The organism is Liquorilactobacillus cacaonum DSM 21116 (genome assembly GCF_001436735.1).
Lineage (GTDB): Bacteria > Bacillota > Bacilli > Lactobacillales > Lactobacillaceae > Liquorilactobacillus > Liquorilactobacillus cacaonum.
Map to the genome: position 1 here is coordinate 321,400 of NZ_AYZE01000008.1, position 47,840 is coordinate 369,239.

Genomic DNA, 47,840 nt, shown 5'->3' on the forward strand with positions numbered 1-47,840 from the left:
CTATCTTCAAAATACCCAACTCCTTTCCCCAAAAAATATCATATATTTAGTATCGGCACAAACAAAAAAAGTTAAACCACTTTCGTTTAACTTTTCCTTCTTTACTTAAGGCGCTTTATTCGTTGTGTAGGTGATAAAATATTTGTAATTCTAATACCAAAGTTTTCATTAATTACCACAACTTCACCAGTTGCAATTGGTTTACCATTAAGTAAAATTTCAAGTGGTTCATCCGTTAACCTATCTAGTTCAATAACAGAACCCGTTCCAAAAGACAATATATCGCGTACTTTTTTCTCACTTCTACCTAAGACAACACTTAGATTTAGCGGAACATCTAATAACAATTCAAGGTTATCGCCTTCCGCCTTTTGTTCATCATTTAACACCTGAAACTCTGGCTTACTTACTTTAACAGTTTTTTCAGATGCACTGTTTCCTTGTTGTTGGGTAATAGTAGCTGTAGACTCTGTTTCTGCGATTTCTGTGGCATTTACTTCACCGAGAGAAATATTCTCTGTTTCTTCTTCATTTCTAACAATTGTCGCCTTATCAGAAAGCATTGCTTTTGAAATATCTTCCACCATATCTGCTGTAAAAATCTGCATGATTTCACTTTCAATTAGCCCCTCAACAGATAATGAAAATGAAATACGATAGACATCAGCTTTACTATCAAGACTATCATAATGGACAACTTCTGGATTTTCCCATAATTTAACGTTTGGGGGCAATATATCAACCTTACGATTTATCATGGTTGCCATAGATGTTGATGCTGAACCAATCATTTGATTCATTGCTTCAGCTACTGCACTCAACTCTAAATCAGTAAACTGCTCATTTTCTGGTTTGCCATCTCCTCCCATCATTAAATCTACAATTATAATTGCATCTTTAACTTCAAGTAGCAGAAGGTTAGAACCTACTAATCCCTCTTTGAAACCCACAACTGTTGAAACTTTAGGTGTATCAATAACACCTAAAATATCACCAAATTTTGTGGACTCAACCCGAGGAGTCGTAATACTTACACGTTTATTCAAAATAGATGATAATGTCGTTGCCGCTTGGGACATCGATATATTCCCTACTTCTCCAATAATATCTTGCTTCGTTTTCTCATCAATATCGTCTTTTGTTTCGGTAGTAGCATCAGTTGTAGTTGCCCCTGCCATCATTGCATCAATTTCTTCTTGTGATAGACTGTCACTCATTGAGTCTCCCCCTCTAACTTGTCGATTAATTCTATAGCAATCTGATTATTTTTTTTACCTAATTTGACACTATAATACGGACTGCCTCCGACATATGAATCAAGCGGCTCGTTAATCTTGCTGTCTAGTTTCAAAATGTCACCCGGCTCTAAGTGCAAAAAGTTCGATAATTCTATTTCTGATTCTCCAAGAACTACTTGCAAATCAAGGGGAATATTATTCATACTTTGTTTTAAGTTACGTTCATCATTTGCACTATATTCTTGGTTTGAATCAAACCAATTATGAAAACTCAGCTTATCAGTAAGTCCTTCAAAGAATACGTAAGGTACACAGATATTAATAAAGCTATCAATCCCGCCTATTCTAACAGTAAATGTTATCATAACCACAGGTTCATTTGGTGACATATTCTGAAGTAATTGTGGATTACTATCTAACTCATCAAACTCAGTCTGTAATTCAATAATATCCTTCCATACATTCTCATAAATCTTTGTCATCTCAACAACAATCTCTTTTAAGAGTATCAGTTCAATATCTGTAAATGAATCTTTTGCTTTAACAAATAAATTATCTTGCTTACCAATATCCACTCCGCCGCAAAGTAATTCTACAATCAACATACAAAGCTGTGGATTTATTTCTAAAATTTGAATACCTTTTAACGGTTCAGAATGGAAAAGACCCAGTAAAGTAAATCGTGGCACAGAATGAATAAATTCATCATAACTGACTTGTTCAATAGATGCTAAATTAAGATTAATAGTCGAACGCAAGAGTGTCGAAAGAACATTACTACTGACCTTAGAAAAGTCCTCGAAAATCATGTGTAATGTATTGACATACTCTTTGGGCAGCTTTGTCGGTCTTCTGAAATCATAGCTCTTTACTTTAAGTTCTTCTTCTTTTTCAGCTTTTTCTTCTACGATTTCACCGTTGTTCATTGCGTTCAACAGAGAATCAATTTCTTGTTGTGTCAATACTTGGTCCACTTTGATCCCTCACTTATCAAAAAATCAGTTGATTTATCTCTATAATACTTGCTACATTTTCTGCTACAGTTGTTGCACCAATATAATACTTTTTGTCTGACGTACTCCCAAGTTGAATTTGGTCTTGTTCTATATCAACAACTTTCAATACTTCATCTATCAATAATCCCTTACGATTATCCTCATCCTTCATTATCAATATATTCATTTTTTTCTCAATTGGCGCCAAGTCAATTAACTCCGCCAAGCCTACTACTGTTAAAACACTGCCTCTTAAATTTATTAAACCCTGTACCCACTTGGGTGCTAGCGGGATTTCTGTTATTTCAACAGTATCAATCACTTCTTCAACTGTTTCTGCTGAAACCATAAAATTTTGCTGGTTCATTTTAAAGAGAATCATTTGCACAGCCAAACATCTCCTAACGTCTAAGATAGTGCCTTGTCTAAAGCCTTGATAACTCGATCTGTATCAAAAGGCTTAACAATAAAGTCAACCGCACCTGCTCGAATTGCCTCCATGACCATGCCTTGTTGTCCCATCGCGCTACACATGACAACTTTTGCATTACCATCAAAACTTTTAATTAATTTTAAAGCCTCAATTCCATCAACTTCAGGCATCGTAATATCCATCGTAACTAAATCTGGTTTTGTGGCTTGATACTTGTCAAAAGCATCTTGTCCATTTTCAGCTTCTTCTGCAACTTCATACCCATTTTTTTCTAAGATATCCCTTAGTTTCATCCTCATAAAAACCGCATCATCAACAATTAAGACTCTTTTTGTCATTTTATTGCTCCTTTCAAATTCGTAAAGATTCTATCATTTTATTCAAAACGCCTTGCTCCGGTATTAAAAATAATGATGAATCAATTTTTTCATCTGCATATATAAACTCATTTCTCATAATCATTAGTTGATCATCATAATGTTCTAATGCTAGGTAAGAGCTGCTAATAATAGCGCCAAAGTAATCTTCTTGTGTCCGTGGCACTGATGTTTGTATTTCTGCATTCAACAATCCTTCAATTGCACTCAAGAATGAATTAGTTACTATATTAGTCAATTCACTAATTGCCGATATTTCCAACTCACCTGCTGCTTCATCTTCACCTAACAGCAACTTGACCAATTTCCCAACTGATTTATCCGGTATTACTAGCAGAAAAACCCCACTATAATCGCCACTAAAATTACTGATAGTAGCTTGAACCTCATCGTCTTCCAGATATATTTCTTTAAATAGTTCATGATAACTAAAAAAACTGATTTCAGGAACACGCATATTAATTTTTTGATTAACAAGTTGCGAAATGCTTGTTGCTGCATTTCCACCACCAATATTTATAATTTCTTTTATTGCGTCTAATTCAGTGTCAGAATATTCCATTAGTTTTTAGCCAGTTTACCTTGACAAATAGCATTAACGTCTAAGATGAGTGCAATGGAACCATTCCCAAAAATTGTCGCACCCTGAAATTTATTAATTTTCTGGATAATAGCATCAATTTTCTTAATTACAATTTCTTGTTGTCCAATTAACTCGTTCACCAATACTGCAAAATACTGCTTATCACTCTTAACAACAATTGCAAATTGTTTAGCATTTTCCTCATTCTTTAAGCCTAGGACTTTGTCTACTCTAACAACTGGTATTAATCCTTCTTGGTACTCTACTACTTCTTTATCCATACTAGTGATTATTTCTTTTTCTTGAATCATAACAACACGTTCAACAACATCTAACGGAATCGCAAAACTCTCTTTTGCGACTCTTACCATCAAAGCTTGAATTATTGATAATGTTAACGGTAACTTAATTACAAACTTAGTCCCAACATGAAGTTCCGTCTTCATTTCCAAGGAGCCACCTAGATCATTGATTTTAGCCATCACCGCATCTAATCCGACACCTCGGCCAGAAATATTAGTAATTGTTTTAGCAGTTGAAAATCCTGGATGGAAAATTAGATTAATTAATTCATCATCTGTCATTCCTGTTGTATCAATTCCCTTGCTTTCAGCACTTTCTTTCATGACTTGTGGATCTAGTCCTTTACCATCATCTTCAAGAGTGATATTAACCTGGTTTCCTTCTTGGTATGCAGATAATTTAATTATTCCCTTTTCAGGTTTCCCAAATTTACGGCGGGTTTCCGTATTTTCAATTCCATGATCTGCAGAATTACGTAATAAATGTATCAAAGGTTCACTCAATTCAGAAACTACTGTCTTATCCAACTCAGTTTCTTCCCCTTCAACAATTAATTCCATATTCTTATCGAGTTCTCTAGCTAAATCTCTTACCATACGTGGGAATCTACTGAATACTACACTCACCTGCTGCATTCTAATCTTCAAAACTAAATCCTGTAGCTCTGACGTTAAACGTGAAACTTGTTCCAAAGAATCCTTAACTTCGGTTGCAGCGTTTCTTCTATTTGCGTCATCAAGTTGATTGCGATAAACTACTAGCTCAGAAACTAAATTCAAAAATAAATCTAGACGTGATAAATCGACCCTAATAGACTGATTTCTTGCTGCATTCTGATGTTTACTTGCTTTATTATCTTCCTTTTTCTTTGTAGCCTCAGTATTTGCCTTCTTAGGTATCTTTTTAGCTGTCCCAGAAGGTTTCGCCGTTTCTGCCTGTTCATTGTCAGATATAGACTTAGAGCTATCAAATTCCTCTACAATAAAAGTATCAATTTCACTATTACTATTAATATTTGCTTCAACTTGTTCTTGGGTTCCCTTGGTTAAATAGATTAACTTAAAGTCTGTGTCAAATTCACCATTTTCAAGTAAGTCTGCAGTCGGTTCTGTATAGATTACATCGCCTTCTTGTTCTAAATGCTCGATTATTAGAAATGCTCTTGGTCCTTTGAGCATGGACTCTTTATCTATTCGAATTGCAACTGTAAATGCATTATATCCTTGTGCTCTTGCCTTTTTCACAGTATCTGTATCTGCGTCATCACTGTTACTTAAAACTATGGTAAGCTCTTTATCCTTAGAATCTGTACTTTTAGCTTCCACAGTTGCTGTTCCATCAACACTTTTTTCAACATTAATTAACTTCTCTAATAACTCACCAATTTGGTCTTCTGATAGTTCTTTATCATTACGTAAGTCCTCTACCAGTTGTGACAGCTTGTCCAAGCACTCAAATATCAATGATATGTACTCGCTTGTGACCATCAATTTACCAGATTTGAAAAAATCAAAAAGGTTCTCCATTTTATGAGTTAGCTTTGTCATCACGTCATAACCCATTGTTGCGGACATGCCTTTTAAGGTATGTGCTGCTCTAAAAATTTCATTGATTAAATCTATATTTTCGGGTTCACTTTCCAATTCTAGGACATCATCGTTTAACTTTTGGAGATTGTCGTCACTTTCTTCAAAAAATAGGTTACGGTATACGCTATTGTCGTCCATTAATCAAATCTCCTTCCATATTAGATTTTCCTATATATAAAAGTCTCAACTTTTTCAAGATTAAATTTACTAGGCTCATTAATTGTTTCCGTTGCTCCAGTAAATAACAAACCACCTTTACTAAGAGACTCACTAAACTTTCGATAAACTTCGTCACGCGCCTCTAATTTAAAATAAATAGTAACATTCCGGCACACTATTACTTGAACATCTTTCGGATATCGACTCCCTAATAAATCTTGTTTTTCAAAAGACACAAATTTTTTTATTTCATCTTTTACAACATATTTATCAGTATCTATCTCACTAAAATATTTTATTAAATCAGCCTGTGCTATATTCGTTAACTCAGTTTTTGTATATTTGCCTTGCTTAGCTCTTGCAAGAATATTATCATCGATATCTGTTGCAATAATGTTGGTATTTCTTACTTTATTTCTATCTAAAATCATTGCTAAAGAATACGGCTCCGCACCCGTTGAACAAGCAGCACTCCACATTTTTATATGATCAAAATTAGGAACAACATTTTGCAAAAAGCAATTTTCGAATAATTCAAATATTTCTTTGTTTCTGAAAAAGTCTGTGACATTAATTGTTATGTGCTTTACAAATGCATTATACGCATCTCGATCTTTTTCAAGAATAAGCGCATAATCCTCGATTGTTTTAGCTCCTGAAGAATTCATAATATTTGTTATTCTACGTTGCATTTGTTGATCTTTGTAGTTATTCAAATCAATTCCTACATGCTCTAATACCCATTTATTGAAGAAAATAAAATTCTGTTCCATCATCTCACCCAATCATTTGTTGCAATCTTTGGCTTATTTCATCCAAACTTAGAACTTCATCAACGACACCCGCCTCGATTACGCTACGTGGCATCCCAAAAATAACACTGCTCTGCTCATCTTGTGAGACTGTATAGCCTCCAAAATTTTTAATTCTACTCATACCAATTGTTCCGTCTTTCCCCATACCAGTCAGAATGATACCAGCAAGTTGGCTTTTATAAGTATCTGCAGCTGAGATAAACAAATTATCAACTGCCGGCCTTGTTCCATTTTGCTTAGGTCCTTGATTTAAAGATATTTTGCCGTTTCTCACCACCATATGAAAGTCACCTGGAGCAATATATATCTTGGATTCAATTTTCATCCCATCTTTTGCCTCAACCACTTCACTTTTGCTTCCCATATTTAATCGTTCAGCAAACGAAGTTGTAAATCCCTTAGGCATATGTTGAACAATTAATATCGGTATCCTCGTAGTAGTATTTAGTGATTGAATTATTTTCAGTAATGTCTTAGGGCCTCCTGTTGATGCACCAATCACTACAGCTCTCAGAGTACTAAAATCATTTTCTACTTTTCTTTTACTCACAAAAGGATTAACTCCACTGGCCGGATCACTTCTTATCCCACTATTAATTCCTCTGATTTTTGTCAAGAACTCTTCCAACCAACTATTCTCCAAATTCAGTAGGTTATTTGGTTTTTCGATAAAATCAGTAGCACCTTTAGCTAAAGCCTCAATTGTATTTTCTTTTTTACTTAATGCACTCAAAATAATTACTGGGACATCATTTGTTCGTCGAATTATTTTCAGTGCTTCCAACCCATTCATTGTTGGCATCTCAATGTCCATCAGCACCAAATCATAATTATTTTGATTAATCATTTCGACTGCTTGTTTACCATTTCGGGCAGTATCTGCCACATGCAAGTCAGTCTGTTCTTCAACGATATCTGTAACTACTTTTCGCATAAATGCTGAATCATCAACAACTAAAATATTCATAAAATTCGTCTTTCTATATATATACTATTTCGTGGTTTACAATTCGAACCGTCGTTTTGAAGCTATTCAAATCGACTATCATTGTTCTCCCACTGTTTCCTCCGACGTGTTCTGAGATTATTGGTATATTCAAACTAGCTAAAGAATTTTTGACAGCTATAACATTACGTTCCCCGATGCTTAATCCTGATCCATTGATAAAATTAAACATATTAGCTCCACCGACAATTTTCGCAGCTAAAACTGCATTAGGTGATTTTTTTTTAATTTGAGTCACCATTTCTGGAATTGCCAAATTTGCAAATTTAGCATTATTTAATGTCCCTTTATTTTCAAATGGTCCGCTATCAGGAAGCATTATATGACTTAGTCCCCCGATTTTTTTCTTCTTATCATAAATGACTGTACCTACACAAGATCCAAGACCAATAGTTATTAATTTTTCAGTATTTGTTCCTAGCTTATACTCTGCAATTCCAACTTTTATTTCATTCTCTAGCGCTATCATCAAAACTACCTTCTACTGCAGTTTTTTCAAGCGCATCCCTTATTTGATTATCTTGCTTATTATCAAAGAGGTAGCTTAAATTAATTGAAATTACAATATCTTCCTTAATTTTCAAGAACTTATCTACATAACTTCTTTTGAGGTTTGCTCTTTCTATTTCTGCCTCATACTCTGTCTCTGTCAACTCTGTAATTGCCACAATTTCCTCAATCAGCAATCCTAATGAACTGTCTTGCCAGTTACATAGGATTACCTTAGAATTTGTCCTATCTTCGATTTTTTCACCAAATAGTTTATTTTTCAAATCAATAATAGGTGCCATTGTATTGTTATACTCAACTGCACCTAGGACATATTCAGGCACCTCAGGAAGAACTATCAACTTTGGAATTTCAATTACCCTTCTAACTATGCTGACTGGCAGTGCAAACATTTGTTCATGACTTTTAAATACAATATACTGATCCAACATCTAAAGTCCTCTCCTTCAAATTAACCTTTTCAAAGTTTAAAACTATCAACTTGAAATTTTAGAACATTTGCAATATTTTCAATTTCTTCAACTTTTTCCTCAAATTCCTTAACATTTAACTGAAGCTCTTCGATATTTGAAGTTACTTTTTGTGTTCCTACTGATGTATCCGAAATAGCTGAAGAAATATTTTCTACCGAATTTCCAACCATATTTTTTTCTTCGATTAATGCTGCTACATTTTTCTCAATCTTCTGAATACTATCAATAAATTTTTTAATCAAAACTGAATTTTTCCTAGTCGAATCACTTATTTTACCGATGTAGTCAGTTTGTTGTTCACTACTTTCATATGAGGTATTCAATGCAAGTGCCATATGCTCAGATTTATTTCTAATTAGGGTAATTATTTCTCTTATGTTTTTTGTTGATTCACTACTTTGTTCAGCAAGACTTCGAACTTCTTCAGCAACAATTGCAAATCCTCTGCCTGCTTCTCCTGCTCTTGCTGCTTCAATTGAAGCATTAAGGGCTAATAAATTTGTCTGTTCAGAAATATCTGTGATTAATGCGACAATGTTACCGATACTCTGAATATCCTTATTCATCTCATCCATTTCCGTAACTAGTTGTGCTTGCGTCTTCCGTTCTTTTTCCCAGTTACTTGATACTTGGACCATCATTGTCGAATTACTTGTATTCTTCTTCTTTGAATCTTCGATATATTCATTCATTAATTCAATTTCACTATATATTTTTTCAATCTTATTAGAAAGCTCTTGCATATCATTAGCAGTCTGCTCTGCCTCTGCTGCTTGTGAGCCAGACGCTTCGGAAATATTTTCCATTGTTGCTTTAACCCCAGCAACAGAGTTATTGGCATTTGCTAAAATTGTACCTAGATTCAGAGCCATGCCACTCATTTTAGTACTCTCACTTTTCATACCAACAATTACGGCCATAAAGGCATTTGCAAAGCTGTGTACATCCTCTTTTATTTTAAAAATTAGTGGATCATCTTTTTTGGCTGGGGTCAAGTCATCTAAACTAGACAAATCTCCTGAAACTAGCAGATTAATTTTTTGATGTATATACTCCAAATCTTTCTTATAAGGGTTCGCTGAAAGATAATTCAAAACAGTACATAAAACTAGATGCACCACTAATACAACTACTGCAAAAATAAAAAACTTAGTTCTCATTGCATTATCGCTACTTCCACTGATCAACATTAAATAGGCGATAACAAGCACAAAAAATGTGAAAATAACTGGTGTCAAGAACCTTATTCTGAACTTTACAGTTCTTTTCGGAACTTTCTTTAAATTTTTCCTGGACATTATTTAATACCCCTTCCGACATGAACAACATATATTTAGGTTTGAGTAAGATTAGTCGAAAACTCACACAACTCTATGACTCTCATATCGGAAATTTATCAAAACTATTAAGACTTCATCACCAGATATAAACGTCTTTATTATCGGGGTACCTTGTATACCCCCCCTCTTGTTCATCTCTAATTAATTCTCCATGATTTAATTCAAGTACCCGTTCACGAACTGTATTTACCATAGTACTATCATGTGTTGCCATAATAATTGTCGTTCCCATGCTATTAATCTTAAAAAAAAGCTTCATTATCTCTAATGCAGCTTTTGCATCCAAGTTTGCAGTCGGTTCATCAGCTATGACAATTGTCGGATAGTTAACAATTGCCCTAGCAATCGCTACCCTCTTTTGCTGTCCAATTGATAGTTCATTAATCTTTCTGTCATTCATACCAACCATTCCCACAACTTCTAATACATCATTTGTTCTAAGAGCTATTTCATTACTTTTAGCAGCACTTACTGCTTCAATACTCACTGCGATATTTTCAAAAACAGTACGGTCTGACAAGAATAAATCTTTTTGCATTACAACCCCCAGTTTTCTTCTTAAGAGGTAGAGTTGCTTATGATTAATACGACTCACTAAAGTGTTTCCTATCTTAATACTGCCAAAAGTCTGCTCCTCTTCACGATACAAGAACTTTAATAAGGTTGATTTACCTGCCCCACTAGCACCAATTACATAAACAAATTCGCCTTGTTTAACTGAAAAGTTAATGTTTTTTAAAGCATATACATTACCTTTATATTTCTTTGAAACCTTTCTTACATCTATCAATTGATGTTTCACCTCTTGAAATGTTAGTCAGCTAACCGGTTAATCACTTCAAACATATCATCAGTCGATTGAAGTGCTTTAGCATTCAACTGATATGCCCTTTGTGTTGCAATCATATCTGTCATAGAGCTTGCTAAATCAACAGTTGACGTTTCTAAGTATCCTTGTTTGATATTTGCATTTGTCATCACCTGCAAACGGTCATTATTTGTAACAGTATAATTATTATTCCCGGCGCTTACTAAGTCCTCGTTATTTTGAGGCAAATATATTCTTAGTTTACCCACTGACGTGCTATTTCCATTATTTACTATGTTTATAGTACCGTCACTAGTAACACTCAATGTCCCACTCGGCCAGTTTTCCTCTGGAATGGTTGTATCAACTGCTACCTTATCCCCATTTGCATTTACCAATTGTCCTGCGTTGTCTCGCTTAAAACTACCATCTCTTGTTAATAAGAGTTCCCCATCTTGGTTATATGTACCAAAGAACCCCTGTCCTTGAATTGCAAAATCATTTGTAATTCCAGTTTGTTGTAGGCTACCTTGTACGAAATTAATTGATTCCCCATTAACTGCTACGCCAGTATTTAACCCTAGCTTTGTACCAGAAGTTAAATTAACTTCTGCTGTTGTTGTTTGATTATTAACTAGCTCTTGAAATGTTGTATCGTTGCTTTTATACCCAACCGTATCTGAATTTGCAATATTATTTGCAATATTATCCATATTATTTTGTAAGCCATTCATTCCAGACTTATTAATTGCAAAAATGACTGAGATATTCATCTACTTAACCCTTAGACCTTTCCTAAGCTATTGACTGCCTTATCTAGCGTTTCGTTTGTTGAACTCAAAACCTTTTGATTAGCTTCAAATTCTCTCCCTGTCTGCATTAACGTTACCATTTCATCTGACATCGAAACATTCGATTGTTCCAAGTAACCCTGCATCACATTAGGGTTCGTATTGAGTTGAATATTTTGAGTAGTTGTATAGTAACCATTTCCTGTATCTGTCATCTGTTGTTCGTTAGGAATACTTGCTATTCTAAACGATGGGCTATCGCTAGCTGTGACCACCTGCCCATTTGCTCCAACAACTTGATAACCTTCTTGTGTAATATACTGATTTTGATCATTAAGTTTAAAATTTCCATTTCTAGTATAGGCAAGTGAGCCATCGTTCAATCTAATCGTAAAATATCCATCGCTATTGATTGCAAAATCTGTAGCTCTTCCAGTTTCTTTCATTGTTCCTTTGCTACTATCTATATATGATCCATCGATTGCATTACCAAATGTAAAGCTACCAATGTTTTGGCGTTCGGAAACTGCTGAGCCTCCTTGATGATTCTCAAACTGAACTTCTTTCAATGTTGATTGGAATAACTGTTTTGCCTGGTAACCTGTCGTATTAACATTAGCAATGTTCCCACTAGTACTTTCTTGCCTTTTGAGTAAAACATCTAGACTTTGTTCTATTGTATCCAATCCTCTTATCATGACAATTCTTCCTCCATTGACAGCTTTAGCTTTGCAATTATCTTCCCATGAATTTGAGAAACTCTCGCTATTGAAATATCCAAAATAGCTGCAATTTCCTTTAAAGTTACTTCTTCTTTATAGTACAAACTTAGAATTAACTGTTCACGTTCATTTAATTTCTTTATGCATTTTGCAAGGACTTCTCCTCGTTCTTCTCCAATCAATTTCTGTTCCGCATTAGTTCCAGCTTGGTCAGGAATTATATCTCCTAAAGAAACTCTACTTTCTCCGTCTGTTGTAAAAATGGTTCCCTCAAGAGAGATACCGGCTAAATAATGAATATTCTCATAGATTTCATTCAATTGTGTACTGGAAATCCCCATTTTTCCACTGATTTCACCATCAGTGACCTCTCTTTTCAGATCTTGTTCAAGCGTTTGTTTTGCTTTATAAAAATCATTGATAGCAACCATCTTATATCTTGAGATTTTTGAATGTTTCCTAACTTCATCAATAATTGCGCCTCTAATTCTAATTGCTGCGTAGCTCTCAAATGGGACCTTCTTAGTAACATCAAACCTATGCAAAGCATCGATCAAACCTATCACACCAATATTATAGTAATCGCTATACTCATACTCTGTACTATTAATTGGAACTCTTTTAGCAACTTTTCCAACCAAAGGAAGATACTTCAAAATTTCATCTTCAGGACCAGCTCCATACATATTAGCTCCATACTCCCTTCATCAAAATTTTTAAATGTTAATTGTTCCTACAGTCTCAATCGAAATTTCATTAGGCACTTCATTCAAAGATAAAATTGACAGATTAGGAAAGTTAAAAGAAACTAACTTCCGAAAAGCAAGCCTAATTTTAGGAGAGGTCAATATTACAAATTCGATATTTTTAAGTACAAAATCTTGTTGTACTCGATTAATAGCCTCTAGAATTTGATTAACGGAATCTGGTTTCAATACCGGATAGGATCCAGTTGCTGTTTTTTGAATACTTTGTGTAATCAATTCTTCAACTTTGGGATGGACTGTTACTACCTTAATATTTTTTTGATCATCCGCATACTTAGTGGCAATTGTTCTTCTCAATGCCTGTCTTACATATTCAGTCAGCACCTCTGTATCTTTTGTAACTGAGCCAAAGTCAGCTAAAGTTTCTAGAATCGTTGCTAAGTCATTAATTGGTATCTTTTCTCCCAATAGATTCTGTAAGACTTTCTCAACTTCTCCCAATCGTAAAACATCTGGAATTAGTTCATCTATTACAACATTATTTTCATCTTTTATTCCTTCTAATAACTTCTGAACTTCTTGTCTGCCAAGTAATTCTGGTGCATTCCCAAAGATTATTTCTTTTAAGTGTGTTGCAATTACTGTTAAAGGCTCAATAATTGTAAATCCTTGTATTTCAGCAGCTTCTTTGTCCTTTTGATCAATCCACATTGCATCAATACTGAATGCTGGTTCTTTTGTTGGAATTCCCTTAAATGGAAAAGGTTCATCATCAGGGCTGATAATCATTAATTTATCTGCATAAATTTGCCCCGCCCCAACTTCATTTCCTTTTATCTTAATTGAATAATCATTCGATTCGAGGTATAGATTATCTCTTATCCTAACTGGATGTACCAAAATTCCAAGCTCCCTAGCTGTCTGTTTACGTATAGCAACAATTCTACTCATCAAACTGTTGTCTACTGTACTATCCACTAGTGAAATCAAGCCATAACCAATTTCAATTGCAATTGGTTCAACTTGAAAGGAAGAAACCGACTCATCTTCTTCTTGTTCCTTCTTTTTACGCTTCATTGCTAACTTTTGTTCTTCTTCTTTTTTTCTAATTGCTGTTTTTTGTTCCGTTTGCCTAATAACCACACTTGCAATAAACATCCCAATTCCTATAACTAAAAATGGTAGGAACGGAAAACCTGGAACTATCGACAGTACTAGTAAAATTACACCAACAATCCTAAACAAAATAGGATATCTTACAACATCGGCGGAGATATCTAATCCAAAAGAACTGTTGTTATCTGAACGTGTAACTATAATACCTGAAGCAATTGAAATCAATAATGATGGAATTGCACTGACCAACCCATCTCCAATTGATAACTTACCGAATTGTGCTAACGCATCGGTGATTGATAAATCACCTTTCATAGTAAAAATAATGGTTCCAGCTATTAGATTTATCAAAGTTATCATAATACTAGCTATTGCATCGCCTTTGACAAATTTACTAGCACCATCCATTGAACCGTAAAAATCAGCTTCTCTTTGTAAGTCTTTTCTGCGACTTCTGGCCTGTTCTTCATTTACTAATCCTGAATTCAAATCCGAATCAATTGCCATCTGTTTTCCCGGCATAGCATCAAGTGTAAATCTTGCTGAAACCTCTGAGACACGTCCAGCACCATTAGTCACAACTACTAACTGAACAACCATAATAATTATAAATAAAATAATCCCAACAATATAATTACTACCCGCCACAACATTTGCAAAGGCTGCAATTACACTCCCACCATTACCTTCAGTTAATATCAGCCGTGTAGAAGACATATTTAAACCAAGCTTAAACATCGTTGTTATTAACAACAACGTTGGGAAGGTGGTAAATTCTAGAACACTTCTAGTGAATAACGTAATAAGTAAAATATTGATTGCAACGGCTAAATTAATAACAATCAGTATGTCTAATGCTACGGCGGGTAAAGGTATTATTATTAACCCAATAATACTGACCACTAAAAAAGAAACAATTACATCAGCATAATTTAAATTCCTTTTTTTCTTAATCTTCTTTTTACTCATTTATCTACTTATCCCCCAAAACTCAATCTAAATCTTATTTTTTTCTTTTTCTTCCAACTGATAAACTAGTGCAATAATTGCAGCAACTGATTCGTACATCTCTGTTGGTATAAACTCACCAGGTTCAACCTCAGCATAGATTGCCCTGGCGACCGGTCTATTTTCAATCATTGGCACATGCATCTTCTTACCCTCTGCCTTCATTCGTTGTGCTAATTCATCAGCTCCTTTGGCTAAAAGTAACGGTATTCCCTCTTTTTGAGGATCATACTTGATTGCAATTGCATAATGTGTCGGATTGGTAATCATGACTGTCGCTTCTTTAACCTTTGAAATTGCATTACGTGACATTTCTTGATACTTAGCCCTTCTTTGTGCTTTTACCTTTGGATCTCCTTCTTGTTGTTTAAATTCATCTTTGATTTCTTGTTTTGTCATTCTCAAATTTTTATGGTGGGTATACCTTTGATAGCCGTAGTCAAAAATTGCAACAACTATCAAAAAAAAAGAAATCTTTTCAATTACTGATCTGGTAAGGTCTAAAATAAAATAAAGTATTTTTTGCAGACCTACATCATTTAAGTTGATTATTGTCGGAATTTCAGACATAAATTGCTGATAGCATAGGTAAATAATTATACCTAACTTTGCAAGTGTTTTTGCAATGTTAACTAGTGATCTCAAACCTAACATTTGTTTGAATCCATTAATCGGATTTAGCTTCTTAAAATCAGGCTTTAATGGCCTCCAGGTAAATATCAATCCCACCTGTAAAATATTGATAAGTGAACCAAGAAAAACGCTAATCAACATGAAAGGACTTGTAAGTATCAGTATCATTACAACGGCCTGTACTGCTACCCTAGGCAAATCACTCATCTCTACATTAAAATTAGCAATTTGTTCGATCATCTGTGTTAAATATGGTAGAAGTTCTTTAAGAAGAAATTCCCATAACGGTAAAATAACAAGTGAAAAAGCCAATAAAGAAATTGCGGTATTTAATTCCGGCGTTTTAGGAACCTCTCCTTTTTTCTTTGCATCTTTCAATCGTTTAAGAGTCGGTTTTTCTGTTTTCCCGTCTTTATCGGCCATCTTGTTCTCCTATTTTACAGATTTTATAAATTCAAGCATATTTCCTATACCTTCAGAAAGATTATTTCCCAAAAAGCTTGATAAACTTGATAAGGCAAGTAAAAATATTAGAATGCTAACAACCGTTTTTATAGAAAGGCTCATCATTAGAATATTAATTTGTGGAATTGATCTTGATATAACTCCCAACAAAATGTCAATTATCAGTACAGCCACTACCATAGGTGCTGCTAGACTAAGTGACATCTCTACTGTCTTTTCAAAAAGTTGCACTACCCCGTCTACCGATGCGCCACTTATATTTTCAGTTCCGAGCGGAACAATTTTAAAGGAATTAATAATTCCATAAATCATAAGATTTTGTAAATTAAGCATAAAAAATATGGAAATCGTCAACCAATAATATAGTTTACTAAACTGCGCAGATTGAACATCTGTCATTGTGTCATACGCTTGGGCCATAGAAAAACCCACTTGAAAATCAATCATCTGTCCTGCCATCATAATCCCACTAAAAACGAGTTGACTTAGATATCCCATTGCTAATCCAAAAATAACCTCTTTAATAGCAACCTCACCTAGCAGTACTGTATTAGCGATTTCTTTATATTCTGTAATTGCAGGATAAGCTGAGATTACTAAACTTCCTCCTACAACTAGCTTGGCGAAATTAGGGAAACCCTTTTGTGAAAAAATCGGACAAATTGCTAGAAATGACATTATCCTGCACATTAAGAGCGCACCTATTTGAATCACAATCATTTGTTCACCTCACAATTTTGAAATCATCTTGAACACATTTCTTGTGAATTCAAGAAGAATTGTAATCATAAAGTTACCTGCCAGAATTAAGGTAATTAAAATAGCAACCAATTTTGGTACAAAGCTCAAAGTCTGCTCTTGAATTTGAGTAGTAGCTTGAAAGATACTAATTATTAATCCTACCAACATACCGATTCCTACTGCTGGACCTGAAATTAAAATAATCCTAATAAAAGCATCTCTAATAACCTGTAAAACCACTTCGATTGTCATAAAATCTACCTAACTCCCTAATAAAAACTCTTGATTAATGACTCCACCAGTAAATACCAACCGTCAACAAGTACAAATAACAGTATTTTGAATGGCAATGAAATCATGACTGGTGATAGCATTACCATCCCCATTGACATCAGAATACTAGAAACCACCATATCAATGATTAAGAACGGGATAAATAGCAAAAATCCTATGCTGAAAGCTGTTCGCAACTCACTAATAATAAATGCTGGTGTAATTATAGTTAGTGGTATTTTCTTATATTTCTTAATATTGACTTTCTCCTTAGAAACATCAATAAAGAGCTGCATATCCTTTTTCCTTGTCTGACCGTACATAAATTCCTTTATTCTATTTTCTGATCGGTCAAATACTTGCTGTTGCGTTATTTGATTTTGATTATATGGTTTAATTGCATCCTGATATATATCCATATAAACTGGTCGCATCGTAAAAAATGTTAGAAATAACGCTAACCCCAGTAAAACCTGATTAGGTGGATTTTGCTGTGTTCCAAGTGCACTTCTTGCAAATGAAAGCACCATTATAATTCTTGTAAAAGATGTCATCATCACTAATAGTATTGGGGCAACCGATAACAACGTCAGTAAGATAAAAGTATTAATCGTAGTTGTAGAACTAGAATTATTATTCAATAAATTATTAACAGTTGATGTAATATCATTAGTATTAATAGCCAAAACAGTAGTTGGCGATAGAAATAGTTTCCAAAAACAGATATTAATTACGACTATCCCCATGGCAATTTTCTTTTTCATTATCTTTTCCTCTTACTAAACTCTTGAATCTTATCATTCATATCTTGCATAATTTTTCCGAAATCTTTATTTTTCCCACTTCCTTCATGGTTTCCTAAAGAATTTAATAGCTGTGCCACCTCATATTCATCCAATTCTTTCAAGATTTCATTACGGCTTTCTGAAAAACTCATAACATAGTAAGTATCAATAATCTGTACTATCCCTATTGAAGAAGTCTTACTCACTAATATTTTTTGAATGACTCTAAAATTCTTCTTGCTCTGATTTGTATATTTACCCATATATTTCAAGCAAATATTAATCATGAAAATAATTATTATTAAAAAGATAATTGTCCTTAAAATCGTAATATACATATCCATTTTCCCATTCCTATTGAATAACTAAATCTGTTATAAATACATTTTCTATAATTTTTGCCCCATACGCCTTATTGATAGTATCGCGCAATTGATTTTTTAGTCCTGTTAAACTATCCGAAGAGCCCAGTATGTTACTTGCATTTTTTTGCCTAATAACGTTAATAACGCTATCTCTAACAACTGCGACATTTTTTTTGATTTTTGCTTTTTGTTCAGAATTGGCTACCAAAAATGATAAGGTAATCTGTGCATACTGCGTACTATTCGAACCATCTTCACTAGTTAAATTAATTACAAATTTTTTAACAGGTACAATTTCCTGTTTCCCCGAAACAATTGTTTTTGAATGATGCTTAACTGTTGTTTTCTTTGAACTCAACGCATCCAATATCTTAGGTGTGACAATCGTAGCAACTACTCCACCACTTGTTGCCACTATGAGCAAAATCAACACCCACAAAATAAGTTTTTTCCCTTTTTTCTCACTTTTTTCTTTTGCCATGAATAATTATCTACCTCTCCTTATTAATGGAGTTTAAGTTCTGTGAATTCGTGAGAATTTCTCTCCGATATTCGATTATTTTTTTCTTTATTTCAATTGCTCTATTCTTTACAATTATATTTCTATCATCTATAAGAGTGATTGTTGTATCTGGAGTCTCTTCAATTTTGAAAATCAGATCTGCATTCAACAAAAAAAATTTCCCATTTAGACCAACTAATTCAATCAACTTTTGTTCTCCTTAATATTAATCAAACAGTCAATATTATGATTGCTTCAAATTAATCAGTGTTTGTAACATTTCATCTGATGTGGTAATCGTTTTTGCATTTGCTTGATATGCCCTATTTGCAACAATCATCTCCGTAAACTCACTGGACAAATCAACATTAGACATTTCCAATTCCCCTGATATTAAAGTTCCTGTACCTGTATCACCAGGATTTGATATAATAGCGGCACCAGAGTTTGACGAAACTGCAAAGTTATTGCCACCTACATTTTCAAGTCCTGTACTATTATTAAAGGTTGCCATGGAGACTTGACCTAACACAAAACTCTGGCTGCCGTATTTACCAACAATAAGACCACTTTGGTCAACAGAGACAGAATCGTAATTAAGTGTCTGACCATTGACTGTAATAGTACTTGGAATTGTTAATGCAGATAAGCTTCCAGAAGCTGCGAGTGCATTATCTACATTAGTTCCATCCGTATATTCTGTTAATGGTGTCGTTGCTGCTCGTCCCATGACTTTAAATCCATCACTCGTCGTCAAATTTCCTTGATTGTCTCTGGAAAAAGCCCCATCTCTCGTGTACAGATCTTCACCATTTTCATTTTGCACAACGAAGTACCCACCCCCATTTATATAAAAGTCAAGTGCCCGTCCCGTCGATTGGGGTGATCCTGCTGAAGTATCCTTATCTATCGAACCAGATTGAACTCCAAGTCCGACCTGTTTCGCATTTGTTCCACCTAAATTATTTGATGCAGCTGATGCAGTAGACGTATTTTGACTCATTAAATCTTCAAAAATAACACGACTTGATTTGAATCCCATTGTATTTACATTAGCAATATTATCTGCGATTACGTCCATCTTTGTTTGAAAACCTTTCATACCACTGACACCAGAATAAAGTGATTTTAACATTTAAAATTCCTCCTATAAGTAACTCTCCTCAATCAGTCAGAGAGCTTCATTCGGCTTCCTGATAAGGTCCAGCCTATTATTTTACAAATTTTGTACTATCTATATTTGTAACTGTGTTTATCTCATTAACATTCATTGCAGTAATAATTGTTCTATTTTGGACATTTGCTATTAATCCCATATCTTTATATAACAGTAATGAATCCTTGCTACCTTTTTCATCTAGTTCATTCATAGCTTGCCCAATATGTGAAAGATCACTGTTTTGCAGGTCCAAATTACGTGCACTCAATCTTTGCCGTGCATGCTTTGAGATTTTCACTTGGTCTTGCTTATCTGCAAGTATTTTTGAAAAAGCTGCGTTATTTTCACTAGAATTATTTACATAAGTATTGCTGTTTATACCATTAGAGCCCTTATTAATTCCATTAATTTGTTGTATCATTATCCACTTCCGTTAATGCACCCATCTCGTATTCATTTCCATTTACGACAAGTGTTGCATATCCATTTGAAAACTTAACCTTATCCACTTTTCCGCTCACCGTTGTGCCGCCATCTATCAATTGAACATTCTTTCCTAATAATGAAAAAGCTTCGTTTTGTTGCATCCCCATAACAGTCGTAGTCAAATTTTTCCCAATACTATTTAACTGATCTAATGAAGCAAACTGTGCCATTTGTGAGACATAATCTGTGCCACTGCTACTACCACTTGAAGAGTCACTGTCCATTGAAGGATTTTGCATTGCAGCAGACATAATCTTCAAGAAGTCGTTCATTGATAGGCTGCTTGTGCTTGTTGAGCCGTTATATTCCGTAGATATTCCAACTGATGGAATAGCCTGTGTGTAGTCATAACTCATAATATTTTCTCCCTTACACTAAAATGCTGATTATATTTTTTTCATTCTGTTGCTGACTTTCTTGTTTTTTGATACTTACTTCATCTTGATTGATTTTGTTATTACGATACTGATTAGTAAATTTTGTCTTAGGTGTATTTTGATTTTGCTGTCCAAATTGATGTTGTCCAAATGAAAACTGTGTTCCTTCCGTACCATTTATAGCCGTATGATAAGTTGCAACCTTATCATCAGTTACCATCCTATCCGTTGTCAGCTGATTATTTAGTACTTGTTCTAATTGATTTGATATACCACTAATAAGTTCCTTAGCATGACTTGATGATAATTTAAAACTAAGACTTGCTTCACTTGATGTCGACTGCAAAGAAATTTCAATCTTTCCAAGCTTTTCTGGTTCCAAATGAACTGTAACTTGTTTAGTTTCTCCACTTAGCAACGTTTTAACAATAGTTGTAGCCGTTGAACTCGGTATGGTTGGTGTAAGATCACTAATTTTTACTTTAAAATCGCTTTGTTCACCCACTGAAATCTTATTTTCTATTATTGGGACTATATTTTCTTTCATAGTTAGTTCAGAATCGTTAACTCTCTTCATTAAATCAATTTTGTTTTTTTCTACTAAGTTAATGCCTTCACCTGTATTTGCAGGCATTAACTTTTCTTGTACATTACTTGATTTAATTAATTCTGAAGTATTTGTTGGAATACTATCTAAATTCCGTAAATTGGCATTCCCTATTTCACTTTGAAAAGAGGATTGTTCATTGTTAACTGCTTGCAAATTTGTTTCAGCCAACCTATTTGTTTCCAATTTGTTCTTTATAGATAGTTTAGGGTTAAGCTTCAATGAATCGTTATTCTTCTTAACAAGTTTATTAATATTGTTATTAGTTTCTAAAGCAGTCGGTAAAGCTGTCAATTGTGAATCTGGTAACTCTGAACTGTTCTCATTTTCACTTATAGTTACTCCATCTAAACTTTTCTTCTCACTACCACTTAGAAATTCAGAAGTCTTTACTTGCCTAAGTTGCAAAAAAGATAAGGTTAAATCTGATAAAGTTAGATTTTTCTCCTGCTTTAAATTCGCTTTTGCTTTTTCTTGTTCCACAGAACCTAAAGTTATGAAATTCTTTTTTGCCCGTTCTTCACCATCATCAATTTGCGTATTTATACTTGAACTTTCATCAACAGATTGTTCTTTATTATCTGATAAGTGTTCATTATCAGAATTTGCATTACTAAAAATATTCATCGTTGATTCACAGCTCAACTTTTGTTGTAATAAGTTAATAAACTGTGTTGAGTCTTCTGCCCCATCACTACTAGTATTATCTATATTTTCCAAATCCAGTGTGGCTCTTGAAGTTGTTTGATGACTAGCAATTAGATTATTATCCATAAACTTCACCTTCTTTCAAAGCTTTAAGATTTGCAAACTCATCTAATTGCTTTTGTTCTATTTGTGCCAATCTTATTTCAAATTCATCTTGTTGTTTTACCTTAAGTTTTTCTAATACCTTACGCTCTTGTTGTGCTTCAACTAAACGTTTTAATATCTCAGTCAACTTTTGCTGTAATTCCAACACCTCTAATTGCAAATTACTTACTTTTAGATTTATTTCATCTAAATAATTCCTTTGAATCTGCATTCTTCCGACTGTTAATTCAGTTGCATACATCAGATTATTTTTTTCTGATAATAATTCATCAATCTTTTTTTTCTTTAAAGATAACTCAAAGCCTAATTCCATGTACTCTTGCTTTATGCTATCTTCATTTTCTTTTCTAAAATCTAGCAATCTCTCTAATGTAAAATTAAATTTCCCCATTTTTTTGACTCTCTATAAATTATACTGATCAAACAAATAATGTAATTTTGCTTTTGTTTCGTCAAAAGTTTCATATTCATCAACAGATTGACATAAAAAATCTTCAATTGGATGATGCAAGGAAACTGCATAATCAATAACTGGATTAGCCCCATTCTTATAAGCTCCAATATCAATTAAATCTTTTGCATCTGCATACACTGTTATATTCTCACGTAACTCTTTCGCATTATTTTCATGTTCTTTTGTAATTAACGATTTCATCAATCTGCTTAAACTATCTTGAATTGAAATTGCTGGATAGTGATTCTTACTTGCAATTTTTCTAGACAAAACAATATGTCCATCTAATATTCCACGAACAGAATCCGCAATTGGTTCATTCATATCATCGCCTTCAACAAGAACTGTATAAAACGCCGTAATTGAACCACTTTCAGACATACCAGTTCTTTCTAGAAGCTTGGGAAGAGTTGCAAAAACTGAAGGTGTATAACCTTTTGTAGTTGGTGGTTCCCCTATTGACAATCCAATTTCTCTTTGTGCCATTGCAAAACGGGTAACTGAGTCCATCATCAATACCACTTTTTTACCCTGATCTCTAAAGTACTCTGCAATTGCAGTTGCCACGTATGCACCTTTTAGTCTAACTAACGGCGGCATATCTGATGTTGCACAAACAACAACTGATTTCGCATATCCTTTGCTTCCTAAATCCTTTTCGATAAATTCCTTAACTTCTCGCCCACGTTCGCCAATAAGTCCGATGACAATTACATCTGCCTGACAGTATTTTGCAATCATTCCTAATAGGGTACTCTTGCCGACTCCACTCCCGGCAAATACTCCCATTCGTTGTCCTTCACCTATAGTTAGTATTCCATCAATTGCTCTTACTCCTGTGCTTAAAACTGTATCAATCTTCCTACGTTTAAAAGGGGCCGGAGATTCTCTCATAACCGGATATTCAAAAAGTGGCTTATCATCACTTACTGTATCCCCCATAACTCTTCCTAACCCATCCAAGGTATGCCCAAGTAAGCTCTCACCGACTTTAATTGTCAGACTTTTACCTGTTGCTCTTACTAGTGACCCTGGTCCAATTCCACTAAGTTCGTCTAAGGGCATAAGTAATACCGTCTTTTTTATAAAACCAACAACCTCCGACAATGTAACTTTGTCATTGCTTTTATTTTTGATTTCACAAATTTCTCCTATAAAAACATCGATTCCTGTGACACGAATAGTTAACCCAACCACTTCACTTACCTTGCCAAAGCTCGAAAAAAAGTCATTCTTTTTTGCTTTATCCAAGTACCGTTCAAAAGACATTTCAAAGCTCATTATTAAGTTCCTCAACACTAGTCACATATTTTTCTAATTCACTCTTTAAAGCAAATGTTTCTAATGAATCACTAGACTCAATATTAATCTCATATAATCCCATTTTTGAATCATCAATGATGGTATACCTAAGTCTGCTATCTTCACTTCTTTTTTTTTCCATTTTTTTTACAATTAAATCATGATAACGTTCGTTAGCATAAATTATGAAAACTTGATCTGGTTTTTCTAACTTGAAAAAAATTGGTTCTATTAATGCTAAAAGCTCACTGGCATCTTCATCCACTCTATGTCTTAGAATTATTTCAGCCATTTCAATTGCAAATCTAAAAATTTCATCTCGCTTATCATTTTCGTAACTTTTAATATCTGCTGCCACATTTTGATAAGTTCTTTGTGCTTGATCTATTAACCCATTCGCTATTTTTTGACCCTCATTTTTCCCATCTTGATAACCTTTTTCAAATCCTTCTTTTTTCCCAACAGAATAAGCAGTGTCTCTAATTTTGTTAGCTTCTATTTTTGCACTTTCAATAATCGTTTTTTTTAAACTTTCCAGTCTTTCAAGTTGTTGGTTCCCATTTTGTCCTAAGTTTGACGCTAGCTTGATATTTTCTCGTGGTTCAGGCATTTTTGTAACGACTTTTTTTATTTCCTCAGCACTTAAAATCGCATTACTTTTAACAAGATTCTTACTCGATAACTGCATCTTGCTCGCCTCTTTCTATATAAATCTCGCCAGTTTCATCTAACTTACGAATAACTCCCACAATTTTTTGTTGTGCCTCTTCAATAGCAGATAGTCGTGTTGGTCCCATAAATTCGATTTCTTCCTTCAAGTTTTCAACTGCACGACTAGAAAGATTTCCGAAAATAAAGTCTCTGATTGAATTTGCTGCACCCTTGAGTGCCAAAGATAAGTCAGTATTTTCAACATCGCGTAGTACTTTTTGAACATCTTTGCTATCCAAGCTGACAATATCATCGAATGTGAAAAGACTGGCTTTAACTTTCTGTGAAAGTTCAGGCTGCCTTTTCTCCAAATCAGAAAGGATATTCTTTTCTGTTCCTCGGCTAACTGAATTAAGAATTTCAACCAATGAATGTACCCCACCTATGCTTTCAGTGTCATTCTCCACTGTTGTTGAAAATTTATTTTCCATTATATTTTCAATTTTTTTGATAATTCTAGGTGATACTCTACCTAATGTTCCTATTCTCTCTGCTACTTCAACCTGTAATTCATCAGAAAAATGCGCTAACATTTCCGCAGCTTTATCCGGTTGAATATAACACATTATCATTGCAATTATTTGCGGATTTTCTTCTTGTAACAGCCTAGTCAATTGTGCTGTATCAGCTTTTCTAGCAATTTCAAATGGTTTTTCTCTTAGTTGGATTTGATTCAGTAAATCAATTACTTCCTTTGCTCTTTGTGGTCCTAAAGCCTGTTTCAAGAGATCTCTTGCGTAGTCGATTCCTCCGTCAATAACATATTTTCTTGCATCAGCAGTCGCAATAAATTCCTTAAGTACATCAGACCGTTCTTCGGGACTAACAGCTTCAGTATTAGCAATTTCGTAGCTGACTTTCTGGATAAAACTATCAGGGAGTAATTTCATTATTTTAGCAGATGTCTCAGAACCAAGAGAAATCAGCAAAATCGCTGCTTTTTTAATACCATCTATTGAATCCATAATCACTTTACCCCTATTATTTTTCTTTCATCCATGCTTTTAACAACTCTGCAACGACTTCTGGATGTTCATCAGCAAATTTTCTTGCATTTTCATCTTCGGCTACCTTATTCTTCCTCTTCTCCAAATCTTTTTTTGGTTTAACCTCTTCTACCACCGAGTTAATAACATCACTATTTGTTTTTTGAGCTTCGTCTGTTTCTATAGTGCCATCATAATCATCATAATATTCATCATTTCTATTTTTTCTGATTCGCATGACAGTAAATACAATGGCGCCAATAACTACTAATATTCCAATTGCACCAATAATGTAAACCCAGATAAAATTATTTTTAATAGCTGTTTTCTTTGTCTTGGAAGTGGTTGATCTATTTCTCTTTGCAAAATCAATTCCTTGTACATTAATTGTGTCGCCACGGCCCTGATTATAGCCAACAGCCGTTTGAATAATACTTTGAATTCTTTGCCGATCAGTTTCTGAAAGATCATCGTCCACGATAACCGAAGCAGTCATTCTTTTGATTGCTCCTGGTGCACTAATTGTCTTAGTAACTTGTGTATCTAATTCATTATTTACTGTGCGACTATAAGAACCATCGCCCGAGCTACTTGAAGATGCAGTCGCGTTAGTAGCATTATTAGCAGACTCTCCGCTTGCAGCAGTATCATTTCCTGTAGATTCTTCTGATTCACTTCTAATGCTAGGATTACTATAAGTTGTTGATTTATTCTCAATCGAATCAAAATTTAGGCTTAAATCAATTGAGACTCGAACTTTATTTGCCCCATAGATAGGTGTCAGAAGTTTCTTTACTTTTGCTTCCATATTTGTTTCATAAGCTTTTTCTATGCGCATATACTTAGTGTTATACCCACTTGAAGAATTACCTCCACCTGAACCTGTTAAAAGATTTCCATTACTGTCAATAATTTTAACGTTATCCTGTGTAAGCCCCTCAATCGCTCCTGTTGTCAATGACCGAATCCCTTGAACTGCTTCGCTTGAAATTCCACCACTTTTAAGCGTTAACACAATTGATGCTTTTGCTTTTTTGGCATTACCACTGTCACTAAATACACTTTGGCTAGGCATTACTAACATTACCTTAGCTTTTTGAACTTCATTAAGTGAAGAGATAGCTCTTTCCAGCTCACCCGTTACTGCACGTTGATACATAACCTTACGATCTTCATCAGTTGTCATCACGCTTGTATTATCAAATAATTCAAAGCCAGTGGAACTATCTGGAAGCTTGTTATCTACCGCTAAGTCGATTCGAGTTTGATTCACCTTGTCTTGCGGTATCAAAATAGTTTTCCCATCGTCTCCCAACTTATAGGGAATATCCTCACTCTTCAAGGTTTCTGCAACGCTACCAGCATCCGCATCACTCAAATCCGTGAATAAAACCCCGTATTGTACTCTTGTAGTCAAATATGTAACAACACCTACAACAATCAATATGCTAATTAGTGAAGAAATCCATGCCACTTTCTTCACCCTACTCTGGTTTCGCCATAGTTCCCCATATCTTGCTAAAAATGATTTAACTCTCTCCCACACTTAGTTTTTCTCCTCTGCATACTGCTGTTTCTAAAATTAAAATTGCATATTTTTTATATCATTGTAAGCATCAATACATTTATTGCGAATCTGAACAGCCGTTTCCAAGGACAGTTGTGCTTCTGTCATTTTTATCATTACATCACCTAGATTACTGTTACTGCCAGAAATCATGCTAGCTGAACTTTGATCCATATTAGACATATTTTGGCTAACAGACGATAATGCTGTTGTTAAATAATTGCTAAATGATTTTCCACCTTTTGAATCATCATCTATCAGACTTGTTTGATCACTTAGTCCTGTCATCTTTCGTACAGTATCGCTGTAATTGTTTAAATTACTTATTCCGTTAATCCCCACTCTTTTTCTTCCCCTAACTCTTTGAAATCTCTAATGCCTTTTTTAAAATATCTTTGTTGGACTCCGCTGCAGATGTATCTGCCTCATAGGTTCTCATTGTTTGAATCATATTAACCATTTGATCTGATAAATTCACATTGGAAATATGTACATAGCCATTTGCATCTGCATCTGCATTTGTCGGATCATACTCTACCTTATCTGTATTATCCTGTGCTATTCCAGTAACTTTCACTCCATAGCTTAATTGCGATCCCGCACCAGTACCAATCTCACCTGCACTTTGTGCATTCTTTACGCTCTCGCTAAATTCTACAGTTTTACTCTTGTATGCCCCACCCTCTGCAGTATGCGTTGTATTTACGTTGGCAATATTGGTAGATATTGTATCTAGTTTCAGGCGTTCTAATGCCAATCCACTAGCGTTTATTTCTAGCCCATTAAATATGCTCATATACTTTCATCTCCTAAGTTAAAGCTAATTATTAAGTACATAATTAAGCATTTGGTAACGTCCATTCAGCTGAGACACTATAGAACTGTAGTAAAGTTCGTTAGTCGACTGATTCACCATCTCAACATCTAAATCAACATTGTTCCCATTTGCATCAACTGAAGTTGTGTTATCAGTTGTTACTCGTGCCTGATTTGTGGAACTTGATCCTATATGATTGCTCTTAGTTGTAACCATATTTAAGGCCGATGATAATTGATTCTCAAATTCAACTCGCTTCGCTTTATAGTTACTTGTATTTACATTTGCAATATTAGATGATATAGTTTCAGCTCTAAGTGCTGATGCATCTAATGAATTTTTTAACAAGTTTGAAATATCGATTGAATACCACTCCTAATTTTTATCGTTTTTTAATATTTTTTAACATTTATTATCAATTTAATAATAAAATTATACATTATTATGTCATCGGTTAGCAATACAATATTGTCATTTTTCCGCTCTCAATTATTGTTATAATGGCAATAACAGAAATATGTTTCCTGAATTTTCAAAAAAAAATGAATAATATAATGCATTTATATAACAAAAAAATTATGATAATGTTAGTTTAATAATTATGGGAATGATATCACAATTTCAAAAAATAACTTTAAGCGTCTTTCTTATTACACTTTTTACCCTTATTAAATTCTTGATAGTCTTAGCCGATATAATATAGTGAACTCGATTCTATATATAATCAGGAGGCACACTCTCAATGGATTTTTTTCTACTAATCGGTATTATACTTGGCTTCATCGCAATAACAGTAGGTATGGTTTTAAAGGGGGCCAGCATAGCTGTACTTCTGAATCCAGAAGCTATGATTGTTATTTTTGTAGGTATTATAGCCGCTGTTGTAAATAGTTACCCATCTAGCGAGTTAAAGAAGGTCCCAAAAATGTTGCTTATTTTAATCAAGGTGAAAAAATTTGATAATCAAAAACTCATCTCGAAAATAGTTGAATTATCCAACGTTGCGCGCCGAGATGGACTTCTTGCCTTGGAATCACAACGAGAAGGATTAGAAAACCCTTTTCTTGAACAAGGTTTGGAGATGGTTATAGATGGCTTAGGAGAAAAACAAATTCGAGAAATCATGGAAAATGAGATTGAAGGAATAGATGAGCGCCACAGAAAAAATGCAGGTATTTTCAAAACAGCTGGAACTACATCACCAACTCTGGGTGTTTTAGGCGCTGTAATTGGCTTAATTGGTGCTTTGGGTAATCTTAACAATGTAAGTGCTTTGGGCACTTCTATCTCATCCGCATTTGTTGCAACTTTATATGGTATTTTCTTTGGCTATGTAATTCTAATTCCTTTTAACTCAAGACTACTTGTTAAATCTGAAAAAGAAATTGAACACCTTACATTGATTCTTGAAGGAGTTATTGCAATCCAGTCTGGAGCTTCAGCAAATAGCATTGAAAAAAAATTATACAGCCTTACAAGTGAAAAAAAATTAGACATCAAAAAGGATTCAGCTAATGAAAAAAAGAAAGAAGCCTGAGGAGCATGTGGACGAAGGATGGCTTTTGCCTTACTCTGATATGCTGACACTATTATTAGCACTATTCATTGTGTTATTTGCAATGGCTAAAGTGGATAACACTAAATTTCAAAAATTCAAATCAGAATTTGGGACACTATTATCCACACACCAATCATCAAATTCTATTATAAGTATTGGTAAAAAAAATAAAGCGCAAGGCTCTACTTTAAGTTCTGCTTCCTCACTTGAGAGTTCTTCTTCAATTACTTCTCAATCAACAAATAATCAGTTGATGGTTATTAAACAACAATTGGCTACGAATCTTCAAAATTCCGGTCTAACAAATAGTGTCTCAGTTTACATAAAAAGTAATGACTTGCATATTGTCATAAATAGTAATATTTTATTCGATTCTGGTAGTGCAACCTTATCAGAAAGTACCCAAAGCTTATTAACTTCATTATTTAATCCTCTTAAGGCTGTTAGCACAAATCCGATTATTATTGCTGGATATACTGATAATCAACCTTTGAAATTAAATTCCATCTACAAATCAAACTGGGAACTCAGCTCCGCTCGTGCAATTTCGGTAATGAATTTTTTTGTAGATAATAAGGTTTTTAATGAAGATAACATTTCAATACAAGCTTATGGAGAAAACAAACCTAAAGATACAAATGCAACCGCAGCTGGCCGCTCAAATAACAGACGTGTAGAAATAATTGTTGAAAAAAATTCATCAAATTCTTAGGATTTATTCCGACTAAAAGTCAACGAATCCTAGGAACATTATAAATTTTATATGCTAGTGTGAAGCACCTTATAAATTAGGACTGGGTCAAAAAACAAATTTTGATCTAGTCTTTTTACATTTAATAAATATGTTGCATAAGTCAAAAATTTTCCCCGAAGCAGGCTAAAAAAAACGACTCATTATAGTAAAACCCCCAAGAGTGGATTTACGTCCAATCTTGGGGGGTCACTTTACATCCTTAAATAAGATAAAGTCGTTTTTACTATCTATATTGATCTGCTAATTCTTAGCTTTATTTGCCTAATTTTCTTCTTGATTAATCGTCTTAAATTTTCCTGTTCCACGTTCCAAGACTTCAGAAGCTTCTCTTAAGTCACCTATATTTCTTGTAAATTCAATCATTGTAGCTAAAACCTCCTCAGAGTTTGCCGAAACCTCTTCTGTTCCAGCTGCATTTTCCTCCGTTGATGATGCAACTCCTTCTAATTTTTCCAATACATCTTTTTGAACTTCTTTAATTTTCTTACTATATTCCTCAACTTCAGAGATTTTTTCTAATAATTTACTACTCTTCTTGAATACTTTCTGGGAAGAGTCAATTGCATCCCCAATTAATTTAGTTTGTCTTTGTCCGCCAGCAATTGAAGCAGCCGTTTGGCTCACCATATCAGAAGACTGCCTTGTAATCTCCCTAATTATATCTTCAATTTCCTTAGTTGATTTTTTCGTTTTTTCCGAAAGTTTGCGGATTTCTGTTGCTACTACAGCGAACCCCTTTCCTTTTTCACCAACACTCGCTGCCTCTATCGATGCGTTAAGTGCCAACAAATTAGTCTGATGCGAAACTCCATTGATAACACTAATAATCTTATTAATATTCTGAATATTTCCATCAAGACTTCCAACTGTCTGATTCAAATTTTCCATATTTGCTAACTCTGTATGCCAATTTTGTTCAACATCTTGCGAAAGTCTAATATTGTCCTTATTCAATTTTGCAGCCTCTTTGGACTCTTTAGTCATTTGTTCAACATTTCCATTCAATCCATCTGTAATCTGTGAAAGTTGTTGTAGTTTTGCAACACTACTCTCTGTTTCCTGAGCTTGAACTCCAATTACTTCTGCTATTCCTGTTATTGTTTGTACGACCTCTTCAGTTGCTTTGGTTGTTTGTTCGCCCAATTCCATCAATAAATTCGATTTTTCAGCAACTATTCTTGCCTCTTTCTTAACTTGACTAATCAGTTCACTGATAGAAATAATCATTTTGTTGTACAATGCCGTAACTCTTCCAATTTCATTACCCTTTTTGTTGGGTTTCAATATTTTATGAGCACACTTATTCATCAAACTTTGTTTACCTGTGGTTTTATCTTTTATTATCATAAATTCACCTTGACCAGCTTTAACAAAGTATTCACTGAACTGTTTAACCAATATTCCCATCATTTTACTTGCTAGCAATGAGAACAAAACGACAATAGCTAATGTAATGACAATGACCCAGATTGTATTTATTATTAAGGAATTCAGCTCTTTATCTAGGTCTGTTTTTCTAACTTTAGAAAAAACCCATGTAGAACTATCAAAAGTTGTTTTGTCAAAATAAACCGCATCAATTCGATTTGAACCCTTAATAAAAATCGTTCCCCGTAATTTTTTTGAGTTTTTTATTCTCTTATAAATTTCAGTTTTATCTATACTTTGACCAAGTTGTAACCCATCATTTTTGCCTACATCATTAGTTGCTACTACACGACCAGCTCTAGATATCAATGTTACATTCCCTGTTCTTCCAACTTTAATTCCCATCGCCGTATTTTGTATTCCTGTGTAGGAAGTATCTATTGCTAAAACTCCAGACTGTCCCTCATTATTGCGAATCGCAATTGAAGCTGTTGCAATATAATCACCCGCACTATCTTTATACGGAGAAGTCCAATAGATGCTACCACTATTTTTTATGCTGCCTTTATACCATGATGTATCTAAAACTTTCTTTGCATTCGCTGAATTTACAAAAAAAATCTTTTTAATATCACTGTTTCCACTCTTTACTGCCTTCAATTCAAGATTAATATCCTTATTATTGAATTTCGACTTAAAAATTGGTAGATACGCTAAATTCTTAATCTCTTGTTCAACACTTGCTTGAAGATTTTGCTTAGATGTTATTAAAACATTTGTTGCACTTTTCTTACTGATATTATTTCTGGAAATTAAAAGGTTCTTTGTTTGAACATAAGAACTCGTAGTAATTACAAGTGTGGGAATCATAACAGCAGCTGTCAAAAAAACCGCCATAATAGTTCCGATGCTCGTTTTATTCTTCATAAAAATCCTCCATTAACTTACTTAGTATGCTTAAAATTACCCATAGGATTTCTTATCGGTTTATTGCATAGTTTTTTAATCTTTCAACTAGTAATTATTCTTCTTATACTATTTTTAAGGATAAACAAATAAAAACCCCCTTAATGCTTTGATTAATAATCAAAGCGTTAAGAGAGTTTTATTTTCTATTACTATCCACTTTAACAATTATTTTGGCATACCAAAATGCCAAAATTAATTCACTATAATAATCATTACAGTTCTAAAAATGCATCTTCCAAAGGTGTTAGTTTTCTTCCTAATACATCTACCAAATCACTTTCGTTTTCTGTTAGTTCTCCATCTCTAATTAAGTTCTGAATCATTATAATAACATCTGCAGCACCACTCAACCCCGCTTTGTTCAATTCAACGCGATATTCATCATCGGATAGTGATTCTACTTTGAATTCCTTCTTAGAAACAGTTGAAATTATTTTAGCAAGATCTGCAAATGATAATGATTTTCCTGCAAACTCATATACCTCCTTAGGGGATTTAGTTGCCAAAACTTTAGCTGCTCCTTCAGCATATTCTTTTTCGAGTGCCCATCCAACACGGCCTTCACCTGCCGAATATTGAAATGCATGCCCTGCAAGTGAACCCTTAATCATGTCTGCTTGGTTTTCTAAATACCAATTATTTCTTAAAAAAGCATATTTCAAACCACTTTTAGATAATGCTTCTTCAGTAATTTTATGATCCCCTGCTAATGGACTCTTTGCCTCATTAGCATGTGGAAAACTTGTATACGCAACAAAATCTACCCCAACATTTTTGGCAGCTTCAACAACATTTAGATGCTGTTTATCACGCGGGTAACTTCCTCCTGGAACAGATGACACAAAAAGTAACCGCCCAATCCCAGTAAAAGCTTCCTCTAGTCCTTTTTCATCAGTATAATCAGCATGACGTATTTCAATTCCTGTCGGCAGAATCTCTTTGGCTTTCTTAGTATCACGAGCAAATGCCACAATATCAGCCTTATCCACTAATTCTATTAAATATTCAACTGCTTTTTTCCCAAATTTCCCAGTCGAAGCTGTAACCCCATATTTCATAAATAAATCCCCTCCATAATCTTCAACATTACATCTTGTTATCTATAAAGTAACATGAACTACATAAAAAGGCAATTACCTAGCTTAATCAATTTGAAAAAAGAGGCTGTCCCAAAAGTTAAATTTTGACACAACCTCACTAATTATTCCGAGTTATGTCACATTCTCGTTTTCCAAAGTTAACACACTCTATTTAATTTTGGCCATTTGAATCAATTACTTTTAACAGTTTCCCCTCATTATAGAAATGCAAAATAATAATCATTAACAAATATATAATAAGTGGTATCCAAACATAATTCATATTTATCATTTTTAATGTTTCTATATTTTGTTTCCCATTCGGAACATATCCCGCCAAATCAAACAATCCTGCGGTAATCAAACCACTTAGACCTAAACCTAAATTAACTCCAAGGATATTAGCCGAAGAAAGCACTCCTTCAGCTTGAATGCCCAAAGCTACCCCATATCGAATTGTATCAGCAATCATTATTGAGACTAGGCCAACAATTATCCCATTTCCCACGGAGTTAATTAAAATCCCGCCAAAAATAACAATCAGGTTAGTGAAATATACCCCACCTGCTAAAATAAACTGTCCAATTAATGCTGTAATCATGCCAAACATCATTACATTTTTCTTATCGTGTTTTACTGTTAATTTGATAATCATCATTACGCCAATCAAAGATGAAAAAGTAAAACTACTTGCCCATGGTACTAAATCAGCATTATTCCAGACATATTTAAAATAATAGATTGTTGTCTGATTCTTGATACCTGTTACCAACCAAAATAACAATATTACCACTGACAGCACTATCCATGGCGTGTTTTTTCTTAACATTCCTAATACCTTTGTAAATGGTTGATGTGCAATTTCTTTTACAGTAAATCGCTCTCGAATTTGAAAAAAAGTATTTAAAATCAAAATTAGTGAAATAATCCCAAATAATACGATTGTCCATAAAAACCCAATTTTTTCATTTCCATTTCCAAAAAGCGCAACTAACGGAATCGTAAATACAGAAACAATAATCTGTCCTGTACTTCCTCCAAGTTGACGAACAACACCTAACAATGTTATTTCACGTGAGTTTTGCGTCATTGTTGGCAATACAGAGGTTATTGGTGAGTTGACTGCTGTATAGAAGAAACCTAACCCTAGATAAGTAATGTATGCCCAAATCAACTTTCCATCTTGAGAAAAGTTAGGTGTTGCAAACGTTAAAATTGCAAAAACAACATATGGTACCGCATACCATAAAAAGAATGGTCTACTTTTACCAAAACGAGAATGAGTATTATCTATCATAATACCCACAACAATGCTTCCGACGACATCTGCTATTCGTGCAACAACAAATAATACTGCAACTGCCCCTGAATTCAATCCATAAACATCCGTATAAAAATAAAGAAGATACGTTGTCATTACTTGAAAAACAAGATTATCAGCTGCGTCACTTAGTCCATAGCTAATTCTTTCTGGCCACTTGGTTTGCCAATTATTCTTATCCACGTATGAGGTTCCCCCTCTTTATTCAATATTCTTTTGTTTTTCCTGATTATTTAATTCTTCGATTACCACATGGTTAACCCACATCCATGCCATATGACCTAATACTTCCGAGACATGTTCTTCCATTGGTTGATCTTTTGCTGCCGGAACTGTTCCCATCATAGGCATTAATCCCACATGTGTTGCAGCCCAAACACCAACACCAAACAAAGTTCCTTGCCCTGCTTTGATTAACGGTACATAATGGCCAGCAACGCTATATAACATTCCAAAAGTTGCAGAAAAACCAAAGTGAATAATAAAACTAGCCCATGGCATTTCATGTCCTGAATATTTATATGTTGCATGTGTAATTGACTTTGGAATTCCTAATTGTTGCATAAAGGTTTGAGGTGGATTTGTAGCATCTCTTTCAGGTGTCCTTGGAGGCAATAAATTTTCCCAACCTAATTTTACAAATCCTGAAACAATTCCAGCCACTCCACCAATTATAAGAGCATTCTTTAAATCAAAGTTTTTCTTTTCCATCTAAATAACTCTCCTTTCAAATCTTTAAATAAGTTTAGCCTATTTGATAACATTACGCTAACATTTCGTTTGTGTTTTAATATTCAAATACTTTTCTTACCTTTTTTTTCAATTCTGGTACTACCACCTCTTCAAACCACAAATTTTTCTTCAACCATCTTCGATTTAGAGGTGACGGATGAACGATTGGAAAATAATATGGTAAATACTTCTTATAGTTTCGCACAACATCTGTCAACTTTTGGGAATTTTTTAAATTCAAATATTCTTTTTGTGCATAACTTCCAACTAGAAGGGTCAATTCAATATTAGGCATTTTTTCGAGTAATAACGGATGCCATTTTTTGGCAAAATCATGTCTTGGTGGTAAATCACCATTTCTAGATTGCCCAGGATAATAAAAATCCATTGGCATGATTGCAATTTTATTTGAATTATAAAATTGCGTTTCGCTTAATCCCATCCATTCGCGGAGTTTAATTCCACTTAAATCGTTCCAGACTTTACCTGATTTTTGTGCCTTAATACCAGGTGCTTGCCCAATTATTAAAATTCGCGCTTCTTTTGAAACAACATAGAGTGGGTCAATTCCCAAATCTGTATACTTTTGATTCTGAATATCATTTTTAATTGCCTGGAAAATTTGTTGTTGATTCATATTCTTATGCTCACATTCTTTTAATTAAATTCAATTATTTTGTTTCTATGACGATTACTTTTAAATCCATATTATAAATCATAAAAGAGTATCATTATAAGAAAAAATTGTATACAATACTTATTAGACTTAATATTACAAAGGAGAAAAGTTAAGAAAATGAAAAAGATTATTATTGATTGCGATCCCGGGCATGATGATGCACTTGCACTAATCATGGCTGTTGCCTCCCCAAAACTAGAGCTTTTAGCAGTTACAACTTCAGCTGGTAATCAAACCCCTGACAAAACACTCAATAATGCAATGCGCATGTTAACTCTATTAAAAGAAAATAAGATCCCTGTTGCAGGAGGCAATCAAAAACCTTTGATGCAAGATTTAATAATTGCAGATAATGTACATGGTGAAACTGGGCTTGATGGTGCTGTCTTACCAACTCCTAATTTTTCCCCAGTAAATATTCCAGCTGTTCAATTAATTGCAGAAAAACTTGATGAGTCTAGTGAACCGGTTATTTTAGTCGTAACCGGTCCAATGACTAATATAGCCCTTTTCTTACAAATCTATCCCCATCTTGCAACAAAAATTGAGAAAATTGTATTCATGGGTGGATCCTCAACCACAGGGAATTACACACCTAGTTCAGAATTCAATATCGCAGTTGATCCAGAATCTGCAAAAATTGTTATAAATTCTGGGATTCCGCTTGTAATGGCTGGGTTAAACTTAACTCACCAAGCTCAAATCTATCAAGAAGAAATTGATAATATTCGAAAAATTGATAATAATGTTGCACAAAGTGTTGCACAGCAACTTGATTTTTATGGAATTTATTATGGACAAGACAAATGGGGATTCAAAGGAACTCCTCTACATGATCCTTGCACAATTGCATGGCTTTTACATCCTGAATATTTTGAAGGTTTTGATTACCATGTTGATGTTGAAGTTTCCGGGGAATTAACTCGTGGAGAAACTGTGGTTGATCTTTTTGATTTGCTTAATCTGCCAAAAAATGTTCATGTACTGACTAAAATTGATCGAAAAAAATTCATCGATTTACTTATTAAGTTAATTGCTAAATTCTAAAAAAGGAAGTGAAAATTTGTCACTAATTTATATTCGTCTTGCAACACAGCAAGATATTTTACAGATGATGGCTATTGTAAAAGATGCTCAACATTTACTCGCCTCACAAGATATTCCACAATGGCAAAATGGATATCCTAACGAAAAAGTATTATTAAATGATATCGAAAAAAAAATAAGCTATGTTTTGATAGTCAATCAAACAATTGCTGGTATAGCAACTCTTCTACAAGAACCTGATCCTAATTATCAACAAGTTGTTGAAGGTAATTGGACGAATTCAAAGGATCCACACTATGCAACTATTCATAGACTTGCGATTTCCTCTAAGTTTCACGGACAGCATTTAGCAGAAACTTTCATTAATCATCTAGTCTCTGTTTCAAATCTCTTAGGATTCAAACAGCTTAGAATTGATACCCATGATAAAAATAGTCGTATGAAATACTTAATTAATAAGATAGGTTTTAAGTATTCTGCAATTGTTTACATGCACAATAACCCTAATGACTTTCGCAACTCATATCAATTGTTTCTTGATTGATTTTTAAGTCAATTAAAAAAAGTTGAGCCTAAAAACTAGTCTCAACTTTTTTATTGACTTAAATTTTCCATATTCATCTTAACTTTTTCTCTTTCCGGTTTTTAATTAGATTTAAACCAGTTCTCTTTTTGTTTCCGCAATTACTGGAATCCAACGATCCGCTACTACTTTTGGAGCAAAATGTTTGATGCGTTCAAGCGATCTTTCAGAATAATAACGTCTCAAAAACCGGCTTTCAGTCATTTTACCTAAAACACGTTCAAAATCAGCTACATCCTGTGATTTCGTCATAATTCCATAGCGGTTTTCTCGTAAGTATTCTGCAGAACCTGTATTCTCCATTGCCACTACAGGTAATCCAAAACCCATTGCTTCTCCCATAACAAGTGGCATACCTTCCCATCTTGAAGTTGAAACAAAAATGGAAGCAGTTTCGTAGTGTTTTTGCAATTCTCGGTCTTTAAGAGCACCACGATAAAGTATCTTATCTGCAACATCAAACTTTTTGATCAAATCTTCGAATATCGCCATATCTTCTGCTGTTCCTTTACCTGCAATTGCAATTTTCCAATCATCCTTAAGTGATTTTGCAGTTTCTAACAACAAATCAATTCCCTTATGTTCAATTGCAATTCGTCCAGTAAAAGCTATAATATGACTGTTTAAATCAGCTGATTTATCGGGAATTAAGGTGAGTGGATTATAAATTTTGACCGTCTGATCATTAAATTGACGGTAATTTTCATAGTCAGAATCTGTTAACACAACAACAGTATCTGAAGATTCCAATCCTTGTCTAAATTCATCAAGCATTCCAACATAATATTGTGTCACATACGTATTAAAATTGTTATGCATCCATGCAATCACATTAACATTTGGTGCAGCTTTCTTAATAAAAGGTGCAAAACTAGTCAATAATCCAGCTGGCAAAATAACACATCCATAACTCTCCTCCACGATATACTCACACAAGTCAGAAATTTGATCTGCATATTCCTCATAGGGATTTTCTCCAAAGAAATTTAATACACCCGTGGACACAGGGCGTTTAGCAATAATCATTGGTGCCCTTAATTCATAATAAGGTTCACCTTCACTAAGCGAGTAAAAGGCAACGTCCATTTCTGAGCTAAGAGTATTCCCCAAAACAGTAGCTGCTCTTTTAACACCATCCATTACAACATTTTCTAATGCTATTAATACTTTCATAAACTTCGCTGTTTTCACTATGAAAACAACTGCCTCCCTTCTATAATTACGCTATATTGGTCACACCTTTCAACTTTTTAGGAGTCACTATAAACCCGGACCAATCATCCAACTCGATTCGAGTGATAACTCCTTGTTAAAAATTCTAGCATTTAAAAAAAAGAATAGAAAGAAAAATGCATTATGATACATTTCCACCACTCCAATTATTTAACCTTTAGCTTGTCATCAAGTTTTACAAGGATAGTCCTTAAATGTTATAACTGTAGTTGTTTTTAAATATTCCACCATACCGTATATTTATACATTTTTAATCTTATTATTACACTTTTGGGAGGTATTTGCCGATTATGAATTTAACTAATAATAAAATAGAATTAGTCCATAACTTTTCTTTGGAACAAATGAAAAACGATCTTTCTGGACATGGCTTTGATCATATTTTACGCGTCGTAAATCTGACCAAATATATTCTTAAAAAAGAACAAGGAAATCACTTAATTGCAATTTGTGCTGCTTACCTACATGACGTAGCTGATGACAAATTGGTAGCTAACCCAAACAAACAAGTTGAAAAAATCATTACTTTCTTAAAAAACAGTGAATTCTCGAGCAGTGAGATTTCGGAAATAATTTATATTACACAAAATTTATCATTCAGCAAATCACTAGGTGCTAACCCACCAAAACTCTCACTTTCTGGCAAAATAGTTCAAGATGCAGATCGGTTGGATGCAATTGGAGCAATTGGAACATTAAGAACCATTTATTATGGAGGTAAAAACTCTGAAATCATCTATGATCCTTCTATAAAGCCACGTAAATTAACTGAAAAAAAAGAATACCGTGACCTTTCACACGAGACAATTATTAATCATTTTTACGAAAAATTACTAACTTTGGCAGACACCATGAATACTGAAACTGCAAAAGAACTTGCACAAGTTCGCCAAAACTTCATGCTAGATTTCTTGGAAGAATTTAAAAATGAGTGGAATGGAAAATTATAAAAAAATTTAAACAGTAATTAGCTTCTTTCTTTTCTGATTAATTCGTATTCTGCTTCTTGCGATAATAGTAATTACCATCAATTAGCTTTCAATTTGCCTTGACAGCAATCTAGTAATTAGATATCATTCTAAATTGTAATTATTACTATTAAACAAAAAACTTGGAGGATTACGAGTTATGAAGAAAAGAAACTACCTTTTTTTGGTGCTAGCTTTAATTTTAATTTTAGCTGGCTGTTCAGCAACAACTGTTAAAAAAACTAAAGGCATCTCTGTAGTTGCCACAACTGATTTTTACGGGGAAGTTGCAAAAGCTGTACTTGGGTCAAATGGTTCAGTTACATCTATCATTAATAATCCTAATATTGATCCCCACGATTTTGAACCTACTACAAAAACTGCAAAAACTGTCGCTAATAGTGATATTTTGTTATATAACGGAATTGGCTATGACTCATGGGCAAAAAAACTCTCTGGTGCAAAAAAAATTGCGGTTGGAGAAGACATCATGCATAAAAAAGATGGAGACAATGAGCATCTTTGGTATAATAATAAAACAATGTCCGCGACTGCAAAGTATTTAGCTGTTCGTTTTGGAAAAATTGATTCCAAGCACAAAGCTGAATATCAGAAAAATGCAAAAAAATATATCTCAAGTCTTTCTGAACTGACAACACTTATCAAGCAAATTAGAAAAAACAGCAATAATAAATTAGTTGATGTAAGTGAACCTGTTTTTGATTACGCATTAAAAGATATGGGGTATAAAATAAATAATGTACATTTTTCTAATTCTGTTGAAAAAGGAACAGATCCTTCACCTAGCGACATTAAAAATATGCAAAATGATATTAAAAAACAAAAAATTGCATTCTTCGTTCAAAATACACAAGCAAGCGATAAAGTTGTAAAGAACCTAGTAGCAATGTGTAAAAAATATAATGTACCAGTTGTTAACGTTACAGAAACTCTTCCCACTGGAAAAAATTACCTCCAATGGATGAAAGAAGAATACCAACAAGTATTAAATATTCAAAAAAAGTGAGAGTTAATCCATTATGAAACCAATGATTGAAGTTACAGATTTAAATATTCAAGTTCCAGGGAAAAAATTATTTGAAAATCTAAATTTTATCATTCCTGCCAATAATTTAACTTGTATAACTGGGGAGAATGGTGTTGGAAAAACAACTCTAGTGAAACATCTATTGCAAAGTTTCAAATCAAAAAGTCCACAAATTAAAATTCACGCTACCCGTTCGCGAACACAATATGTCCCACAATTACGTAACATTGATGATGAATTTCCTTTAAGTATCATTGATTTTGTCGCCTTGGGACTTCATCAGTCTAATTTATTATGGCATACAAGATCTGAAAAAAAGCTTTTACAAGATGTCATTCAAAAAACAAATTTAATGGCTATCTCTAAACGTCCATTGGGTGCCGCTTCAGGTGGTGAAAAACAAAGAGCTTTTTTAGCACAAGCTCTTTGTGCTGAACCAAAACTGTTAATTTTAGATGAATCAACTGCAAGTCTTGATACTGTTACAAAAAATGAGTTACTTATTTTGATACGTTCTTTGCTAATTGATCGTGATATCACTGTTTTATTTATCACACATGATCCTGAATTGATTGAAAAATATGCTGATTATGAGTTACATCTATCTCATTTGCAAGCACAACTTATCAAAAAAGGGGAGCGTGAAAAATAATGTTGCAATTCGATTTCATGCGTTATGCTTTCATTGCGGGCATCTTTATCTCACTTATTTGTGGTGTAATGGGAACATTTGTCGTTGCTCGTCAAACTTCTTTTTTTACACACACACTTTCGGAAATTGGATTTTCGGGTGCCGCTTTTGGAATTTTCTTAGGAATTAGTCCATTGTTAGGGATGATTATATTTACAATGTCAAGCGCCCTGTTTATTGGTATTTCTGGTGACCGTCTGAGCCGTCGCGAAGCCTCAATAAGTCTTTTTTCAGGTCTTTTTATTGGCCTTGGTATCTTATTTCTTTCTCTATCAAGCAAGCAATCCAGTTATGCGACAAATATTTTATTTGGTAGTATTGTTGGTATCAATATTAACAACCTTTATTCATTAGTAGCATTGAGTATCTTAATTCTACTAATTATTGCCTTATTATTTAGGCAACTTGCTTATAATTCATTTGATGTGACCGGATCTCAATATAATCAACATCTTAATTTGTTGACTTCCATAATTTTTCTAGGCTTACTTGCATTGACCATTAGTGTAACTTCACAGATTATTGGTTCTCTACTCATTTTTGTTCTACTCACTATTCCAGCATCTTCTGCAAAATACTTCACCCCTTCTTTATGGAAAATGATTTTCTTGTCTACGTCCTTTTCATTAGGTGGTGTCTGGATTGGCCTTTACCTTTCGTATATTACAAATTGGCCCGTAACTTTCTTCATTACAACGATTGAAGCAATTATCTATTGTTTATCCTTGCTGTACCACCGCTTACAAGGAAATAAATAATGCTGGTGGGCCGTAATTTTGATTTATAAAATATCACTAACAAAAAAAGCAGGTTGATTCTTCAAACCTGCTTTTTTATATTAAAAAGAATAATATTTTCAATTTTTTCTGATTTCTCTCACTCTAATAACTTCTGGAATATTACCTAACTCTGTTTTTAAGTCAAAAAAAACTTCTTCGGTAATAATATCTGTATCAATCATTGTATATGCAATCTTTTCACGACTTCGATTAATCATATTATCGATATTAATATTATATCTAGCAAGAATTGTTGTGATTTTACCAACCATATTAGGTACATTTTGATGAATTAGCGTAATTCTAAAATTTGAATCGAAAGCCATTTCAACCGTCGGAAAATTAACAGAATTAACGATATTTCCTGTCTCAAGATATTTTCTAAGTGTTTGAGCCGCCATTATTGCTCCATTTATTTCTGCCTCAAGTGTCGTTCCCCCAATATGTGGAGTTACAATAGTATTTGCGTGATTAATAACCCGTTCTGAACTAAAATCCGTAATATATTGCGCAATTTTATGACTATCCAAAGCATCAATCACAGCTTGTTCATTAACAATCCCCCATCGAGAGTAGTTCAATAAAATTGCTCCATCTTTCATTTCAGATAATTCATTTGTAGCTATCAAATCCTGATTGTCCTCTGTATATGGAATATGGATAGTCACGTAATCACTTTTTTGTAATAACTCACTTAGATTTCTTGCGCGTGGAATATCACTTGACAAACGCCACGCATGCTCTACGCTTATGTAAGGATCATAACCAATTACACGCATCCCTAAATCTGCAGTTGCACGTGCAACTCTTGATCCAACTGAACCAAGACCAATTATTCCAATTGTTTTTTTATTTAATTCAGTTCCAGCAAAATGATTCTTTCCTTGTTCAGTTTGTAAACTTACATCTGCACCATTCAATTTTTTGGCCCATTGAATTGATGAAAAAACAGGACGTGTCGCTAAGATTAACATTGCAATAATTAATTCTTTGACTGCATTAGCATTCGAACCAGGTGTATTAAAAACAACTGTTCCATTAGAACTTGCCTCTAAAAGAGGAATATTGTTAACTCCTGCTCCTGCTCTTGCAATTGCAAGCACACTGGTTCCAAAGTGTGTCTTATGCATGTCTTGACTTCTAATCAATAATGCATTTGGTTTATCAGTTTTATTAACAGAATAAATTTCTTTAGGAAATTCCTCAATTCCTTCAGGTGCAATCATATTATAAGTCCTGATATCTATCATTTCAGTACACTCCCTTATATTCTAATTCGAATTTCTGCATAATTTTCAATAATTCTTTGACTCCTTCTATGGGGAATGCATTGTATAAGCTAGCCCGCATTCCGCCGACTAGTCTATGCCCCTTTAGCCCCACAAATCCATTTTCAGTAGCCATTGCAATAAACTTTGCATCTAACGATGAGTTACCTGTTACAAATGGTATGTTGGTAATTGAGCGATTTTTTACGCTTACTGGAGAACTAAATAATGATGAATTATCTAAAAAATCATACAATAATTGAGCCTTTTCACGATTTTTTTTCTCTATTACATCAATTCCACCTTCTGCAATTAGCCATTCAAAAACCAATCCTGCACAATAAATTGCAAAAACAGGAGGGGTATTCAATGTTGAATTCTTATTTACTAACTTCTTATAGCTAAGCATTGCCGGAAGATTGGGACTTTTCTCTACCAAATCATGGCGCACGATTACCACAGTCAAACCGGCTGGCCCAATATTTTTTTGTGCACCGGCATATATCATACCAAAATCACTCACATTATATCTTTGTCCTAAAATATTCGAAGACATGTCTCCTACAAGAAACTTGTCTTTCATATACGGAACTTCTTTATACGCAGTCCCCTCAATTGTGTTATTTAAAGTAATATGTACATAATCCAAGTCCTCAGAAGTACGATTTTCTTCTGGGAGTTTTGTGTATCCTGAAGAAAAACCACTAGCAATCTCAATCGCTTCCACGCCATTAATCAAATTTGCTTCCTCAATTGCCCTTTGTGACCAATGACCAGTATTAATAAAACCTATTCTTTTAAAATTATTAGCAAAATTTAGAGGTGCCATGGTAAATTGAAGTGTCGCACCACCTTGCAAAAAAAGTACATCATACTCAGATGGGATATCCATCAATCTTCGCAAATTTTTTTCAGCATTTTCTTGAATTTCAGAAAAAAGTGAGGAACGATGACTAATCTCCATAACACTCATCCCACTATTTTTGTACGAAAGCAATTCTGTTTGCACTTTTTCCAAAACTTTTTTTGGCATAACTGCCGGCCCAGCTGAAAAATTGTAAATTTTCGCCATATTCCTTCACTTCTCTCTAATTAATTTTAAAGTATGCTCTAATATTCGAATATAGCCAAAGTCTCGTTAGATGTCAATGCTATTCACACTAAATGATTTTTGAATGCTTATACTTAATACCCCTTTCAATTAACTTTATAACTTAATTTAAGCTTAGATTCTAATTGACTAGCCGTATTATTTTATATTTCTTAAAACAAATGTAATATTTTCGTAATATTCTTAAGAAAGAAAAATTTAATTTTCTTATATAAAAGCTGGTGTAACAACCTTTATAATTATATGACTATCTATATATTAAAAAAAAAATTATTAAAACACTTATGTACCAAGGAATTATGGTGGTTTATTACATTATGCTGTAAAATGTAATATTTTTTGTACTGTTATGCAATAAAGATAGACTACAATCAACTTATTGATAATAAAAAATAAAAGTAGGAGTGAATTAATTTGAAACGTACAACAAAGACATTATTGGCAAGCACTGTTGGTGCGGCGGGGTTATTTCTGGCTTCTACAACAAGTGCAAATGCTTCTTCCATTGTTAAGGTAGCAAAAAACGATACTGTGTGGGGTCTCTCACAAAAATATGGTGTTTCAATAAAATCAATTGAAACTTTGAATAATATAAATGAAAATAGTCACTTGATTGTTGAAAACCAATCATTAACTATCCCTGATAGTGATAGTTCAGCTAGTACAGAGAGCACTTCAACAACTTCAAATGTTTCTGTTGTTGCTGGTGATTCTTTGTGGACAATTGCCCAGAAATATAATACAACAGTTGATAGTTTAAGATCATTAAATGGTTTATCTTCATCTGATACTTTAATTAAAGCTGGTCAAACTTTGAAAGTAGAAGGTTCTTCTACTGATGTTGATAACTCTGCAACAACTGCAACTGCGCAAAATAGTACCACAACAGCTGCAACAAGTTCAGCAACATCATCCAGTAGTGTTGCATCTACAGTGACTGTTGCGACAAATCATGTTACATATACCGTTAAATCTGGTGATTCTCTTTACACAATTGCGCAAGCCTATGGGATAACTGTTGATTCATTGAGATCTTCTAATTCTTTAGGGAGTGCAATATTGCCTGGAGAAACTTTAACAATTAATGATCCTACAAAGACACCTGCCACAACTTCTAGTTCTGCTGCTTCTAGCGTTACAACTTCTAGTTCTGCTGCTTCTAGCGTTGCAAGTTCTAGTTCTGCTACTTCTAGCGTTACAACTTCTAGTTCTGCTGCTTCTAGCGTTGCAAGTTCTAGTTCTGCTGCTTCTAGCGTTACAAGTTCTAGTTCTGCTGCTTCTAGCGTTACAAGAAGTGTCTCCGTAGCACCTAAGGTCTATTCGAGGGTGACATCGTCTTCCACGGTTTCATCATCTTCTATTATTTCTTATGCAACATATTTAGCTAGTCAAGGTATTCCTTATGTTTATGGCGGTACTTCATTAAGTGGTTTCGATTGTTCTGGGTTTGTTCAATATGTATTTGCACATTTTGGTAAATCGTTGCCACGTACTTCAGAAGCTCAATCAACTTTAGGTACTGCGGTTCCCGTTAGCCAAGCTAAACCTGGTGATTTATTATTCTGGGGCTCACAAGGTTCCTCATGGCATGTAGGTATTTATATAGGTGGAACTAGCTACGTTGCTGCCCCTTCTTCCGGTCAAAACGTAAGCATCAAGAGTTATCAGTATTTCCAACCTACATTTGCTATCCATATGAATTAGTTTTGACTCTTTGTCAAATCCTGTTAATAGTTAAATGTATTTATTCAGAATTAGAAGTTACCTTACTTCTGGTTCTTTTTTTGTTATTTTGTTATTTTATTATTTTATTATTTTGTAGATTTAACTTGCATTTGATGTAGCTTAATTCGCGAAATCATATGATGTTAGCGGAATCCAATGGAATTTTCATTGAAATTATTTAACCATCCAATTAATACCTTCAATTAGATGCATACAGGACTTTCAGGTAAAACAATTACAATTTTTGTCTAAAAAAGCTCATCAGCATTCTTCAAGATAACAACGGATATTACTTGCAGAGACATACTTCTTGCAAATTATTCGTTTTTTATGAACTTCTAAATAAACGGCTCTTTGTCAACCGCTGTTGCTGAGAAAATTTTATAGGAAAATCAATTCATTTTCGAATTGGTTTTCTTTTTTTATTCGAATTACAAATTCAATTTTGATCCGGGTGTAAAAATGTGACCAGTGTCTGTAGCCGTATGCCGTACGTTTAATTTGTTTGATTTTACGATTAGTGCCTTCTAGTGGGCCATTTGAATAGTTACTTTCAAAGTGATTTTGGATAGTTCGATTAAGGCGATTAGGTAAAACAAAAAACTAGCCGATGCGCGTACCACCATCAATGGCAATAAAGCTCATCTGATGACCAGTGGAGCGAAATTCATCTTTTACACAAGGTAACGTGTTTAAGTAGTTTTAAGATAATTGGTCGTTCTTTGATAGCTGGATAGGTGGCATTCTGAGTCGGTATTGGGTGGTACATTTGGGAACTTGTCCTTTTATTGTACATGAAAATTGGGTGGTGATGAACTTCCATCAACACCCAATATTGTAGAGCCAAAAGTTATAGCAAATAAAAAAGACACTGACAATTATCAGTGTCTTTTTTATTTGCACGGCAACGT

53 protein-coding genes and 1 pseudogene (1 of these 54 running past the window's edge) are annotated in these 47,840 nt (G+C 33.9%); 9 read left to right on the top strand and 45 right to left on the bottom strand.

Translation table 11 applies throughout. The features are described from left to right. The 36 genes from flgM to flgB all read right to left on the bottom strand — a co-directional run. Window positions 1–10, bottom strand: partial view of a flagellar biosynthesis anti-sigma factor FlgM gene (gene flgM, locus FC80_RS02840; RefSeq protein ID WP_235807224.1) — the 5' portion only. Its footprint begins 293 nt before the window's first position; only the first 10 of its 303 coding nucleotides appear in the window; the start codon lies at window positions 8–10; the stop codon falls past the left edge of the window. Between the two features lie 91 nt (window positions 11–101). After that, window positions 102–1,217 (bottom strand): flagellar motor switch phosphatase FliY, encoded by a 1,116-nt coding sequence (gene fliY, locus FC80_RS02845; RefSeq protein ID WP_057828641.1) that lies wholly within the window; start codon window positions 1,215–1,217, stop codon window positions 102–104. Continuing rightward, on the bottom strand, window positions 1,214–2,212 hold the full coding sequence (gene fliM / locus FC80_RS02850) for a flagellar motor switch protein FliM (RefSeq protein WP_057828642.1): 999 nt from the start codon (window positions 2,210–2,212) through the stop codon (window positions 1,214–1,216). Before fliM ends, fliY begins: the two co-directional genes overlap by 4 nt. Before the next feature lie 16 nt (window positions 2,213–2,228). After that, on the bottom strand, window positions 2,229–2,621 hold the full coding sequence (locus FC80_RS02855; protein ID WP_057828643.1) for a chemotaxis protein CheW: 393 nt from the start codon (window positions 2,619–2,621) through the stop codon (window positions 2,229–2,231). Window positions 2,622–2,641: 20 nt separating this feature from the next. After that, window positions 2,642–3,004: a response regulator gene (locus FC80_RS02860; RefSeq protein ID WP_057828644.1), complete on the bottom strand. Its 363-nt coding sequence runs from the start codon at window positions 3,002–3,004 to the stop codon at window positions 2,642–2,644. A 13-nt stretch (window positions 3,005–3,017) separates the two neighbouring features. Then, the gene (locus tag FC80_RS02865) at window positions 3,018–3,605 is read right to left on the bottom strand and encodes a chemotaxis protein CheC (RefSeq protein ID WP_057828645.1); all 588 of its coding nucleotides are present in this window, start codon (window positions 3,603–3,605) and stop codon (window positions 3,018–3,020) included. After that, window positions 3,605–5,656 (bottom strand): chemotaxis protein CheA, encoded by a 2,052-nt coding sequence (locus tag FC80_RS02870; RefSeq protein WP_057828646.1) that lies wholly within the window; start codon window positions 5,654–5,656, stop codon window positions 3,605–3,607. Before FC80_RS02870 ends, FC80_RS02865 begins: the two co-directional genes overlap by 1 nt. Before the next feature lie 20 nt (window positions 5,657–5,676). Beyond that, window positions 5,677–6,450: a CheR family methyltransferase gene (locus tag FC80_RS02875; protein WP_057828647.1), complete on the bottom strand. Its 774-nt coding sequence runs from the start codon at window positions 6,448–6,450 to the stop codon at window positions 5,677–5,679. A 4-nt stretch (window positions 6,451–6,454) separates the two neighbouring features. Beyond that, window positions 6,455–7,459, bottom strand: coding sequence for a protein-glutamate methylesterase/protein-glutamine glutaminase (locus tag FC80_RS02880; protein WP_057828648.1), 1,005 nt, complete (start codon window positions 7,457–7,459; stop codon window positions 6,455–6,457). A 13-nt stretch (window positions 7,460–7,472) separates the two neighbouring features. Continuing rightward, window positions 7,473–7,967 (bottom strand): chemotaxis protein CheD, encoded by a 495-nt coding sequence (locus FC80_RS02885; RefSeq protein ID WP_057828649.1) that lies wholly within the window; start codon window positions 7,965–7,967, stop codon window positions 7,473–7,475. Further along, window positions 7,948–8,439 carry a chemotaxis protein CheW gene (locus tag FC80_RS02890; protein ID WP_057828650.1) on the bottom strand — a complete coding sequence of 164 codons (492 nt, stop codon included), beginning with the start codon at window positions 8,437–8,439 and terminating at the stop codon, window positions 7,948–7,950. The genes FC80_RS02885 and FC80_RS02890 overlap by 20 nt, the downstream gene beginning before the upstream one ends. A gap of 29 nt (window positions 8,440–8,468) precedes the next feature. Beyond that, window positions 8,469–9,779 carry a methyl-accepting chemotaxis protein gene (locus FC80_RS02895; protein WP_057828651.1) on the bottom strand — a complete coding sequence of 437 codons (1,311 nt, stop codon included), beginning with the start codon at window positions 9,777–9,779 and terminating at the stop codon, window positions 8,469–8,471. A 118-nt stretch (window positions 9,780–9,897) separates the two neighbouring features. Next, window positions 9,898–10,611: a cell division ATP-binding protein FtsE gene (locus FC80_RS02900; RefSeq protein WP_057828652.1), complete on the bottom strand. Its 714-nt coding sequence runs from the start codon at window positions 10,609–10,611 to the stop codon at window positions 9,898–9,900. Window positions 10,612–10,634: 23 nt separating this feature from the next. Next, window positions 10,635–11,402 (bottom strand): flagellar hook-basal body protein, encoded by a 768-nt coding sequence (locus FC80_RS02905; protein WP_057828653.1) that lies wholly within the window; start codon window positions 11,400–11,402, stop codon window positions 10,635–10,637. An 11-nt stretch (window positions 11,403–11,413) separates the two neighbouring features. Further along, complete coding sequence (locus tag FC80_RS02910) at window positions 11,414–12,118, bottom strand: flagellar hook-basal body protein (RefSeq protein WP_057828654.1); 705 nt, start codon at window positions 12,116–12,118, stop codon at window positions 11,414–11,416. Then, window positions 12,115–12,828, bottom strand: coding sequence for a sigma-70 family RNA polymerase sigma factor (locus tag FC80_RS02915; RefSeq protein WP_057828655.1), 714 nt, complete (start codon window positions 12,826–12,828; stop codon window positions 12,115–12,117). Before FC80_RS02915 ends, FC80_RS02910 begins: the two co-directional genes overlap by 4 nt. 30 nt (window positions 12,829–12,858) lie before the next feature. Then, window positions 12,859–14,934 (bottom strand): flagellar biosynthesis protein FlhA, encoded by a 2,076-nt coding sequence (gene flhA / locus FC80_RS02920; RefSeq protein ID WP_057828656.1) that lies wholly within the window; start codon window positions 14,932–14,934, stop codon window positions 12,859–12,861. A gap of 27 nt (window positions 14,935–14,961) precedes the next feature. Beyond that, window positions 14,962–16,029, bottom strand: a complete 1,068-nt coding sequence (locus FC80_RS02925) for an EscU/YscU/HrcU family type III secretion system export apparatus switch protein (RefSeq protein WP_057828657.1) — start codon at window positions 16,027–16,029, stop codon at window positions 14,962–14,964. A 9-nt stretch (window positions 16,030–16,038) separates the two neighbouring features. Beyond that, complete coding sequence (locus FC80_RS02930; protein ID WP_057828658.1) at window positions 16,039–16,791, bottom strand: flagellar biosynthetic protein FliR; 753 nt, start codon at window positions 16,789–16,791, stop codon at window positions 16,039–16,041. 9 nt (window positions 16,792–16,800) lie between these two features. After that, window positions 16,801–17,064, bottom strand: coding sequence for a flagellar biosynthesis protein FliQ (gene fliQ / locus FC80_RS02935; protein WP_057828659.1), 264 nt, complete (start codon window positions 17,062–17,064; stop codon window positions 16,801–16,803). Window positions 17,065–17,081: 17 nt separating this feature from the next. Continuing rightward, window positions 17,082–17,831, bottom strand: a complete 750-nt coding sequence (gene fliP, locus FC80_RS02940) for a flagellar type III secretion system pore protein FliP (RefSeq protein ID WP_057828702.1) — start codon at window positions 17,829–17,831, stop codon at window positions 17,082–17,084. Between the two features lie 17 nt (window positions 17,832–17,848). Then, complete coding sequence (locus FC80_RS02945) at window positions 17,849–18,214, bottom strand: flagellar biosynthetic protein FliO (protein ID WP_057828660.1); 366 nt, start codon at window positions 18,212–18,214, stop codon at window positions 17,849–17,851. Window positions 18,215–18,224: 10 nt separating this feature from the next. After that, a complete protein-coding gene (locus tag FC80_RS02950) occupies window positions 18,225–18,716 on the bottom strand; it encodes a flagellar basal body-associated FliL family protein (protein WP_057828661.1) in 492 nt (163 codons plus the stop codon). Window positions 18,717–18,726: 10 nt separating this feature from the next. Continuing rightward, on the bottom strand, window positions 18,727–18,945 hold the full coding sequence (locus FC80_RS02955; RefSeq protein WP_057828662.1) for a flagellar FlbD family protein: 219 nt from the start codon (window positions 18,943–18,945) through the stop codon (window positions 18,727–18,729). 36 nt (window positions 18,946–18,981) lie between these two features. Further along, on the bottom strand, window positions 18,982–19,872 hold the full coding sequence (locus FC80_RS02960) for a flagellar hook-basal body complex protein (protein ID WP_057828663.1): 891 nt from the start codon (window positions 19,870–19,872) through the stop codon (window positions 18,982–18,984). A 76-nt stretch (window positions 19,873–19,948) separates the two neighbouring features. Next, window positions 19,949–20,317: a flagellar protein gene (locus FC80_RS02965; protein ID WP_057828664.1), complete on the bottom strand. Its 369-nt coding sequence runs from the start codon at window positions 20,315–20,317 to the stop codon at window positions 19,949–19,951. After that, window positions 20,301–20,738, bottom strand: a complete 438-nt coding sequence (locus FC80_RS02970) for a flagellar hook capping FlgD N-terminal domain-containing protein (RefSeq protein WP_057828665.1) — start codon at window positions 20,736–20,738, stop codon at window positions 20,301–20,303. The genes FC80_RS02965 and FC80_RS02970 overlap by 17 nt, the downstream gene beginning before the upstream one ends. Window positions 20,739–20,751: 13 nt before the next feature. Continuing rightward, a complete protein-coding gene (locus FC80_RS02975; protein WP_057828666.1) occupies window positions 20,752–22,140 on the bottom strand; it encodes a flagellar hook-length control protein FliK in 1,389 nt (462 codons plus the stop codon). Then, entirely contained in the window at window positions 22,133–22,570 is a 438-nt protein-coding gene (gene fliJ / locus FC80_RS02980; protein WP_057828667.1) for a flagellar export protein FliJ, read from the bottom strand. The genes FC80_RS02975 and fliJ overlap by 8 nt, the downstream gene beginning before the upstream one ends. 12 nt (window positions 22,571–22,582) lie before the next feature. Then, window positions 22,583–23,914 carry a flagellar protein export ATPase FliI gene (gene fliI, locus FC80_RS02985; RefSeq protein WP_057828668.1) on the bottom strand — a complete coding sequence of 444 codons (1,332 nt, stop codon included), beginning with the start codon at window positions 23,912–23,914 and terminating at the stop codon, window positions 22,583–22,585. Next, window positions 23,904–24,623: a FliH/SctL family protein gene (locus tag FC80_RS02990; RefSeq protein WP_057828669.1), complete on the bottom strand. Its 720-nt coding sequence runs from the start codon at window positions 24,621–24,623 to the stop codon at window positions 23,904–23,906. The genes fliI and FC80_RS02990 overlap by 11 nt, the downstream gene beginning before the upstream one ends. Further along, entirely contained in the window at window positions 24,607–25,611 is a 1,005-nt protein-coding gene (gene fliG, locus FC80_RS02995) for a flagellar motor switch protein FliG (RefSeq protein WP_057828670.1), read from the bottom strand. Before fliG ends, FC80_RS02990 begins: the two co-directional genes overlap by 17 nt. A 16-nt stretch (window positions 25,612–25,627) precedes the next feature. Then, on the bottom strand, window positions 25,628–27,178 hold the full coding sequence (gene fliF / locus FC80_RS03000; RefSeq protein ID WP_057828671.1) for a flagellar basal-body MS-ring/collar protein FliF: 1,551 nt from the start codon (window positions 27,176–27,178) through the stop codon (window positions 25,628–25,630). 36 nt (window positions 27,179–27,214) lie between these two features. Next, window positions 27,215–27,487, bottom strand: a complete 273-nt coding sequence (gene fliE / locus FC80_RS03005) for a flagellar hook-basal body complex protein FliE (RefSeq protein ID WP_057828703.1) — start codon at window positions 27,485–27,487, stop codon at window positions 27,215–27,217. A 67-nt stretch (window positions 27,488–27,554) separates the two neighbouring features. After that, window positions 27,555–27,995, bottom strand: coding sequence for a flagellar basal body rod protein FlgC (gene flgC / locus FC80_RS03010; RefSeq protein ID WP_057828672.1), 441 nt, complete (start codon window positions 27,993–27,995; stop codon window positions 27,555–27,557). Window positions 27,996–28,019: 24 nt separating this feature from the next. After that, window positions 28,020–28,379, bottom strand: a complete 360-nt coding sequence (gene flgB / locus FC80_RS03015) for a flagellar basal body rod protein FlgB (protein ID WP_057828673.1) — start codon at window positions 28,377–28,379, stop codon at window positions 28,020–28,022. A 379-nt stretch (window positions 28,380–28,758) separates the two neighbouring features. Between flgB and FC80_RS03020 the strand changes: the two genes are divergently transcribed. Both FC80_RS03020 and FC80_RS03025 read left to right on the top strand, forming a co-directional pair. Then, a complete protein-coding gene (locus FC80_RS03020; protein ID WP_057828674.1) occupies window positions 28,759–29,553 on the top strand; it encodes a MotA/TolQ/ExbB proton channel family protein in 795 nt (264 codons plus the stop codon). Beyond that, window positions 29,531–30,286: an OmpA/MotB family protein gene (locus FC80_RS03025; RefSeq protein WP_057828675.1), complete on the top strand. Its 756-nt coding sequence runs from the start codon at window positions 29,531–29,533 to the stop codon at window positions 30,284–30,286. The genes FC80_RS03020 and FC80_RS03025 overlap by 23 nt, the downstream gene beginning before the upstream one ends. A 303-nt stretch (window positions 30,287–30,589) precedes the next feature. Here FC80_RS03025 and FC80_RS03030 read toward each other — a convergent pair whose 3' ends face one another. The 5 genes from FC80_RS03030 to FC80_RS03050 form a co-directional block, all read right to left on the bottom strand. Continuing rightward, window positions 30,590–32,623, bottom strand: coding sequence for a methyl-accepting chemotaxis protein (locus FC80_RS03030; RefSeq protein ID WP_057828676.1), 2,034 nt, complete (start codon window positions 32,621–32,623; stop codon window positions 30,590–30,592). A gap of 254 nt (window positions 32,624–32,877) precedes the next feature. Beyond that, window positions 32,878–33,723, bottom strand: coding sequence for an SDR family oxidoreductase (locus FC80_RS03035; RefSeq protein WP_057828677.1), 846 nt, complete (start codon window positions 33,721–33,723; stop codon window positions 32,878–32,880). Between the two features lie 193 nt (window positions 33,724–33,916). Beyond that, a complete protein-coding gene (locus tag FC80_RS03040; protein WP_057828678.1) occupies window positions 33,917–35,248 on the bottom strand; it encodes an MFS transporter in 1,332 nt (443 codons plus the stop codon). A gap of 18 nt (window positions 35,249–35,266) precedes the next feature. Beyond that, window positions 35,267–35,776 carry a DUF1440 domain-containing protein gene (locus FC80_RS03045; RefSeq protein ID WP_057828679.1) on the bottom strand — a complete coding sequence of 170 codons (510 nt, stop codon included), beginning with the start codon at window positions 35,774–35,776 and terminating at the stop codon, window positions 35,267–35,269. Window positions 35,777–35,852: 76 nt separating this feature from the next. Beyond that, window positions 35,853–36,434 (bottom strand): uracil-DNA glycosylase family protein, encoded by a 582-nt coding sequence (locus FC80_RS03050; protein WP_057828680.1) that lies wholly within the window; start codon window positions 36,432–36,434, stop codon window positions 35,853–35,855. A gap of 159 nt (window positions 36,435–36,593) precedes the next feature. Here FC80_RS03050 and rihA point away from each other — a divergent pair, with 159 nt between their 5' ends. Further along, window positions 36,594–37,523, top strand: coding sequence for a pyrimidine-specific ribonucleoside hydrolase RihA (rihA, locus tag FC80_RS03055; protein WP_057828681.1), 930 nt, complete (start codon window positions 36,594–36,596; stop codon window positions 37,521–37,523). A gap of 16 nt (window positions 37,524–37,539) precedes the next feature. Next, on the top strand, window positions 37,540–38,067 hold the full coding sequence (locus tag FC80_RS03060) for a GNAT family N-acetyltransferase (RefSeq protein WP_057828682.1): 528 nt from the start codon (window positions 37,540–37,542) through the stop codon (window positions 38,065–38,067). A gap of 111 nt (window positions 38,068–38,178) precedes the next feature. Here the strand turns inward: FC80_RS03060 and FC80_RS03065 are convergent, their stop codons facing one another. After that, window positions 38,179–39,279, bottom strand: a complete 1,101-nt coding sequence (locus tag FC80_RS03065; protein WP_057828683.1) for a glycosyltransferase — start codon at window positions 39,277–39,279, stop codon at window positions 38,179–38,181. A gap of 350 nt (window positions 39,280–39,629) precedes the next feature. On the opposite strand from FC80_RS03065, the gene FC80_RS03070 reads away from it, so the two are divergent. The 4 genes from FC80_RS03070 to FC80_RS03085 all read left to right on the top strand — a co-directional run bounded on the left by FC80_RS03070 (window position 39,630) and on the right by FC80_RS03085 (window position 42,804). Beyond that, entirely contained in the window at window positions 39,630–40,289 is a 660-nt protein-coding gene (locus FC80_RS03070; protein ID WP_057828684.1) for an HD domain-containing protein, read from the top strand. Between the two features lie 178 nt (window positions 40,290–40,467). Then, window positions 40,468–41,334: a metal ABC transporter solute-binding protein gene (locus FC80_RS03075; RefSeq protein ID WP_057828685.1), complete on the top strand. Its 867-nt coding sequence runs from the start codon at window positions 40,468–40,470 to the stop codon at window positions 41,332–41,334. Window positions 41,335–41,347: 13 nt separating this feature from the next. Then, complete coding sequence (locus FC80_RS03080; RefSeq protein WP_057828686.1) at window positions 41,348–42,007, top strand: metal ABC transporter ATP-binding protein; 660 nt, start codon at window positions 41,348–41,350, stop codon at window positions 42,005–42,007. Beyond that, window positions 42,007–42,804 carry a metal ABC transporter permease gene (locus tag FC80_RS03085; RefSeq protein ID WP_057828687.1) on the top strand — a complete coding sequence of 266 codons (798 nt, stop codon included), beginning with the start codon at window positions 42,007–42,009 and terminating at the stop codon, window positions 42,802–42,804. The genes FC80_RS03080 and FC80_RS03085 overlap by 1 nt, the downstream gene beginning before the upstream one ends. A 98-nt stretch (window positions 42,805–42,902) precedes the next feature. Here FC80_RS03085 and FC80_RS03090 read toward each other — a convergent pair whose 3' ends face one another. Continuing rightward, window positions 42,903–44,075: a phosphoglycerate dehydrogenase gene (locus tag FC80_RS03090; RefSeq protein WP_057828688.1), complete on the bottom strand. Its 1,173-nt coding sequence runs from the start codon at window positions 44,073–44,075 to the stop codon at window positions 42,903–42,905. Between the two features lies 1 nt (window position 44,076). Continuing rightward, the gene (gene serC, locus FC80_RS03095; protein WP_057828689.1) at window positions 44,077–45,165 is read right to left on the bottom strand and encodes a 3-phosphoserine/phosphohydroxythreonine transaminase; all 1,089 of its coding nucleotides are present in this window, start codon (window positions 45,163–45,165) and stop codon (window positions 44,077–44,079) included. Window positions 45,166–45,618: 453 nt separating this feature from the next. Between serC and FC80_RS03100 the strand changes: the two genes are divergently transcribed. Continuing rightward, window positions 45,619–46,908, top strand: a complete 1,290-nt coding sequence (locus FC80_RS03100) for a C40 family peptidase (protein ID WP_057828690.1) — start codon at window positions 45,619–45,621, stop codon at window positions 46,906–46,908. A 402-nt stretch (window positions 46,909–47,310) separates the two neighbouring features. On the opposite strand, the pseudogene FC80_RS09320 reads toward FC80_RS03100, so the two are convergent. After that, window positions 47,311–47,499: pseudogene (locus FC80_RS09320) on the bottom strand (transposase); the annotation flags it as partial. Window positions 47,500–47,840: the final 341 nt, after the last annotated feature.

Excerpts from the sequence above, each read along its gene's own strand:
- fliY (WP_057828641.1), bottom strand. The coding sequence starts at position 1,217 with ATGAGTGACAGTCTATCACAAGAAGAAATTGATGCAATGATGGCAGGG.
- FC80_RS02860 (WP_057828644.1), bottom strand. The coding sequence starts at position 3,004 with ATGACAAAAAGAGTCTTAATTGTTGATGATGCGGTTTTTATGAGGATG.
- FC80_RS02865 (WP_057828645.1), bottom strand. The coding sequence starts at position 3,605 with ATGGAATATTCTGACACTGAATTAGACGCAATAAAAGAAATTATAAAT.
- FC80_RS02870 (WP_057828646.1), bottom strand. The coding sequence starts at position 5,656 with ATGGACGACAATAGCGTATACCGTAACCTATTTTTTGAAGAAAGTGAC.
- FC80_RS02875 (WP_057828647.1), bottom strand. The coding sequence starts at position 6,450 with ATGGAACAGAATTTTATTTTCTTCAATAAATGGGTATTAGAGCATGTA.
- FC80_RS02880 (WP_057828648.1), bottom strand. The coding sequence starts at position 7,459 with ATGAATATTTTAGTTGTTGATGATTCAGCATTTATGCGAAAAGTAGTT.
- FC80_RS02885 (WP_057828649.1), bottom strand. The coding sequence starts at position 7,967 with ATGATAGCGCTAGAGAATGAAATAAAAGTTGGAATTGCAGAGTATAAG.
- FC80_RS02890 (WP_057828650.1), bottom strand. The coding sequence starts at position 8,439 with ATGTTGGATCAGTATATTGTATTTAAAAGTCATGAACAAATGTTTGCA.
- FC80_RS02895 (WP_057828651.1), bottom strand. The coding sequence starts at position 9,779 with ATGTCCAGGAAAAATTTAAAGAAAGTTCCGAAAAGAACTGTAAAGTTC.
- FC80_RS02905 (WP_057828653.1), bottom strand. The coding sequence starts at position 11,402 with ATGAATATCTCAGTCATTTTTGCAATTAATAAGTCTGGAATGAATGGC.
- FC80_RS02910 (WP_057828654.1), bottom strand. The coding sequence starts at position 12,118 with ATGATAAGAGGATTGGATACAATAGAACAAAGTCTAGATGTTTTACTC.
- FC80_RS02915 (WP_057828655.1), bottom strand. The coding sequence starts at position 12,828 with ATGTATGGAGCTGGTCCTGAAGATGAAATTTTGAAGTATCTTCCTTTG.
- flhA (WP_057828656.1), bottom strand. The coding sequence starts at position 14,934 with ATGAGTAAAAAGAAGATTAAGAAAAAAAGGAATTTAAATTATGCTGAT.
- FC80_RS02925 (WP_057828657.1), bottom strand. The coding sequence starts at position 16,029 with ATGGCCGATAAAGACGGGAAAACAGAAAAACCGACTCTTAAACGATTG.
- FC80_RS02930 (WP_057828658.1), bottom strand. The coding sequence starts at position 16,791 with ATGATTGTGATTCAAATAGGTGCGCTCTTAATGTGCAGGATAATGTCA.
- fliQ (WP_057828659.1), bottom strand. The coding sequence starts at position 17,064 with ATGACAATCGAAGTGGTTTTACAGGTTATTAGAGATGCTTTTATTAGG.
- fliP (WP_057828702.1), bottom strand. The coding sequence starts at position 17,831 with ATGGGGATAGTCGTAATTAATATCTGTTTTTGGAAACTATTTCTATCG.
- FC80_RS02945 (WP_057828660.1), bottom strand. The coding sequence starts at position 18,214 with ATGGATATGTATATTACGATTTTAAGGACAATTATCTTTTTAATAATA.
- FC80_RS02950 (WP_057828661.1), bottom strand. The coding sequence starts at position 18,716 with ATGGCAAAAGAAAAAAGTGAGAAAAAAGGGAAAAAACTTATTTTGTGG.
- FC80_RS02960 (WP_057828663.1), bottom strand. The coding sequence starts at position 19,872 with ATGTTAAAATCACTTTATTCTGGTGTCAGTGGTATGAAAGGTTTTCAA.
- FC80_RS02965 (WP_057828664.1), bottom strand. The coding sequence starts at position 20,317 with ATGATACAACAAATTAATGGAATTAATAAGGGCTCTAATGGTATAAAC.
- FC80_RS02970 (WP_057828665.1), bottom strand. The coding sequence starts at position 20,738 with ATGAGTTATGACTACACACAGGCTATTCCATCAGTTGGAATATCTACG.
- FC80_RS02975 (WP_057828666.1), bottom strand. The coding sequence starts at position 22,140 with ATGGATAATAATCTAATTGCTAGTCATCAAACAACTTCAAGAGCCACA.
- fliJ (WP_057828667.1), bottom strand. The coding sequence starts at position 22,570 with ATGGGGAAATTTAATTTTACATTAGAGAGATTGCTAGATTTTAGAAAA.
- fliI (WP_057828668.1), bottom strand. The coding sequence starts at position 23,914 with ATGAGCTTTGAAATGTCTTTTGAACGGTACTTGGATAAAGCAAAAAAG.
- FC80_RS02990 (WP_057828669.1), bottom strand. The coding sequence starts at position 24,623 with ATGCAGTTATCGAGTAAGAATCTTGTTAAAAGTAATGCGATTTTAAGT.
- fliG (WP_057828670.1), bottom strand. The coding sequence starts at position 25,611 with ATGGATTCAATAGATGGTATTAAAAAAGCAGCGATTTTGCTGATTTCT.
- fliE (WP_057828703.1), bottom strand. The coding sequence starts at position 27,487 with ATGACAGGACTAAGTGATCAAACAAGTCTGATAGATGATGATTCAAAA.
- flgC (WP_057828672.1), bottom strand. The coding sequence starts at position 27,995 with ATGAGCATATTTAATGGGCTAGAAATAAACGCTAGTGGATTGGCATTA.
- FC80_RS03020 (WP_057828674.1), top strand. The coding sequence starts at position 28,759 with ATGGATTTTTTTCTACTAATCGGTATTATACTTGGCTTCATCGCAATA.
- FC80_RS03025 (WP_057828675.1), top strand. The coding sequence starts at position 29,531 with ATGAAAAAAAGAAAGAAGCCTGAGGAGCATGTGGACGAAGGATGGCTT.
- FC80_RS03030 (WP_057828676.1), bottom strand. The coding sequence starts at position 32,623 with ATGAAGAATAAAACGAGCATCGGAACTATTATGGCGGTTTTTTTGACA.
- FC80_RS03035 (WP_057828677.1), bottom strand. The coding sequence starts at position 33,723 with ATGAAATATGGGGTTACAGCTTCGACTGGGAAATTTGGGAAAAAAGCA.
- FC80_RS03045 (WP_057828679.1), bottom strand. The coding sequence starts at position 35,776 with ATGGAAAAGAAAAACTTTGATTTAAAGAATGCTCTTATAATTGGTGGA.
- FC80_RS03050 (WP_057828680.1), bottom strand. The coding sequence starts at position 36,434 with ATGAATCAACAACAAATTTTCCAGGCAATTAAAAATGATATTCAGAAT.
- rihA (WP_057828681.1), top strand. The coding sequence starts at position 36,594 with ATGAAAAAGATTATTATTGATTGCGATCCCGGGCATGATGATGCACTT.
- FC80_RS03065 (WP_057828683.1), bottom strand. The coding sequence starts at position 39,279 with ATGAAAGTATTAATAGCATTAGAAAATGTTGTAATGGATGGTGTTAAA.
- FC80_RS03070 (WP_057828684.1), top strand. The coding sequence starts at position 39,630 with ATGAATTTAACTAATAATAAAATAGAATTAGTCCATAACTTTTCTTTG.
- FC80_RS03075 (WP_057828685.1), top strand. The coding sequence starts at position 40,468 with ATGAAGAAAAGAAACTACCTTTTTTTGGTGCTAGCTTTAATTTTAATT.
- FC80_RS03080 (WP_057828686.1), top strand. The coding sequence starts at position 41,348 with ATGAAACCAATGATTGAAGTTACAGATTTAAATATTCAAGTTCCAGGG.
- FC80_RS03085 (WP_057828687.1), top strand. The coding sequence starts at position 42,007 with ATGTTGCAATTCGATTTCATGCGTTATGCTTTCATTGCGGGCATCTTT.
- FC80_RS03090 (WP_057828688.1), bottom strand. The coding sequence starts at position 44,075 with ATGATAGATATCAGGACTTATAATATGATTGCACCTGAAGGAATTGAG.
- serC (WP_057828689.1), bottom strand. The coding sequence starts at position 45,165 with ATGGCGAAAATTTACAATTTTTCAGCTGGGCCGGCAGTTATGCCAAAA.